The 57,671-nt window shown below is 69.2% G+C and carries 47 protein-coding genes; 11 read left to right on the forward strand and 36 right to left on the reverse strand.

Going from position 1 to position 57,671, the window contains the following annotated elements; genetic code table 11:
- Positions 1-34 precede the first annotated feature (34 nt).
- Positions 35-508 (forward strand): hypothetical protein, encoded by a 474-nt coding sequence (locus ACFY1J_RS05110; protein ID WP_390730635.1) that lies wholly within the window; start codon positions 35-37, stop codon positions 506-508.
- A 371-nt stretch (positions 509-879) separates the two neighbouring features.
- Here the strand turns inward: ACFY1J_RS05110 and ACFY1J_RS05115 are convergent, their stop codons facing one another.
- The 15 genes from ACFY1J_RS05115 to ACFY1J_RS05185 all read right to left on the reverse strand — a co-directional run bounded on the left by ACFY1J_RS05115 (position 880) and on the right by ACFY1J_RS05185 (position 29,012).
- Entirely contained in the window at positions 880-1,410 is a 531-nt protein-coding gene (locus tag ACFY1J_RS05115; protein ID WP_390730636.1) for a hypothetical protein, read from the reverse strand.
- Between the two features lies 1 nt (position 1,411).
- Positions 1,412-1,747 carry a hypothetical protein gene (locus tag ACFY1J_RS05120; protein ID WP_390730637.1) on the reverse strand — a complete coding sequence of 112 codons (336 nt, stop codon included), beginning with the start codon at positions 1,745-1,747 and terminating at the stop codon, positions 1,412-1,414.
- A 2-nt stretch (positions 1,748-1,749) separates the two neighbouring features.
- Complete coding sequence (locus tag ACFY1J_RS05125) at positions 1,750-2,385, reverse strand: poly-gamma-glutamate hydrolase family protein (protein WP_390730638.1); 636 nt, start codon at positions 2,383-2,385, stop codon at positions 1,750-1,752.
- Positions 2,386-2,406: 21 nt separating this feature from the next.
- Entirely contained in the window at positions 2,407-3,267 is an 861-nt protein-coding gene (locus ACFY1J_RS05130) for a hypothetical protein (protein ID WP_390730639.1), read from the reverse strand.
- 11 nt (positions 3,268-3,278) lie between these two features.
- Positions 3,279-3,806 (reverse strand): hypothetical protein, encoded by a 528-nt coding sequence (locus tag ACFY1J_RS05135; RefSeq protein ID WP_390730640.1) that lies wholly within the window; start codon positions 3,804-3,806, stop codon positions 3,279-3,281.
- A gap of 155 nt (positions 3,807-3,961) precedes the next feature.
- Positions 3,962-4,453 (reverse strand): IPT/TIG domain-containing protein, encoded by a 492-nt coding sequence (locus tag ACFY1J_RS05140; protein ID WP_390730641.1) that lies wholly within the window; start codon positions 4,451-4,453, stop codon positions 3,962-3,964.
- Between the two features lie 129 nt (positions 4,454-4,582).
- Positions 4,583-4,960, reverse strand: coding sequence for an endonuclease VII domain-containing protein (locus ACFY1J_RS05145; protein ID WP_390730642.1), 378 nt, complete (start codon positions 4,958-4,960; stop codon positions 4,583-4,585).
- 445 nt (positions 4,961-5,405) lie between these two features.
- Positions 5,406-6,653, reverse strand: a complete 1,248-nt coding sequence (locus ACFY1J_RS05150; protein ID WP_390730643.1) for a hypothetical protein — start codon at positions 6,651-6,653, stop codon at positions 5,406-5,408.
- Complete coding sequence (locus ACFY1J_RS05155; RefSeq protein ID WP_390730644.1) at positions 6,650-6,925, reverse strand: hypothetical protein; 276 nt, start codon at positions 6,923-6,925, stop codon at positions 6,650-6,652. The genes ACFY1J_RS05150 and ACFY1J_RS05155 overlap by 4 nt, the downstream gene beginning before the upstream one ends.
- A gap of 82 nt (positions 6,926-7,007) precedes the next feature.
- Positions 7,008-8,297 (reverse strand): phage major capsid protein, encoded by a 1,290-nt coding sequence (locus ACFY1J_RS05160; RefSeq protein WP_390730645.1) that lies wholly within the window; start codon positions 8,295-8,297, stop codon positions 7,008-7,010.
- A gap of 223 nt (positions 8,298-8,520) precedes the next feature.
- Positions 8,521-10,635 (reverse strand): NUDIX domain-containing protein, encoded by a 2,115-nt coding sequence (locus ACFY1J_RS05165; RefSeq protein ID WP_390730646.1) that lies wholly within the window; start codon positions 10,633-10,635, stop codon positions 8,521-8,523.
- Between the two features lie 140 nt (positions 10,636-10,775).
- A complete protein-coding gene (locus ACFY1J_RS05170) occupies positions 10,776-10,985 on the reverse strand; it encodes a hypothetical protein (RefSeq protein ID WP_390730647.1) in 210 nt (69 codons plus the stop codon).
- Positions 10,986-10,997: 12 nt separating this feature from the next.
- Complete coding sequence (locus ACFY1J_RS05175; RefSeq protein ID WP_390730648.1) at positions 10,998-11,612, reverse strand: hypothetical protein; 615 nt, start codon at positions 11,610-11,612, stop codon at positions 10,998-11,000.
- Positions 11,613-11,703: 91 nt separating this feature from the next.
- Positions 11,704-11,979 (reverse strand): hypothetical protein, encoded by a 276-nt coding sequence (locus ACFY1J_RS05180; protein ID WP_390730649.1) that lies wholly within the window; start codon positions 11,977-11,979, stop codon positions 11,704-11,706.
- 8 nt (positions 11,980-11,987) lie between these two features.
- Complete coding sequence (locus ACFY1J_RS05185) at positions 11,988-29,012, reverse strand: SNF2-related protein (protein WP_390730650.1); 17,025 nt, start codon at positions 29,010-29,012, stop codon at positions 11,988-11,990.
- Between the two features lie 130 nt (positions 29,013-29,142).
- On the opposite strand from ACFY1J_RS05185, the gene ACFY1J_RS05190 reads away from it, so the two are divergent.
- A complete protein-coding gene (locus ACFY1J_RS05190) occupies positions 29,143-29,640 on the forward strand; it encodes a hypothetical protein (protein ID WP_390730651.1) in 498 nt (165 codons plus the stop codon).
- A gap of 164 nt (positions 29,641-29,804) precedes the next feature.
- On the opposite strand, the gene ACFY1J_RS05195 is transcribed toward ACFY1J_RS05190, so the two are convergent.
- The 18 genes from ACFY1J_RS05195 to ACFY1J_RS05280 all read right to left on the reverse strand — a co-directional run bounded on the left by ACFY1J_RS05195 (position 29,805) and on the right by ACFY1J_RS05280 (position 47,019).
- Entirely contained in the window at positions 29,805-30,017 is a 213-nt protein-coding gene (locus ACFY1J_RS05195) for a hypothetical protein (protein ID WP_390730652.1), read from the reverse strand.
- A 5-nt stretch (positions 30,018-30,022) separates the two neighbouring features.
- A complete protein-coding gene (locus ACFY1J_RS05200; RefSeq protein WP_390730653.1) occupies positions 30,023-30,376 on the reverse strand; it encodes a thermonuclease family protein in 354 nt (117 codons plus the stop codon).
- Between the two features lies 1 nt (position 30,377).
- On the reverse strand, positions 30,378-32,840 hold the full coding sequence (locus ACFY1J_RS05205; protein ID WP_390730654.1) for a phage portal protein: 2,463 nt from the start codon (positions 32,838-32,840) through the stop codon (positions 30,378-30,380).
- A complete protein-coding gene (locus ACFY1J_RS05210) occupies positions 32,840-33,223 on the reverse strand; it encodes a hypothetical protein (protein ID WP_390730655.1) in 384 nt (127 codons plus the stop codon). The genes ACFY1J_RS05205 and ACFY1J_RS05210 overlap by 1 nt, the downstream gene beginning before the upstream one ends.
- 41 nt (positions 33,224-33,264) lie before the next feature.
- On the reverse strand, positions 33,265-33,786 hold the full coding sequence (locus ACFY1J_RS05215; protein WP_390730656.1) for a hypothetical protein: 522 nt from the start codon (positions 33,784-33,786) through the stop codon (positions 33,265-33,267).
- A 142-nt stretch (positions 33,787-33,928) separates the two neighbouring features.
- Positions 33,929-35,113: an NUDIX domain-containing protein gene (locus ACFY1J_RS05220; RefSeq protein WP_390730838.1), complete on the reverse strand. Its 1,185-nt coding sequence runs from the start codon at positions 35,111-35,113 to the stop codon at positions 33,929-33,931.
- 44 nt (positions 35,114-35,157) lie between these two features.
- Positions 35,158-35,538 (reverse strand): MazG-like family protein, encoded by a 381-nt coding sequence (locus ACFY1J_RS05225; RefSeq protein WP_390730657.1) that lies wholly within the window; start codon positions 35,536-35,538, stop codon positions 35,158-35,160.
- 56 nt (positions 35,539-35,594) lie between these two features.
- Positions 35,595-37,484, reverse strand: a complete 1,890-nt coding sequence (locus tag ACFY1J_RS05230) for an ATP-binding cassette domain-containing protein (RefSeq protein ID WP_390730658.1) — start codon at positions 37,482-37,484, stop codon at positions 35,595-35,597.
- Positions 37,485-37,818: 334 nt separating this feature from the next.
- A complete protein-coding gene (locus ACFY1J_RS05235) occupies positions 37,819-38,916 on the reverse strand; it encodes a hypothetical protein (protein ID WP_390730659.1) in 1,098 nt (365 codons plus the stop codon).
- Positions 38,917-38,920: 4 nt separating this feature from the next.
- Positions 38,921-40,972: a methyltransferase, FxLD system gene (gene fxlM / locus ACFY1J_RS05240; protein WP_390730660.1), complete on the reverse strand. Its 2,052-nt coding sequence runs from the start codon at positions 40,970-40,972 to the stop codon at positions 38,921-38,923.
- Between the two features lie 45 nt (positions 40,973-41,017).
- Entirely contained in the window at positions 41,018-42,091 is a 1,074-nt protein-coding gene (locus ACFY1J_RS05245; protein WP_390730661.1) for a lanthionine synthetase LanC family protein, read from the reverse strand.
- Positions 42,088-44,043: a lantibiotic dehydratase family protein gene (locus ACFY1J_RS05250; RefSeq protein ID WP_390730839.1), complete on the reverse strand. Its 1,956-nt coding sequence runs from the start codon at positions 44,041-44,043 to the stop codon at positions 42,088-42,090. The genes ACFY1J_RS05245 and ACFY1J_RS05250 overlap by 4 nt, the downstream gene beginning before the upstream one ends.
- A 162-nt stretch (positions 44,044-44,205) precedes the next feature.
- Positions 44,206-44,394, reverse strand: coding sequence for an FxLD family lanthipeptide (locus tag ACFY1J_RS05255; RefSeq protein ID WP_390730662.1), 189 nt, complete (start codon positions 44,392-44,394; stop codon positions 44,206-44,208).
- Positions 44,395-44,771: 377 nt separating this feature from the next.
- Positions 44,772-45,167, reverse strand: a complete 396-nt coding sequence (locus ACFY1J_RS05260; RefSeq protein WP_390730663.1) for a DUF6415 family natural product biosynthesis protein — start codon at positions 45,165-45,167, stop codon at positions 44,772-44,774.
- Positions 45,155-45,622: a hypothetical protein gene (locus tag ACFY1J_RS05265; RefSeq protein ID WP_390730664.1), complete on the reverse strand. Its 468-nt coding sequence runs from the start codon at positions 45,620-45,622 to the stop codon at positions 45,155-45,157. The genes ACFY1J_RS05260 and ACFY1J_RS05265 overlap by 13 nt, the downstream gene beginning before the upstream one ends.
- Positions 45,623-45,674: 52 nt before the next feature.
- The gene (locus ACFY1J_RS05270; protein WP_390730665.1) at positions 45,675-46,172 is read right to left on the reverse strand and encodes a DUF6302 family protein; all 498 of its coding nucleotides are present in this window, start codon (positions 46,170-46,172) and stop codon (positions 45,675-45,677) included.
- Positions 46,169-46,585 carry a DUF6415 family natural product biosynthesis protein gene (locus tag ACFY1J_RS05275; RefSeq protein ID WP_390730666.1) on the reverse strand — a complete coding sequence of 139 codons (417 nt, stop codon included), beginning with the start codon at positions 46,583-46,585 and terminating at the stop codon, positions 46,169-46,171. Before ACFY1J_RS05275 ends, ACFY1J_RS05270 begins: the two co-directional genes overlap by 4 nt.
- Positions 46,585-47,019, reverse strand: coding sequence for an ATP-binding protein (locus ACFY1J_RS05280; RefSeq protein ID WP_390730667.1), 435 nt, complete (start codon positions 47,017-47,019; stop codon positions 46,585-46,587). Before ACFY1J_RS05280 ends, ACFY1J_RS05275 begins: the two co-directional genes overlap by 1 nt.
- A 413-nt stretch (positions 47,020-47,432) precedes the next feature.
- Between ACFY1J_RS05280 and ACFY1J_RS05285 the strand changes: the two genes are divergently transcribed.
- The 8 genes from ACFY1J_RS05285 (at position 47,433) to ACFY1J_RS05320 (ending at position 54,506) form a co-directional block, all read left to right on the forward strand.
- Entirely contained in the window at positions 47,433-48,686 is a 1,254-nt protein-coding gene (locus ACFY1J_RS05285; protein WP_390730668.1) for an XRE family transcriptional regulator, read from the forward strand.
- Positions 48,683-49,210 (forward strand): GNAT family N-acetyltransferase, encoded by a 528-nt coding sequence (locus ACFY1J_RS05290; RefSeq protein WP_390730669.1) that lies wholly within the window; start codon positions 48,683-48,685, stop codon positions 49,208-49,210. The genes ACFY1J_RS05285 and ACFY1J_RS05290 overlap by 4 nt, the downstream gene beginning before the upstream one ends.
- 173 nt (positions 49,211-49,383) lie before the next feature.
- Positions 49,384-49,554 carry a hypothetical protein gene (locus ACFY1J_RS05295; RefSeq protein WP_390730670.1) on the forward strand — a complete coding sequence of 57 codons (171 nt, stop codon included), beginning with the start codon at positions 49,384-49,386 and terminating at the stop codon, positions 49,552-49,554.
- Positions 49,555-49,626: 72 nt separating this feature from the next.
- A complete protein-coding gene (locus ACFY1J_RS05300; RefSeq protein ID WP_390730671.1) occupies positions 49,627-50,850 on the forward strand; it encodes a JmjC domain-containing protein in 1,224 nt (407 codons plus the stop codon).
- The gene (locus ACFY1J_RS05305; protein WP_390730672.1) at positions 50,772-51,614 is read left to right on the forward strand and encodes an aldo/keto reductase; all 843 of its coding nucleotides are present in this window, start codon (positions 50,772-50,774) and stop codon (positions 51,612-51,614) included. The genes ACFY1J_RS05300 and ACFY1J_RS05305 overlap by 79 nt, the downstream gene beginning before the upstream one ends.
- Complete coding sequence (locus tag ACFY1J_RS05310; protein ID WP_390730673.1) at positions 51,595-52,428, forward strand: aminoglycoside phosphotransferase; 834 nt, start codon at positions 51,595-51,597, stop codon at positions 52,426-52,428. Before ACFY1J_RS05305 ends, ACFY1J_RS05310 begins: the two co-directional genes overlap by 20 nt.
- Before the next feature lie 175 nt (positions 52,429-52,603).
- Positions 52,604-53,995 (forward strand): Tat pathway signal protein, encoded by a 1,392-nt coding sequence (locus ACFY1J_RS05315; RefSeq protein WP_390730674.1) that lies wholly within the window; start codon positions 52,604-52,606, stop codon positions 53,993-53,995.
- 37 nt (positions 53,996-54,032) lie between these two features.
- Complete coding sequence (locus ACFY1J_RS05320) at positions 54,033-54,506, forward strand: TrmO family methyltransferase (protein ID WP_390730675.1); 474 nt, start codon at positions 54,033-54,035, stop codon at positions 54,504-54,506.
- Between the two features lie 26 nt (positions 54,507-54,532).
- On the opposite strand, the gene ACFY1J_RS05325 is transcribed toward ACFY1J_RS05320, so the two are convergent.
- A complete protein-coding gene (locus ACFY1J_RS05325; protein WP_390730676.1) occupies positions 54,533-54,874 on the reverse strand; it encodes a GNAT family N-acetyltransferase in 342 nt (113 codons plus the stop codon).
- Positions 54,875-55,512: 638 nt separating this feature from the next.
- Here ACFY1J_RS05325 and ACFY1J_RS05330 point away from each other — a divergent pair.
- Positions 55,513-56,094, forward strand: a complete 582-nt coding sequence (locus ACFY1J_RS05330; RefSeq protein ID WP_390730677.1) for a hypothetical protein — start codon at positions 55,513-55,515, stop codon at positions 56,092-56,094.
- Positions 56,095-56,320: 226 nt separating this feature from the next.
- Here the strand turns inward: ACFY1J_RS05330 and ACFY1J_RS05335 are convergent, their stop codons facing one another.
- Entirely contained in the window at positions 56,321-56,518 is a 198-nt protein-coding gene (locus ACFY1J_RS05335; RefSeq protein ID WP_390730678.1) for a hypothetical protein, read from the reverse strand.
- Positions 56,519-56,903: 385 nt separating this feature from the next.
- On the reverse strand, positions 56,904-57,413 hold the full coding sequence (locus tag ACFY1J_RS05340) for a hypothetical protein (protein ID WP_390730679.1): 510 nt from the start codon (positions 57,411-57,413) through the stop codon (positions 56,904-56,906).
- Positions 57,414-57,671 lie beyond the last annotated feature (258 nt).

A 57,671-nucleotide genomic window follows, 5' to 3' on the forward strand; every position in this document is an offset into this window, starting at 1 on the left:
AGGGTATCGAGTCCGAGGCCCTACCCTGCGGACGGTGACCTATGACATCACCTTCGCCCGCCGCCGCCCAGGCCGCACCCTCCTGGAGACATTGGAAGATCGCGCCGCGGAGTACGACCCGGACGCCGAACCGGTACCCATGCGCCTGACCACGGCCCAGCGAACTGCGTGGGAGCGGATCCTGCAGCGGGTCACCGCGGAAATCGGGCCCGTTACCTCGCAGGAGTACCTCTACAGCCTGACCTTGTGGCGAGACGGCCCCGCCGGCCACCTCCAGCTGGACTACGCCGGGGAATCGGCCGACATCGAGATCCCCTACCGCTACCCCGGAAAGGCGGCTTTGCCGATCGCCGCGGAGGCGTACCGCGTCGCACACATAGTCGAGGAAGCGACCGGACTCGAAGGCTTCGACGGCCAGACCGAACAGCCCACTGCCATCGGCGACATCAAAACGGCCGCTGCCAAGCTCGGCGGCATCTCCCGTTGGGCCCAGGACAACCTCACCTGACACGACCCTCGCCTACGGCCACCGAGGCAACTCCGCCGACCCCAAAGGGGCGAACGTTGCCTGATGCGGCACTAGACCGAGAGATCAGGCCGCTTGTGGCGGGCACGGGACTGGCATGGATGCCTCTTGAGCGGTATCGGGTAATTCGGAACGCGCATGAGCGGCTTGCAAGGATCAACCGGCAGGGTCTCATCTGGTACTTCGAGAATCTGGACCGCCAAGTGCGCGACCTCGAACGCGGTAGCCCTACCCAGCGTGTGGCAGCAAGAAAGGCGTTGCAGGAGGATGCGATGGCCTTCGCCGGCTGGGCACTCTTCATCGCTAACCTTGACTCGATCCTCCGTGACATCGACCGGGTAGCTCAGTAGGGGTCATCGGCGGGCGGCGACGATGGCGGCCGCGCGGGACATGAAATTTGCGCCGTCCGCGCGCAGGTTGCCCGGGTAGACGGTGCCCACCTCGGCCTCGACGACCTTCGGGGCCTGTACGGACACGGTGACGGTGACCTTCTTCCCGGCCACGACCGGCTGCCCCGTGTTGATGTGCCGGGCGATGCCCTCCGGGTCCTTGTGCGTCGTACAGCGGCAGTTCTTGAGGTTGGCCACGGCCCGGGAGCTCTCGTCGCGGGGCTCGAGCATGTAGGTATGCGCGCCCACGCCGCGGTGCTTGATGTCCCACTCCATGGAGTTGATCGAGAAGCGCAGGTTTCCGGGGACCTCCTGGCCCTGGGCCGCGACGTGGGTGGGGCGGACCCTGTCGTCGCCGACGGTTACCCATCGCTTGGTGGGCGGGGCCAGCCGCTTCGCCTCAATCTCGACCTGGTGCGCGACGCGCTGCACGGCCGGGGCGATCAGGCGGGCCAGTGCCTCCTCGAGACCCTGGTTCGGCGTGAACTTGGCCATCTCACAGCACCTCGGGAGGGTTGAGGGTCGCGGTGGCCTGGACGTAGTCGACATCCGGGCAACCGGGCACGGCGTGGTTGCGGGGGGTGCCCGTCAGCGTCCAGGACTGGCCGGTCTCGTCGCTGATGGTGTCGCCCTCCTTGACCGGCCAGGCCTGCGGGTCGAGCCGTACGGTCCATGAGCCGTCGTCCTGCCGGAGAACCGACCCGGGCCAGGTGCCGCGCGGGGCCGGCTTCTGGTTCGGGTTCGGGGGGACGGGCACACCGTTGGCGTCCCGGCCCCAGGGGTGGGCGAGAACGTACACGGTTAGCAGGACGTTCGGGAGGACGACGGCCATGGTCAGCCTGCCCCAGCGACTACGAGAGCCTTGGAGACGCCCAGCTTGACCGCGTTGACGTACGACGTGAACGCCGCGGTGGTGTTCTTCCGGTTGGCCCGGGTCATGTCGCCGTTGGCGAAGAACGCGGCGCGCTGAGTGGTGCTGATCTCGAGCTGGACGCCCATGCCGCGGCTACTCCGGTTGCAGATGTTCTTGGAGTCGTTGCCGTTCAGCTCCTCGGTGGCGAGCTGCACGGTGAACCCCGCGTCCCGCAGGCACTGGCCGATCTGGTCACGGAGGTTGAAGTCCAACCCACCCAAATACGTGAACGCCGTGGTGCCCGATGCGCCGTGCCACGACACGATGTGCGTGGCGGCCTGCGCCATGGCGAGGGCCTGCGGCTCGTCGTACCGGGTCGACGTGATGTGCAAGTCGCTGTTGGTGCCGGAGGGCTTGAAGGCGTCCAAGCTGTAGAAGTCGTGGACGTCGGCCGCGGCCGCGTCGGCGAGTTCGGTCGTGCCGGTCTCGATACCGCCCCCGTGGATGGCCAGGTGCAGCAGGGTGGAGACCTGGGAGACGCGCCAGATCCGTTGGTAGTCGATGCCCTCGATCTGGCCGCCGGCCATCTCGCCGTAGGACTGGTAGAGGTCGCCCATCGGGCTCGCTCCTTTCGTGGATCAGCGGTACCGGCCGCGGGAAGTGGAGTACGGCCAGGGCGGGCGCGGTGGGCGGTTGAGTGGCTGGTAGAGGCGGCGGCGTAGCCGGTTCAGGGAAGCGAGCATGGGCAGCGCCCCGGCTTGTCCCTCGGTGGGCGCGGCCTCGTAGGAGATGGACTGTCCCTCGGCGCTCACTGAGGTCACCCGGCGCCCCGTGCTGCCTACTCCGCCGGGCCGTTGCCGCTCGGACTCCGCGGCGTGCGCGGTGACGTAGCGGACGATGGTCTCCTCGGTGGCGCCGTTAAGGCCCACCAGGAAGTCGACGTCGTAGGTGCCATCCGGGTGCGGCCGGTAGGCGGTGACTCGGACGGTGTCGTCCTGGTCGGGCAGGGGCCAGGAGTCTGCGTCGTCGAGGCTGCCGGTGAAGAACGGCGTGACGGCGCGCAAGGTGATTGCCTTCGGCACGACTGGACGGTTGAGGTAGCCGACGACGTCGGCCTGCGCGTTGCGGATGGCTGTCTCCAGCGCGCTGCGCTGCTCGGCCGTGATCGGGAGTGGTACGCCAAGCGCGTCGGCGACGGCTTCCGGGGAGGCGACGAGGCCCATGCCCATGGGCAGGTCGAGGCGCACGCTTGTGTCCTTGACCGGCTGGGCCCCGTCGCTCGGGGTGAAGGTGACCATGCCCCAGTAGCGGCCGGGCGGTACCTCGGGCAGGTCGAACCGGTACACCCCGGGGCGTAGCCGGGTGACCGTGGTCGCCGCGGCGACTACCGGACCGCTGCGGTCGGCCGTGCCGTACAGGTCAAGGCGGCTGACTGCTCCGCCGGCCGGTTCGGGGTCGTAGTGCGCCCCGCCGTACATGGGTTCATAGTCGAAGACCACTCCGGGCCCCTTTACTTCTCGTCGCTGTCCGCGGCGGCCTGGGCGGCGAACCGCGCGGCCTGGGCGTCGAGGCGCTCCTGGATCCGCGCGGCGACACTCTCGGAGACGTGAGCGCCCGCGGGCTGCAGGAGACGCTCGACGGGGTTGGAGTGCGGTCCGATGAACGTCTTCTCGACCAGGCGCACGGTGCACACGAGGGCGGAACCGTACGGGGTGAGCGGCTGGAACACGGTGCTCGGGTCGGCCGGGGGCTGCTTGGTGGCGTCGTCGGTGATGACGTCGGCGAGGTTAGCGTCGTCGGGGATGACCTCGGTCGGGCTGGCATAGACGGGTGCCGCCGGCGCCTCCGGGGGCATCTCCACGGCGGGCGGCTCGAGCGGAGCGGCGTCGGGCGCCTTCGGGGTGCTGTCGGCGGCCGGGGTGTCCTCGGCCGCGAGGGCAGTCTCCTCGGGGGCCGCCGCGGTGGTTTCCTCGGTGGGGGTGTCCTCGGCGGTCTTGGGGGCCGCGGTCTTACGGGTACGGGCGGTGGTGCCTGCCATGGGTGGCTCCCTCTCGGGGGTGTTCGGTCCGGACGGCGCGCACCCTGCACTCCGGGCGGAGCTTGTGTCGCGCCCTGCCCCGAGCGGGGTGCGTGGCATGGGGTAATCGGGAGCGGCCCCTGCGCTCGTGCGGAGGGGCCGCCCTGTCGTGTGGATCAGGCGAAGGTGAAGCCGCCGGTCTTGGTGGTGTTGCCCGCGTCGTCGACCAGGACGACGTCCCTCGCGCCCGCCGTAACGGCAGGCGTAGTGACGGTCAGCTTCGTGGCGGAGATGACGTTCAGGGCGGTGCCTGCCACGCCGTTGAAAGTCACCGAGGTGACGCCATCCAGGTACTTGCCGGTGATGGTCACCACCGTGCCGCCCGCGACGCCGCCGGTGGCCGGGCTGATGCCGTCGATCACCGCCGCGGGATACAGGGCGTTGATCGCCGACTGCCGCACCACTTGCCCCGCCTTGAAGGCGAGGGTGCGGACGGACCCCTGGGGGACCGTGTCGTTGCTGGTGCCGGTGTAGTAGCTCCCCTCGTCGCTGTGACGCGTGGCGTATACGTCCTGCGTCACAACCACCTCGGGGTCGGTGATGCCTGCGGAGGAAGAAGGGAACGCCGCCTTGGTGATCCGGCTCCCATCCGCCTTGTAGAGCCCCATGCTCCACGCCTCTCTCTCGTATCGGTGTTGGGCGCGAGCACCGTGCCCCACCCAGGTGGCTACGGTCGCGCCCCGCCGAGAGGGGCACTTGCCCAATTGGGCAAGAACGATCTTGATGGGGTGCTCCAGCTACGCCTGACTCTTATGCGTCGCCAGGTACGCGACGGCAGCCATCAGGCGCTCGGGGTCATCGCGGAATGCACCGAGTCCCTTGTTGCAGTTGGCGCAGAGCAGGCCGCGCACGCACTTTCCGCACGAGCGCCCCTTATCAGGGCAGCAGGAGTGATCGTGATCGACGGAAAGGTCCATGACGAGATCCCCCCGTTTCGCGGTCTCAGGCTCTCCGCAGATCGCGCAGACGCCTGCCTGAGCGAGGTGCATCTCCTCGTACTGCTCCAACCCGATGTTGAAGAAGTTCCGCAGCATCCGACGCTTCCGGCCCTCGGGGTTCCGTGCGACGCTCGCCGCTTTGCGAGCCGCGAAGGCCTCCCGCTGCTCTGGCGTCATCGCTGCGCGTGCTTCACGCTGACGACGTGCCCCGCAGGAGCGGCACCATGGGCTGATACCGCTGGGGCGGGAAGCGTCACGGGTGAACTCGGCCTTGGCCTTGAACTCCTGGCACTGTGTGCAGTAGGCCTGACCATCCGGAGGCTGGCGCCGAGGTTCTGTCTTGCGAATCCAGGACCCATCCGAGCGACGGCGAGCGCTTCGGCATGCCCGGCACAGCGATTGCCCGTACCACTTGCCGCGCTCCTTGCGCCATCCGAAGTGCTCGTCTATGGACTTGGTCTCTTCGCACTCGGGGCACCTCTTCGTTGCCCCGATAGGTCTGTGGACGGGTGCTTCCGTAGACTCGCTCACGCGAGCCACCTCCCAACAGGTGATCGCCAAAAGCCCGGTGGGTGTTCCCGCACCTGCCGGGCCGTCTACTTCCATAACTCTATGGGCAGTTCTAGAGAATCCGCAGGTCATCCCACCCATCGGGCGTAACGCTGAAGACGAGTAGGCCTTGCTGGGAAACCTCTCCCGAGCGGACCGTGTACCAATCGGAACCGGAATCGAGCGTGGGAGCCTGAATGTGGAGGCGACCGTTGCCGAGCTGCTGCGCCCGGAAGTGATGGAAATGGCCCGTGATCAGGATCTGGGCGTCTGCCACTGGCTGGCGGCCGAAGGTCTGCGCCCGCCACCAGTCGCCGGCCTTGTCCGGACGCGGGTACTGGTGGCCGTGGGCCAGGCCGACGATGGTGCCAGCGACGTCGAGAGACACGGTGTCCCGCCACCGCTCCGGTATCACGAACGAGACGTGCCCGTACGCGTCGCTGTTGCGGGCGTAGGCGTCGGCAACCTGGGACATGACCTCGATGCCCCAGTCGTCGACGGGCGGGCCCACGGCGTTTTTCCCGCGGCGCACGCGGCCGTGGTTGCTGCCGCAGGTCGCGGCGACGACGCGGCCGAACTTCCCGGCGAGCCGGTCGAGGCCCTCGAAGGTGACGCGGCGGTGCACACGGATCATCTCGGTCAGGGTCAGGTCGTTGGTGAACGCCTGCTGCGTGGTGTTCTCGAAGCCTTCGACGCAGTCTCCGGCGTCGGCCCAGTAGGCGACGGACGGGGCGCGGCCCACGGCCTTGAGGTCCCGGATGTGGTCGTCGAGCCGGTCGAACCGGTCGGCGATCCGTGCGATGAGCTCCGGGGTGCCTCCGTCCCGGCCCACCTTCCCGGCCTGGGCGTCGGCGTACACCACCACCAGGGCGCGCTCCGCGGTGTCGATGGCCGGGCGTGCCTTCCGTCGGCGGCGCATCGCGTCCCGTACGAGGGCGTCGACGTCGCCGGCGGACTTCCATGCGGGTGCGGCCGGTTCGATGATGTACCGGCAGCGCCACACCGCGCGCGTGACCGCGTCCTCGCCCTGAGTGTCGCGGTGCCAGGCGGCCGGGTCGTGCTTGGCCTCGACCAGGCGGACGCGGAACCCTTCGGGGATGGCGAGGCCCATCTCCTCGACGCGTTCGCGCCAGTCGGCCTCTCCGGCGGGCGGCTTGTCGGCGGGCGGGGCCGTGACGACCATCGTGCCGCCCGGCTCGTAGCGCACGCCGGACTCCCAGCCGCGCGGCGCGGCGGGGTAGACGCGCTGCGCCTGGGTGGGGTGGCTCTGGTCGTGGGAGGCAGGCTCGAGGAGGGCCTGCAGGTCTTGGTTCAGGGTCATCGCTCGCACCGGCATCCGTTGGGCTTCCCGCGCCGCCGGTGTCGGTTGACGGTGTAGGCCGTCACGGCGTCGCTGTAGCGGCTGAGGGTCTCGGCGATGGCTGTGGCGGAGACACTGGTCGTGTCCAGCACCGTGCGGAGGGATGTGGCCACGTCGGGGTCTGCGGCTTCCAGGAGGGCACCGACGCTGCAGCGGGGGCCCCGGCGGACTGCGGGGGCGCCCGCGAGGGCGTCCAGCTCCTGGGCGAGGCCTGTGGGTTGTTTCTCGATCACCAGCGTCCTCCGTCGTCGTGATGGTGGTACGTGGGAGGGGGTGCACCCGTGGCTCGGGTGCACCCCCTCACTCCGGCGTGGGTCAGCCGGTCGGCGTGGTCCAGGTGCCGATGACGAAGGACTCCGGACGGGGGACCTCGAGCGCCAGGCGCTCGTCGGCGCGGAAGGTGATGAGGCCCTTCTCGTAGTTGTCCGCGTTCTCCGAGGAGACGGTCACGGAGACGTTCTCGCGGTCGTGGAGCTGCGCACCGAGACCGAAGGCGCCGATGAGGAAGTCGGTGTCGGCCATCGCGGTCGTTTCGACCACGTTCAGGCGCCACACCTTCTTCTCCGCGCCGATGGCGACGGCGATGGCGACGCGGAAGGCGCCGTTCTTGTCCTCTTCGACCTCGACGTGCTCCCACATCGTCGGGGACAGGACGATGCCGGTGGGGTCGTACTCGGCGAGCAACGCCTTGGTGATCGACCTGCGGATCTGGACGCTGTACTGGTCGGTCGCGAGACCGGTGTACTGCTGGACGCCCGGGGTGTTGTAGATGCCAGTGAGGGACTGGCCGTCGCCGACGGAGTGCAGCAGGTCCCAGTCCTCCGCGTACTTGACACCTTCGACCATGCGCGTGTTGATGAAGGTCTTCAGGCGCGGCTCGTCGGACAGGATGTTCTTGTGCGCGTCGAGCAGGTGCGCCACCTCGGCGACCGGGTACATCACCGGGGTCAGGCTCAGCTTCGACCGCGGGGCGCGGCCCCAGGTGTCGGTGTCCGCGCCGGTGGCCGGCGACGTGCCGTCCGCGGCGTACCGCTCCTTGACCTGGCGGGCGTTGTTCGTCCAGCCGGTCTCTCGCGCGCCGTACAGCACGGAGTTCTTGGTGGTCGACTTCGGGAACAGGTCCCGGATGTGGAACTTGCGGAACGGGCGCTCGGCGATCCCGAGGTTCTGAGCGGAGCCGAGGACCTGGTGGGTCACGGAGCCCGCGGACAGGGAGAAGATTGACTTCCCCTCGATGTCGGCGCGGATGTACGGCTTGTCGCGGAACTCGGCCTGCGTGGCGCGCTGGTAGGAGCCGGACTCGACGAACAGGTCGCCGAGGGACTTCTCCTCGACGCCGGAGCGCTGCCCGTAGTGGGTGGCCGCGGCTGGCGGCGCGACGGGGGCGTCGAGGTACTGCTTGATCTCGGTCAGGCCCTGCTCGGCGTCGATGAGGCTCTTGATCTCCGCGGCCTCCGAAGAGACCTTCTTGAAGGCCTTCGCCTGCTCGCTGGAGACGACGAACTGGCCGCCGTCCTCGACCTTGAAGGTCTGGCTGATGCGCTCGGCCTCGGCGGACTTGAGCTGGAGTGCCTTCTGTAGTTCCTCGATACGGCTGGTGGGCATTTGGGGTGCTCTCCCTGGTGCTGGGTGCGGTTGACGTGCGTCGCTCGCCCGGCCAGCACCGGGACGCCTCAACGCGAGGCGGAATGGAAAGGGGAGAGAGGGGTTAACGTCGCGTGCTGCCCGCTCAGTTCGTCAAGAGCGGGCAGCACATAGGGCGTGACCTGCGGTTTCGTAGGTGGCGGGCCGGTTGCCTGCATTCGCGGACGTGTGGCTGAGTCGCGACTCAGCCCTGCAGCAAGGCGAGTGCGGCCTTCACCTCGTCCGGGTCCAGCCGCACTGTGCCGGGGTCCTCCTTGTCCTGGTCGACGGCGTCCTCGGGGGGCGTGCCTTCGCTCGAGGTCCCGTCCTCGGTGGGCACTTCGTCGTCGCCTTCATCGTCGAAGGGGTACTCGTCCCACAGGTCCATGCCGGTCGGGCCGGCCGCGCGGTTGGGTGCCGGGGCGGGCTGCTTCGGCGGCTGGTCGACGTCGAGTCCCTTGGCAGACAGGGCCCTGATGAGAGCGCGCACCTTGTCGCGTACGCCTTCGAGTTGGCCGGGGTTCGCGTCCGAGGTGCTGATACGGGCGGCGGCGTCGCTGAGCGCGTCGACAGTGGGCTGTACGACGCGGGCGTCGATCTCCTCGTCCTCGTCTGCCTCGCGCGGGCCGTCGTCCTCATCGGGGACGACCACGGTTGCCAGCTCCACGCGCTGCGGCTGCCCCAGCGCCACGTCGTCCCCGTCGCCGTCTCCTCCGAGCGTGTACGGGACCAGGTAGTGCTGCTCGTCTTCGCCGTCGGCGTGGACGGAGGCGATGACGTGGTCCGGGTAGGTGCCCTGGATGCATGCCCACGTGCCTTCCTCCGCGGCGAGGAGGGTGCGGACGGCTTGGCCGAGTCGGTCGCGGATCTGCTCGAACGAGGCGGGAAGGGGTTGGATCGTGTTCACGGGCTCTCCAGGGGAAGCGAGGCGGGCTTTGGCTTCCAGGACGGCGCGGCGAGCGCTCTTGCTCTCGGCCGCGTGGGTGGCGGGGTAGATCCCCAAGGCGTCTTTGTGGCGCAGGTTGCAGTAGCCCTTGGCGTTGTCCGGGCTCATGTGGCGTCCGGCGATGCCCACGCAGCGGTCGAAGTCGCCGGGGGTGCCCCAGCCGATTTGGGCGCCGCCTTCGCCGTGGACGTACCAGTGCCGCAACTGCTCGGCGTCGCCGCGGTCCTGGTCCATGCCCCCGGCGGCCTTGGCCTCAGCGACCATGGCGCGGGCCGACTTGTGCTCGATCCGCGATCCGTGGATGCGGGCGGCCGCCACGGTGGCCCGCGCGGACTTCTTCTCTCCGCCGAGGGCGGCGAAGGTGTTCATCACACCAGCGGCGAACTGCTGGGCTTCGGGACTGGCCTGTGTGCTCGGCGGGCCCTGGGGCAGGGTGGCACCGGCCAGGAGCGACCAGGGGGTGTCTCGGCACTCCGGCCGGAGCAGCGACATGTCGGGGAGGGCGGTGATGGGCCACCAGGCGGTGACCTCTGTGGCCTCCCCGTCCGGGTCATCGGGGTTGGCCACGAGCCGCTCATCGTGGGGTCGGTTGAGCGAGACGGCCGACTCGCTGGGGATGACCGCGACATAGCCGCGATAGATGCCGTTCGGGGCGGTCCAGGAGCCGACGATGCTTGCCGTTCCCGGCAGGTCTGCGCCGGTCTCTTCCTGCCACTCACGCAGGGCCGCGGCGAGGGCGTCTTCGTCCTTCTCCCGGTGACCGCCGGGGAACTCCCAGGTGCCGGCCGCCGGATCGTCGTCTTCCAGGGCGCGCTGGATGAGCAATACGCGGCTGGTGTCGGCTGCCTTGAGGGCCAGGCCCGCGACCTTGATGCGGTCCTCGTCCTTCACGGCTTCGAGTTCGACGGGGCTCGGGGTGGCCTTGTACTCCATGCCGGGGTTGGCCGCGGCCTTCACCTCGAGCGCCCGGGTCATGGGGTGCGCGCCGTGCAGGACGGGGCTGACCTCGAACAGGTCGAGTCGGTGGATGACGCGGACGCCGTCAGCGCGGCGGGTGGCCCCGTCCGTGGGTACGCGGTAGCCGATGGAGAAGGCGGCTTCACCGTGCTCGTACCACTGCTTGACCTGCTCGTAGGTGTCGCGGCCCTTGCTGGTGCGTCGGTTGTACTCGACGGTTGCGACCAGGGCGCCGGCCTCGGCAGGCCAGTTGGGGATCTCGGCGAACCGGGGGTCGCCGGGCATCCACTCCTCGACGTCCAGGACGACGCCGACGGCATCCTTCCATTCGTGGTGCCAGACGGCTTTGACACGGCGGGTGGCGAGGGTGTGAGCGAAGGCACCGGGGACGATGAGGTCGTTGACCTCGTCGACCACACCAGTGACGGCGTAGATTGCCCGGCTGGTGCCTCGCAGGGTGCTTGGGTGTGACGATCTTGTGGGTGGAGCGCTCGGCACGGCGGGAAACCTCCGGCGGTGGACAGTGGGCCGCCGGGCACCGTGCCGTTCGCGTCTGTCTAGTGTCCTGTGCTGGCCGCAGGCTCCGCCTGGGCGTCCTCAGCCTCCGAGCGAGCCATGGACCAGCCGCGCATCCAGTAGCGATAGCCGAACTGCTGCTCCGCATTCCCGAGGCGGTCGTACGGGCTGGCGTTGCCCGGGTCGCCGGCCTGATAGGCGGTCTTGCCCTCCTGCTGCAACCGCAGGGCGGTCGCACGGTTCAACTGCACGTCGTCAGCTCCCTACTGGAACATCGAGTCCTGTACGCCGCGGTCGCTCGCAGGAGCGGCCTGGGGCGGGCTGGCGGCCTCGTCGGCTTTGCTGTGCGTTTGCGTCATGTGGGCGTCGTCGACGTCGATCGCCCACGCGTCCGGGTCTGTGTAACGCCACACCTGTCCCGTCCCATCCCGTACCCACCCGGTCAGTGTGCCGTCGGCGTCCTGATCCAGCCACGCCTGTTCGCCGTTGCTGCCGGTGTAGGAGGCGAAGGCGTTGGCCGGGTCCGTCTCGTCGCCCTCGTCGTAGGGATCACCCGCCCACTGGCGGGCGTCGTCGGACGGTGGTTCCGGGGCATCGGCCGGAGGCTCGTTGCCGGGCGGCTGCGTACCGTCGGCGGGCGCCTCGGTGGGCTGCTCCGGCGGTGCGGTCGGGTCCGGAGCAGCCGGGTCTGCTGGAGGTGCGCCCGGGGCGGTCGGATCGGCCGGATCGCTGGGCGTCTCCTCAGCGAGCGCCGCGGGGTCGAGGTCATCGTCGAGCGTCTCCTCGCCGGTGTCCGTGGTCTGTTCGTCGTCCTCTTCCCCGAACGGCTTGCCGCCCTTCTTGGGGAGAGCCTTGATGGCGTATCCGTATCTGGTCACGGGCGGAGGATGGAGGGGCGAAGCCGTTTGTGTCCCGGCCTCGCCCCGTCGCCTCACGGGCGTTCTTGCACAATTGTGCAAGCCCCTCGGATCAGCTCTCTGGCACGCGTGCCTGCCGGGGCGCGCCCTGCCCCTCGTCGATCAAGTGGGTGTGCTCGCGGAGTACGGCGAGCACGGTCGCCTCATCATCCCCGGCGACCGTCCGCACGGGGCCGGTTGGGGACAGGGTGATGGGCTCCCCCTGGTGGAGGTCCACCAGGGCCGCGGCGCGGTGCGACCCGATCGCCGGGCGGTCGGCCCGCCCGGTGACCTGGACGCTGTAGGTCGCTCCGTCATCGAATGCTCCGGTGACGGTGAACGGCATCATTGCTCTCCTCATCGTGTGGCGAGCAGGCCCAGGAGGAACGCCCGAAGGTCGTCGTCCAAGTACCAGTCGCCGTTGAACATCGACTGAACAGACCGGGCGAGGGTGTCACCAGTGTCCGGTTGCGTCTGCTGCCGCGACAGGAGACGGCTCAGGGCGCTGCGCCGCATACGGCGGGCGCCTGGCCGGCCGGTGTGGGTCTGGGTGAACCAGAAGATCCGCTGAGCGGCATCCAAGTCGCCCAGGTGCTGCGCGAGATGCTGCGCGAGCGCGTGCCCGGCGGTGCCGAGCCCCTCGTCGGCGAGGTCAGCGACTGTGATCCGCTGCCCGTCGGGCTCGTAGCGGCCCTCGTCGCCGTTCACAGCGGTCACGCGGCGCGCGGCCGGGGTGTTGAGCCACGAACGTGGCACGAGGCGCTGCACGCCCCGTACGGCCCGCTCGGCGTCCGGGGTGCTGTCCGGACCGAAGACGATGCTGGCGTTGCCCCCGGGGCCCATGTCGCGGATCTCGGCGAGCGCGGCCGCGACCGCATCGGGCACCGCCGCGGCGCACCGGGACCGCAGGTCCTCCCACTCCCGGCGCGCGGCCGCCGCTTCCATCCGCGCCGCGGCGATCTCCACCTCGAGGTCCGGGTCATCCGGGATGGTGGAGCCGCTGCGCGCGGCCTGCAGGTTGACCAGGCGCCGCTCGGTGGCGGCCACGTAGTCGTCCGCGTGCTGGAGCGTGCCGTGCGGGTCACCCCCGAAGTCGTCGCCGAGGGTGTCGGCGAGACGGCGAGTCACCGCCTCGTCGACGTCGCCGCCGGCCGCCCGCAGGGCCGCCATGTGGCGAAGCCCGGTCAGGCCGGGGCCACTGTCGGCGGCCTGGTCCGGGGCCCAGCGGACACGGTCGCTACGCCCGGGGAGCCGCCCGGCGGCGAGCTGCGCCCACGTCGTGGGCTGCCACCAGGTGACGCGCCGCTGCGCCTGTCCGAAGCGGCCGGGTTCCGGGAGCAGATCGGCCCAGTGGGAGACCCGGGCGACCAGGGACTCGCCGTCGGCCGCGGGCAGGTCGAGCGCGCGGTGCAGGCGCGCCAGGCGCCGGGACTCCGGCCATTCCCGGACTCGACGGGCGAGCCGACCGAGGAAGGCGCGGAGTCTCGCCGTGCGTTCCCGGGCGTCCCGCCACTTCTCGGCGATCTTCTCCGCTCCGGCCTTCACCAGGAGCGCGAGACGCTTGGCGAGGCGGACGAGGGCCGCGACGATCCGGGCGAGCAGGCCCGGCTGGCGGCCGGCCTGCGGCGACACCGCGGCGACGCGCCGCGCGATCTGGCGGGCCGTGGCCTGCCGGGAGCCGTCCATGTGCCCGGTGAGGGTCCGGGCGATCCTCTCGGCGTCACCCGGGTCCACGCCTGCCGCCTGGAGCTGCTGCAGCACGGTGTTTACCGCGTCGTCGACGTGCCCCGCGACGGTGCGGTTGACGTCCGTGTCGCCGTCGGTGTCCGGCCCGTTGGGGGCGCCTGCGATCTGGTCAGGGATGAGGCTGAGCAGATCCCGGGCACGGGCGGCGAGGTCCTCGTCGCTCTCGTCGGGCAGGGGCTCGAGGTCGTTGATCGTGCGCAGGGCGGCGCGCACCGTCGCGGCGTGGGCGTCCTGCCGGGCCCGCTTGAGTGCCTGCTGTGCTGCGGCCCGGTCCCGGCCGGTGATGCCCGCGGCGTCCAGGGCGGCGGAGGCGTCCTGTCGGGCTGCCTGCCGCGCATCGCGCAGGGCATCGGCGGTGAGGCGCTGGGCGATCTGCTCACGAAGGGCGTGGATGTCGCTGGGCGGCTCGGTACCGGCTATCGCCTCGTCGATGATGCGCGCGGCGACCGCCCGGGGGTGGTCGGCGACGATCCGGTCGACGTCGGCCTGCGGCGCCGGGTTCGGGTCGCGAGGCGCACCGGCCGGGGAGTCAGGGCCGGGGACGAGCGCAGTGTTGGCGCCGTCGGGCTGCGGCTCACCGAGCTGCCACAACGGCATTGCACTGTGGACCACACGCCGGCGCGTACGGCCGTCTTCCCCTTCCAGCAGAAGGGAACGGACTCCGCCGGGACCGTCCTGGACACCACGAACCCGGTAGACGGTCACGCCGTTGCCGCGGGTGTCCGGGAGGGCAATGGTGTCGTCTTCGGCGACCTGGGAAGCGTTGGACGGTCGCGGACGGCCGAGTTCTTCCGGAGGCGTGCGGCCAATGGCGCGGTCGAGGTGATCGGCGGCGCGCAGCGCGGCACGGCCCTCGGGCGTCGACTGGTCTGCCGAGTCGCGGAGCTGTGCGGCGAGCGCGGTCGCCTGCTCCGGGGTGACGGGCAGGTCCGCGGTGATACGCACGGCGCCCTGCTGTGCGTCCGGGTCATCGTCCGGGGCGTCGGCGAGATCACCGATGACGTCCCGGTCGGTCGTGGTCAGCTCCGGGTCGACGGTCGGGCCGGTGACCGGCTCGACGCGGTGCGGCGGCTCGTGCACCGTCAGGTCGTCCGGGGTGTCCGGGGCGTCCTCCGGGCCGAGGTCGGGGGCGTGGCCGTTGGCGCCCTGGGCCCGCGGGAGGACCGTGGTGGCGTCCACGTCGATCTGGCCCATCTCGCCTGTGGTGGTGTCGGCGTAGTCGATGGTGACCCGGTCGCCGTCCCGCTGGGTGCCGGTGACCGCCACGGTGGTGAGGGTGCCGTCGAGGTCCAGGACTACGACGTCGTCCTCCTTGAGGTCCGCGGCCGTCGGGTCGTCGATCCCGGTCACCGGGGCGGTGGCGGGGTTGGTGTCGTCACGGACTTCGCCGGCGACGCGGAGGTCTCCGGCGCTGCGGCTGATGGTGCCCCCAGCGGTAGTGATGGTGACGCGGTCGCCGTTGACCTCGTCGACGGGACCGAGGAGTGCACCGTCGGTATCGGTGACGATGTGCCCGGGAGTGACGCGCTGCCCGGATGCGGTCCAGCCGTCGGGGCGGTCGCCGCCGGTCACCGTGAGGGTGTTGGGCGACAGGCCGTCGGCAGTGTCGTTGTTGTCCCAGCGCACCGACACGGTGGTGCTGGTGGCGCCGGTGACGGTTCCTTCCCGGGTGCGTAGCCCGTCAACGCCGGTGACGGTGCTGCCCGGGAACAGGCCGCGGCCGTTGCGATCCATGGGCACCGTGTCGGGCAGGCTGCCGGTCTGGATGGCGGCCTGGGCACCGGTGGCCGGGGAGCCGGGCACGGTGTCGTCCGGGGCTTCGGCGCGGGCGGCGGTGGCGTTGAGCGGCGTGAAGACGTGGCCGCGCTTGCCGGTGCCGTCCGGGTTCTCCGTGACGTACGTCTGCCACATTTGCACGGTGCGGCCGTTGCGGGTGACCTCCACGCGCGTCGGGGCCGTGAAGACGTACCCGGCTCGCGTGACGGCGCGCCCGTTCCTCGTCCTGCCGTCCATGCGGACCATGTCGCCGGGCACGAGGTCCGAGACCCGGGCCCAGTTCGCGGGCTGGCCGCCCACGGGTTCGGGCTCGCCCTTCGGCTCGTCGGCCGGGGCGTCCGGTGTCGCAGGCTCTGGCTCCGCAGGGGCGCGGTCCGGGGTCGGCTCCGGCCGTGCGGCGGGCTCCGGGATGCTGGTGGGCTCGGCCTGCGGCGTCTCTGCCCGATTGTTCTGCTCTTCCTCGCCAGGGCGCGGCTGGCGGAAGGCCGTGGGCCGGTCCGGGGTGTTGCGGAAGTAGAACCAGTTGAACGGCGTCTCGCGTGTCTGGTTCTCCTCACGGGACGGGTCGATCTCCTGAGTCCTGCCTTCGATGCTCGCTCGGTAGTCCGTGCCGTTCGTAAACGGCCAGGTGCCTGTGCGGTTCATGTGCCTTGCCCGCAGCGGACCGGTGAGACGACCACGCTGGCTTACGGGGTGATCGGTGTCCTGATCCAGCGCAGAGATCTCGTCGCCGGCCTGAGCGTCGCGGACGTCGACGGGGATGGTGTACCCGTCGGCCTCCTGCTGGGCACGCCAAGCGTCGTAGTGCTCATCCAACTGCCGTTCGCGGTCGAGGTAGAGACGGGCGTCGTCCTGCCACGACTTGTGCAGGCCCTCGGCTTCGCCACGGTCGATGATCTGCTGGGCGACGGCTTCGCCAAGTGATTCCCCGTTGGGGCCGCGGAACGTACGAGCCCGCTCCGCCGCGTCCGGAGCATCCCATGGGAAGGGGTGCCCGTCCTCGTCACGAACTCCCTCGAGGATGCGGGCGTAGGCGCGAGCGTCGTCGCGGTTGAACGCGCGGGCGACAGGCTCCATCGACCCGGGCGCCATGACGTCCCAGCTTGCCCCTCGGTCGTCGTCACCGAGGATGGCCAGGTGACCGCCCTCGGACAGCTCGAGCGTGGGGTTGTCCGCGTAGCGGTCGCGGAACCGCTCCTCCGGGACCGCCGAGGGGTGGCTCGGCTCATCCAGTTCACCGCGCCGCCACCGGTCACGGACCTCATCGACGTTGGCGAACCGCGGAGCGTCCGAGCCCGTTGCCGCATCCACGTCCGGGACATCAGTACCTTCGGCCGTCGGCTCGGTGTCCCCGGTGGCGGGCTCCTCGGGGGACTGCCCGGCGTCCGCCTGCTGGCCCTGCTCCTCGGCCTGTCGGCGCTGCTCCTCCTCGAAGATTTCCCGGTCTCTGCGGTCGTTGTCGCGGTACTGCAGCTTGAACTGGTTGTAGGTGATCCGGCCGCCGTTGGCGTCGTACCAGTTGACCAGCTCCTCACTGGCGTACTGCCTCCAGCGCCCGAACTTGGCCAACTCGCCGCCAGAGAACAGCGAGCGCTCGTCCGGACGGTTGTCGCCGTACTTGTGCTTGCGGTTGAAGAAGTAGCCGTTCGTCTCCTCGATGGCTTGCTGGTAGCGGGCCTCGTCGAAGTCGGCGAACGCCGCGCGGATGATGTCCTCTTGGGTGCGGCGGGGTCGGGTGACGTCCGTACCCCCGAAGCCCAAGGCCTCGTCCATGGCCCTGCCACGCTTCTCCGCCTCTTCGGCGTCGGCCGGCGGCGTGTCCGGGACGGCGTCGCGAACACGCTGGTCGGTGTAGCCGTCGCGGCGGTCCATCTCCTGCATAAGGCGCATCTGGTCTTCGGGGGTGAGGTCGTCACCCCACGCCGCGACCAGCGCGTCGTCGTCCAGCTCCGTGAGGTCGTCCGGCAGGGCGCGCGTCGTCGGTTCGGTGTTGGCGGAGCGCTGCTGCTCGAAGTCGTCGAGGGCAGCGTGGAGGGCGAGCTGCAGGTTGCGGCCCTCGTTGTCGCGCCACTGGCGTACGGTGCTGGGTCCCCACGGGTGGTGCCAGTCGAAGGGCTGCCCGTCGCGGCCAGTGATCTCCTCGAAGCGCCCGGCAAGGGCGCGGGCCTCCTCGGGGTTGTCGGTGCGCAGGGTCAGGCCGGGCAGGTTGGTGCCGTTGCGGGCCTGAGCGAACCGCCACAGGGTGGTGCCGTCGTCCTGCGGCTCCGGCCATGTCACCAGCCCACCGCCCGGGGAGAGAACCATGCCTTCCCGCTCGGCGGCTTGAGCAAGGGCGGCGCGCCGCTCGGGGGTGTCCTCGGCCGCGGTGAGACCTTCGCCGTTCCTCCAGGCTCGGCGAACGGAGTCCACGTCACGGTGGCGGCCGCCGTCACGGTCACGGCCGTGCGGAGTGGGCCCGTTGCCGTGGCCACCGTCGGCGCCGGTGCCGGACGGCACGTTGAAGTCAGGCAGGTTCAGGTGCGGCAGGCCGGGCCCACCGAGGCCACCAGGACCGCCGGGGCCACCGTTGCCGCGGCGCCGGCGACGCCTGCGCCGGTTCCGTTCGTCTTCCTCGTCTTCGTTGTCCGGATCTTCGGCGTCCGGCTCGTCCTGCTGGTCGTCGGCGTTGTCCGGCTCATCGTCGGAGCTGTCGCTGTTCTCCTCGTCGTCGGACGGGGCGTCAGGAGTGTCGGCTCCGCCCCCGTCAGGGTCGGCGGCGCCACCCCCGAGGTCGCCGTCACGGCGCTGCCGGCGTCCCTCGTCGTCCTGCTCCTGGTCCTCCTCGCTGTCGCTGGTGTTGTCCGGGACGTTGGTCTCGTTCTCGTCGCGGTTGATCTCGTCGTCGCGGCGGTCGTTGCTGTCGTCGTCCTCGCCCCGCGCCATCCGGGCGGCGCGGCGGAACAGCTCGGCCGCGCGCTCCCCATCGGGGCCACCCAGTTCGTACATCTCGGCGAGGGAGTCGAGCCGGTCGGCGGCGTCGCGGAGCTCGGCGTGCGGGGCGTCGGAGTCCGCCGCGCGGTCCATGGCGTCGGTGACGTCGCGGATCTCCGGCAGATCGTCCCCGCCTGCCTCGTCGGTGGCCTGGCGCACCAGGTCGGACATGCGGTCGGTGCGGTCGTTGATGTCGCTGCGACCGCTGTCCGCGGTGGTCTCCGGCTCGTCGACCGGGGGCTCGTCCGGCTCGGAACGCAGCTCCGTGTCGTTCTCGGGGATCTCCTCGTCCGGGTAGCGCAGCCGTACTTGGGCGTCGGCGTTGTAGAAGCGCTCCTCACCGTCGTCGGTGACGATGCGGGTTTGGCCGCGGCCAGTACGCACCGGCGGCTCGGCCACGGTGCGCGTACGGCCGTCGGCGTCGGTGTACCGGTCGCCCGGCTCCAGGTCGGACGCGTTCCGCATGCGCGCCGGGCGCAGACCGCTGGTATCGCGGCCCTCGTGGTCGGCGATCATGTCCGGCGTGCCGAACAGGTCGTCAGGCTGGTCCTCGGGGTTGTCCGGGTCCGCGGTGCTGTCCGCCTGCCGGGTGGTCGGCTCGTCGACGTCGAAGAGGCCGCCAGGCTCCTCCGTGGGCTGCTTGGGCTTGGGCTCCGGCTTCGGCGCACGGCCGGCGCGGCGGGCCTCTTCCGCTTCGAGGACCTGCAGGCGGGTGCGGTCGACGCCGGACAGTTCCCCGCCGTTGGCCATCTCGCGTCCCATCAGGTCCACGATCTCGTCGCGTATCTCCCCGTCGTCCATCGACGAGGGAGCCTTCGACCCTTCGGGCCGTACGGCGTCGAGCTGGTCGCTGACCTCATCGGGGGTCAGGGTGACGGTGTCGGTGCTCTCCTGGTCGTCAGCTTCGCTCTGGTCGCCGCCCTGGTCGTCGTTGCTGTCGTCGCCGAGGTCGCCGGTGCTCGGGGTGTCGGCTGGCGGCTCGTCGTCGCCTCCGTCGCCCGCGCTGGCAGCGTCCGGGGTGTTCGTCTCCTCGATGTCCGGCACGTCGACGTCCGGGGTGGCGTCAGCGGAGTCGCCGTCGCTGCTCTCCCGCTCCGCGCGGCGGCGGCGCAGCTCGACCCCGGCCTCGTCGATGGCCTTGCGGTAGGCGCGGTAGGCGCGCACCTCGGACGGGTCCGACTCCAGGCCCTCGCCGCCTTCCAGCGCCCACGCCCACTCCAGGAGTGCGCGGTGCACCTCGATGGGGCCCGTCACCTTGAGCGTGCCCTTACGGCCCGGCTTGGCCTCCTTGAGCGCCTTCCGGGTGTCCGGGTCCTCCATGGCGGCGGTCTCTTCGACGTTGAGGAAGTCGACGAGTGCCGCCGGCAAGGTGAGCGTGACGAAGTCTTCGGGCTTGTCCCACGCGTACTTGAGCGGTTCGCCGGGCTCCTCCGCGTCCGCGGTGTCCTGGCTCTCCGTGTCGGCGTCAGGCTGGATGCTGGCGAGGGTGTCGGCCACCTCGTCCTGAGTGAGACGAACGGTGTCGTCCTGCTCCTGGTCGCCGTTCTCGTCGCGGAGGTCGCCCGTGCTCGGCGTATCGGCCGAATGCCCCTCGTCGCCTGTACCGCTGGCGTTGTCGGGCGCCGCGGTGTTTGTCTCCTCGACGTCCGGTGTGTCGGTGGAGTTGCCGTCACCGTCGTCGGCCTGAGAGGCGTCGTGCGCCGGTGGGTTGGGGGCCAGGCGCGCGAGGGTGTCGCGTACCTCGTCCTCGGAGAGGTGAACGGTGTCGTCCCTCTCCGGTTCCGGGTTCTGCTCGTCCCAGCGCTGGAGGTTCGCTACGGCCTCGTCGATCGCGGCCTGCAGCGGTGCCCGCTCCTCGCGCCGCTCCTTCGCGATCATCTCGCGGTCGTGCTTCTTGTACCGCTTCTTGTCGAGTTCGTTGGGGTCGATCTCGGGCTTGGCGTCGAGGTCGGTGATGCGGGCGACGATCTCCTCGAGCAGGTTGGCCCGTGCGCGCGCGTGGTCGATCTGCGGGGTGAGGTCTGCGGCGGCGTGCGCGGACTGGAGCAGGGCGATTTGCTCGTCCAGCTCGGGGACCTTGGCCCGGTCGGACTCCTGCAGGGCGGGTGCCTTGTCGAGGGCGTTGCCGAGGCGGGTGATCATGCCCGACCCGGCGCCCTTCTTGGACAGGTCGTCGACCGTGCGCTCGAAGTCGGAGTTCCGGAGGTCCGGGAAGCCGACGTGTGCGACGAGCTTGCCGTCCTCCCGCTTCTCCGTACGCACGCCGAAGTCAAGGCCGCGGAACTGGCCGATGATGTGCCAGGGACTCATGCCCTCGCGGTTGTGGTCGAGGAGCCGGGCGGTCACCTCGCGGTGCAGGGCCTTGCCAGCGTCGGAGCGCTCGCCGTACGAGGAGCCGCCGATGGTCATGGTGAAGCGGTCGCCGGCCTCTTGGATGCGGGGCAGGGCCCGCTCGCGGCGTTCGAGGCCGTCGCGGGTGGCCTGGGCCTCCTGGCGCAGCTCATCGAGGGCTTCGGCGCGGCGGATACGCTCGGCGGCCTCGTTGTGCTGGTCGATCTCGAGGTCCTTGAGCCGACGGCGGGCCTTCATGAGCTGGCTCATGTAGGGGTTGCCGCCGATCTCGGCTTCCATGGTCTCGTAGTCGAACTCGCCGCCGCTGATCTCCTGAACGACGTCGCTGGTGTCGCCGTCTTCCGGCTCGGGCCGCTGGATGTCGACCAGGCCCTCGGCCTTCGCGGCGACGAATCCGGCCTTCCAGCCGTCCATGGAGCCCTTGGTCGCGAAGATGTCGATCTCGACCTCGGGGTTCATGTTGCCGTAGCGCAGGATGCGGCCGTTGCGCTGCTCCATCTGCGCGGCGCCCCAGTCGAGGTCGACGTGCGTGAGGGAGATCATGCGGTCCTGGGCGTTCATGCCCGTGCCTGCGACGGCGCTGGAGCCGATGAGGACCGCGATTTCACCTTCGCGGGCCTTCCGGAAGAGCTCTGTCATGTCCTCGGGCTTGCCGGACTTCTTGGCATCCTGGACAAAGGCGATCTTGTCCTCGGGGACGCCCCCAGCAACCATGAGTTGCTTGAGGTGGGCGTAGGCGTCGAAGCCGCCCTTGTTGTCGCTGTCCGGGACGCCTTCGTTCAGGAAGACCATCTGGAGGGCGCCGCGGACGGGGTGGTCCTCGTCGCTGCCGTACGCGACCTTGTAGACCCGGTCCTTGTTGGCGTGGTAGCGCTCGATGTGCCGGTCAGCGACGGCCTTGAGCTTGTTACCCGCAGGAGCGTTGGCGTCGACGAGCCGCGGGTCGAGGGCGACGCTGGTGCCCTCGTTGGACACCGCGAGCATGTTGTCGTCGACCAGGGAGCCCTGGCGGTTACGGATCTGCTGAGGCTCGCCGTTGTGGATGGCGCGGCCGCGGGCCACAAGCCCCTTGAGACGCTGCTTCTGGTCGGGCGTGGCCTCGACCATGATCAGGTTGGGGGCGTTGCCCTTGAGCTTCGGCCGGGGAATGCCGACGTCGTCGGCGCGCTTGGTGTCCGCGACCAGGCCCCACATGGTCTTCATGGCGCGCTTGTTGTGGAACTCGGAGAACCGCTCCACGACGCGGAGGCCGGAGCCGTCGGGGGCGTTCTCGATGCGCAGGGTCTTGCGGCCGAAGGTGTTCGCCCACAGGTCCGGGGCGCCCGCCTTGTACGCGTCGAGCACCCACGGCGCCGCGAACTGCAGCATGGTGAACTGCTCGCTGATGCTGTTGGACAGCGGCGTGCCGGTGGCGAGCGTGATGGTGGCGCGGCCCTGGCGGCGGCGGTGCAGGTCGGTGGTCTTCTGGTGCAGGTCGACGCCGCGGATGGACGCGGGGTCGCCGCCGGCCTCCTTAGAGCGGAAGCCCACGCCCTTGTAGCGGTGCGCCTCGTCGACGACGAAGTAGTCGAAGCCGAGGTCATCCCAGTACGTCTCGCCCGGCTTCCGCATGGGCGCGGCGTTCTTGTTGATGTTCCGCTGGACCGTCGCGATGCGCTGCTCGATCTTCGCGACGATGAACGGGTGGTTGGGGTTGTCGGCGTCCTCGTACTGGCGGTCAAGCTGCTCGCGCAGCGCCTCCAGCTCCCGGAACTCGTACTCCTCCTGAGCCTCCGGACTCATCTTGATGGAGCCGAACGCCTCTTCGGTGAAGATGACCAGGTCCGGCTTGTTCGCGCGCAGCCACTCCAGCGTGCTGGAGCGCCGGTCACCGGCCAGGTCCGCCGAGGTGATCAGGTGGATATCGGCGTTCGGGTACAGGTACCGCGCTTCGTCCGCCCACTGCTTCGCCAGGTGATTGGGCACCACGGCCATGGGCTTTTCGATCTGCCCGGACGCCTTGAGCGCCTGGGTGCCCATGACGAGCGTCGAGGTCTTGCCGAGGCCCACCTCGTGGGCGAGGATCACGCCCCGCTCGAACTGCATCCGCGCGGCGCCGGCGAGCTGCCAGCCGTGCGGGGTCCTGTCGGGCGTGAAGCCCTCCAGGGTGGGCGACATGCCCTCGTACGAACGGACGACGTGCCCGTTCATGATGCGGTTGTAGGACTCGGTGAGGACCGTCAGCCGCTCGGCGTTCGCCGTGGCGTACTTGGCGAACTCGGCCCGCATCTGGTCGGCCTTCTGCCGGATCAGACGTGAGGTCGCCTCGTCGACGTCCTTGCGCTTGTCGTCGTGGTAGACGGTCAGCGATCCGAAGCCGAGGACCGCGCGGGCGATCTCTACGGCGGACTTGCCCTTGGTGCCCTTCTCCGGGTTGGCCGGGACGCCGTACATGACGTTGTTGGCCTCGGGCACGCGGCCGGTGTTGAGAACCCAGCCGTACCGGTCATCGTGCGCAACGCGCAGGGTCCGGTCACCCAGGTACTCCCGCAGGAAGCCCTGCAGCAGCTCCGGAGGCGTCCAGTGCGCGCCCATCTCGGGCGTGAACTGGCCGATGGTCCGCTCCGGCGGCTGTACCGCCTCCAGCGCAGCCACGTTGACCGCGTACGCCGGGTCCTTCTCAGCAGCCTTGCGGGCGGTGGCGAGCTTGTCGCGGACGGCACCGGACAGGTAGCCGCTGGCCAGTTCCAGGCGGCCTGTGTCCGGGTTGGTGAAGACCTCATTGCCGAGGCGCTTCAACGCCTCCTGCGGGTCGACGTCGAGGAGGCGCGCGACTTCCCCGAGGTCCACTTCGCCGTGCGCGGCGACGACCGCGGCCAGAGCCGCCTTCGGGTCGTCGGTCGACGTCAGTTGACGCCGGCGGGCGGCCGCGCGCTCGGTGAAGATGCGGGAGAGGACCGGCTGGCCGTTCTTGGCGTCCCACCGTTCTAGGGCGAGGACGGCCGCGGCGTCCGGGTCGGCGCGGAAGTAGCCCCACGCTGTCGGGCGGCCGCTCTTCGTGCGGTGCTGGCCGGGCTTGGACAGCGGCCCGTACTTCTCGACGTAGGCGGCGTGCAGGTCGCGGAGCTGGGCGCGGAGGGCTTCGGCGCGCTCCTCCTCGTCGTTCTTGCGGTCCAGCTCGCGCAGCTCAGCGGCGACGTCGCGAAGCCGCATGAGGTCGCGGAGCTGGGCGGTGTTGCCGTCGGCCGGGTCGATGAGGACCGGCTCAGCGCCGTTGACGTGCTGGTAGAACTGGCCGTCGTCGCCCTCGTAGAGGCGCCCGGTCCAGTCGTTGGCGTGCTTCTCCCGCGCAGTCTGCAGGTGCACCGGGGGCCGGTTGTCGCCGTCGGGGTGCGGCTCGTAGCCGCGGCCGTCGGCCTTCGCCTTCTCAGCGATCTCCTCGAGCGCGTGGCGGAGCTGTTCGGCTGCCTTGGCCGGGTCGCCCTTGACGGTGACCTCCGGTCCGTACGGGCCGGACTGGGTGGTCAGCGTGCCGAGGATGTGCTCGGGGTGCTCGTCGAAGTAGGCGTTGATGTGGTGCGGGGTGCCGTTGATGTCCCGCTCGGGGGCGTCCAGCCATGAGGTGTCGGCCGGCTCGGTGCCGTCCTCACGGCGCCGGAACACGAGCACGTCGGTGGTGACGCCGGTGCCGGCGTCGTTGAAGACGCCGGAGGGCAGACGGACGGCGCCCACCAGGTCGCCGTACTTGGCCATCTGGCGGCGGGCCTTGTCTCCCTTGGAGTCGAGCGTCTGGCGGGAGGTGATGACGGCGGTGATGCCGCCGGGCCGGACGAGGGCGATCTCCTTGGTGACGAACCCGTTGTGCAGGCTCTCGGCCGGGTAGCGCTTGTCATCGAAGGGGACGCGGGCGAAGGGGACGTTGCCGATCGCGGCGTCGAAGGTGCCCGGCCGGGCGTCGGTCTCGGCGAAGGACTCGTTCAGGACGTTGGCGTGCGGGTAGATCGCCTGAGCGATCCGGGCCGTTGTGGGGTCCAGCTCGACACCGGTCAGGCGCGCCCCGTCGGGTGCGACACCGAAGAACGTGCCCGCGCCGGAACCGGCTTCGAGGACGTCGCCGCGGTCGAACCCGAACGCGCGCAGGCCATCCCACATCGCCTCGGCGATGGGCTGCGGCGTGTAGTGCATGGACAGCACGCCGCGGGACGCCTGCCGGAACTCGACCGGCGTCAGAACGCGCTGCAGCTCGCTGCGGATGTCGCTGTACTCGGACCACCGCTCGTGGTCCTTCGCGAACTTGCCGTACCGGGTGCCGCCCTGCTGGTACCGCGGTTCCTTCTCGTTCGGCTCGCTCGCGAAGATGATCGGCACCGAGCCCCACCCGGACCAACGGGCGAGGATGCGCTTCTCATCGTCGGTGGCCGGCCGGTTCTCGGCCTCCAGCTTCTTGAGGACCTTGATGGCCTCGACGTTGGCGGCCGCACGCGCGCGTGCGCCCTTGGGCGCGTCGGCCGGGTCCGGCCTAAACCGCGCTACGCGTCGTACATCGCGTCCCTGATCTCCTGCAGGTGCTGCTCCATCGGCGTCTGCTCGGGCGCCTTCTCCGCCTCCGGCTCCGGCTCGGGCAGAAGCTCCGCCAGAACCATCGCCGTCGCGTCCGCCCTGATCTGCTTGAGCCGGCCGACCGCCGCGTCGTAGCCCTCCGGCTCCGGCACCGTCTCCTCCAGCGCCTGCTCCGCGACCAGAATCCGGCTCTCGATCTCCCTGGCCTTCGTCTCCACGAACGCCTCCGGATCGTCCATCGCCGCCCACTCCTGCGGCCGGTACATCCGCCAGTGATCCCGGACCATCGGGCTGAACATGTTCATCGTCGTCGCCTCCCAGCGCTGCACGGAGCGCGGCCTGCTGTGCCTCGATCTCCTCGCGGGAGATGACCTTCTGGTCGTCGTTCCCGCCATTCTTGCGGACTGCCTCACGGGCTGACTCAATCGCGTGCAGAGCCACGTTGATGGACGCCAGCCGCGTCTTGGCCTTCGCCCGGTCCGACTTGTCCGCGTCGCGGTCCGCGGCCTGCACGGACATGTCCCGCGACAGTTCTTCCGTCACCCGGTGCAGCTCCGCGAGGAGACCCTCGGGAATGACCAGGTTCCGGCCCTTGATGTGGTGGCCCTTCTTGTTGCTGGGCACCAGCGGGTTCACGCCGTCGTCCCAGCCGTACCGGTCCCGGAACAGGTGGAAGAGGTACTGGCGTTCCTCGGATGCGTTGGAGAGCCGGTCGCCGAGGCGAGCCGTCTGGTACAGCTCGACGAACATCTTCGGGACGAACACGCGACGCTCACGGCCCCAGGTGCGCTCACCGCGGGTGTCCGGGTCCTGGTCGTACGCGCGGACCATCGCGGCCAGAGCGGCAGCCCGCGACGGGTAGACCGCGCTGCCGTGGCCCCAGGAGTTCTTGCCCCAGGTCCAGCCGTACGCTCGACGGTCGCGGCCGAGGGTCTGGTTGTAGTCGATGTAGCCGTACCCGCTGCCGCCGTCGATGCTGATTTGCCCGTTGGAGTCGGGGTTGTCAACGCGGGCGAGGAGCTGCTCGACCTCCGGGGTGGTGTCCCGGCGGTTCAGCTCGGCCTCGATCGCGGCCATGCGCGCCTCGCGGGCGGCCTTGACGTCGTCCGCCTCGTAGGACGAGCGGCCGCGGCGCAGCTCGGTGTATTCGTCGAGCAGCTTCTTGGAGTCGACGGCGTCGGGGGTGTCCCGGTCCGTGATGGCCCGCTTCTCCCGCTCGCGCCGCTCCTGCTTGATGTCCTCCAGGCGGCCTTCGAGGACTCGCTGAGCCTCCGGGGATGCCTTGCGGAAGTCCCGCCGAATGAGTTCGTTGTACTCCTCGGACAGTTCGTCGTCGGTGAGGTCAGCGACCGGCGGCCGGTCGGCGATCTGCTCGGCGCGGCGCCGCTGCTGCTCGCCGACGATCGCGTCGTGCCGCTTCTGCAGGGCGGCGCGTACGGTCTGCTCGGCCTCGTGGTCGTCGCCGGCGGCCTGGTGCAGGGTGACCCGGTGGGCGACGTCGTCGCGGGCCTTGGCGAGGTCCTCCTCGGCCATCGTGGTCAGGTCGGTGTTGTCGTCGGCCAGTGCCTGCGAGCGGCGGCGCCGCTCGTGGTAGATGGCGCGCTCGACGTCGTTCGCAGGCTCGCCCCGGCGGGAGCCGTACATGCCGCGCTCCTGCTGCGACTCCTTGACCCGGGCCTCAATGTCGGCGTCACTGAGCTGCGAGGCGTCACGGATGGCGGCCTCGTCCCGCTCCTGCCGGCGGCGCTTCTGCTCCTCCGTGATCAGGTCGATCTCTTGGTTGATGCGCCGACGGTTGGCTTCCGAACGGGAGGTGCGGTACTTCGCGTACCGCTCGTTCTTCATGCGGTCGAGCTGGGGGTCGGTGGCGTCGCTGATCTCGCGGCGCAGCGCGGCGGTCTCGTCGCCTCCGTCCCCGGGGGCGTCGGGGGTGCCCTGGGTGGTCTCGTCGGTGACGTGGACGTTGCGGCCCTGGCGGGCGAGCTTGGCCAGAACCTCCGAGATGCGTTCGTCCCGGGTGGCGTCCGTCATGTTCGCCTGGGTCTGCCAGGAGCCGACCGGGCCCATCGTGGGTGCCCACTTGATGGCTTTGGTGGAGCCGATCGCGTCGTAGTCCCGCTGGTCGCCCTTGATGGTGCCGCGGAACACCATGACGCGCTTGGCGGGCTGGCCGTTCTTGCCCGGCTTCATCACCCACGCCGCGGTGACGCGGTCCCGCTTCTGCGGGTTCTGCGCGGCGAGGTGGAGGCGGGCCATGACCTGGGCGCCCTGCGGGGGGTACTGCGGGACGGGGACAACGACGCCGTCGATGGTGACCTTCGGCGGGTAGCCGCGCTCGCTGGTGGCGGCGACCTGCCCGTCGGGGCCGTACAGGGTGATCGCGCCGCCGTGGTTGACGTAGTGGTAGCCGTCGACACCGTCGACGGGCTCGGCGTTGCCCGGCAGCGCGGGCGCCTGCGGCACCTCCGGGGTCTCCGGTGCCTGTGGAGCGGCGGGTGTTTCCGGGGCGGCGGTCGGCGCCGGGTTGGCGGCCGGTGCTCCCTCCGCGGCGTTGCCGCGCTGGAACTTTTCGGCGGCTGCGTCGATGACTTCGCTGATCGAACGGTTGTCGTTGGACCGCCACGTCGCGATGCGGGTGTTGGGGTCCGACAGGTCCAGCGGCTTACCGTCGTCTCCCATGGGGGCGTTCTCGGTGAAGGACTGGGCGAACGCCTGCGCGTCCCGCTGGGAAGTCCACCGACGGCGGAGCGGCAGGCCGCTGCCGGTAGCGACCAGGTACCACTCCCCGTTCTGGTCCTGGCCGACGACGAACTGGCCATGGCCGACGAGCTTGATCCGGTCGTTGCTGATCAGTCCTTCGAGGTGCCGCGCGGCGCGCTGCTCTCGGAGGCTGTCCGGGCCCATGTCGTTGATCTGGTCGAGGCGCTGCTGCCAGTGGGCGCGAACGGCCTGGAGCGTGCTGAAGCGCTGTCCGTTGCCGTCGGCCGGGCTGTCCGCGGGGGCCCTCGGCGCGGCCGCGGGCGCCGGGGTGGCGTCGAACTCCTTGCGGGCGCGGATGATGGCGCCCTGGATGTTCTCGCCCTTGGTGGAGCGCCAGTCGCGGGCGGCGCGGTCCAGTTGCGGGTCGGAGAAGTCGAACGGCTGGTTGAACTGGGTGAGTCGGCCGTTGACGGCGGTCTTGTCGAGGTGTTTGGCGAACCGGGCGGCGTCCTGCGGGGTGTCGAAGTCGCCGGCGCCGTCCATGCGCTGTCCGGTGCCGGTGGCCGTGAGGTACCAGCGGCCGTTGTCGTCGCGGAGGATCGCGAAGCGGCCGTTCGGGGTCACCCGCAGGTCGTCGTCGTGGGCGACCGAGCGCAGGAAGGTGCCCATCTCCGGCTTGGTGCCGGGCTGTTCGGCAAGCTTCGTGAAGTGCCGCCGGACGGCCGCGGTGTCGGCGTACCGGGCTCCGGCGGCGTTCTGCTGGTTGGGAAGCGCGTCGAGGTTGACGGGGTGGGCGCCGTCTTCCGGCTCGTCCTGGTCGTCCTCGTCGTGCGGGCCGTCGCCCTCGTCGTCCCCGATCGGGCGGCCCTGGTCGTCGACGTCGTGGGGGTCGTTGGGGGTGTCAGGGTCGCCATCGTCGTCCCGGGCGACGCCGTTGCCGCGGCGCGGGTCCTTGTGTCGACGCTCGTCCTCGGCGACGACCTTGTTCTCGTCCTCGGTGGGCGCGGTGCCGTCGGGACGGGCGACCATCGTCACCCACTTGGCACTCGTGGTGTGCCGGCGTCCCCGGAACTCGTTGGGGCCGCTCTGGTCCTGGACGAGGACGCGGTCGTGCGGAAGGGCGCGCACGACGCGCGCGAGCTTGCCGCCCCAGAGCCTGACCGTTCCACCCGTCTCGATGAAGCGGCCCTTGCTGTCGCGGGGGTGCAGGGCAGGGTTCCACGGCCGACGCGTGACCTTGACCTCGAGGTCGCGATTCAGGTCCTGCGACTCAGCCTGTGCAGTGGGGCGATTCAGCATGCCGCGGACCATGCAGAGCGCGGGTGCGTAGCGTCGCGCGCTGGTTTTCCCGGGGTCCGTAAACCCGCATTGTCCGGTGGGGCCTTGGGTAGACTCCCCGGCATTCGTTCCGGTCAAGGGGAGGCTGGACATGGCCATCCGTGCGTTCGGAGAGACAAAGACCGCCGCAGAGTGGGCGCGCGACGACCGCTGTGTGGTGCAGCGGGAAGTCCTCCGCCGTCGCATGTACGACGGATGGGATGCGGAAGAGGCGATTACTACGCCCTCGCAGAGGCGGGCGGTGCGGTATTCCTCGAAGCGTGATTCGCCCGCTGCCGACCGGGCTAAGCCAGCACAGTGGGTCTTCGTTCCGGAGCCTCCGAAGCCCAGGAAGGGGCGGCAGGAAATCGCGGCATCAGGAGGCGAGGCGGCAGAGGCCGCAGCGCTCGAGGAAGAGCGACGTCTCGCCGCCCGCACCATCGCTGAGGCGATATCGCCCGCCCTGCGCCGTCGTTATCGGCCCAACGTTGAGGAGCAACCCCTGCGACGCCGCCGCAACATGGAGCAACTTGCCGCTGTCTACACCTACGTGGGCCCAACCGGCGAGCGCCGCTATGTCCGCCTGCGCACAGGAAGGGGCCACTCGTAACTCTTGGGTGATGATCCGGTGTAAGTGGTCCCAAGGGCATGAGCGAGGAGGCTTGCGGTCGAAACCGCTGAGCCGCATGGCCCTCCCTGCAGCATGAGTATTCGCACTACTGCGGCAGGTGGCTTCCCGCGCTGCGCAAGCGGTGTCGGTAACCCAGCTACATCTCACATGGTCTCGGTGAGGATGTGCAGGGCGAACCAGCCGCTGAATCCGAACCATGTGGCGGCGAATATGGCTCGGCCGACTCTGCTGGTGCGGGTGCGGAACAGGCGGCGGACGTTCTCCGACAGGGTGTCCTCATCGCGCTTGTTGGCCAGGGCGATGCCCTCGGCCAGGGCAAAGGCGGCGGTCCAGGCGATCCAAATGGCGGCCCACATGGCGGCTACTCCTTCGGTTCTGGGAGGGGGCGGGGGCCGTGGCCGTCGTACGGGGCGGCGTGGCCGGTGTCGATCAGGTCGGTGTTCAGGCATGCGCCGTCGGGGGACGTGATGGTGGCGAGCCATCGGCCGTACTTTTCGCGGCGGTGTGTCTCAACGACGAGGCCGGGGCCATGTTGAGCGAGCCAGTCGGTGACCCAGGCTTTCGCTGCTTTGCCCTCGTCGGTGTTCTTCTCGGGGGTGTTCAAGCCCACCAGGCGGACGCGTTGGCGTGTGCGGATGGTGAAGCCGAGGTCTATGTCGAGGTCGAGGGTGTCGCCGTCGACTACGTGCACGAGCGTGGCGGGGTAGGTGTTCACGTCAGTTCGCCTCCTCGGCGGTTGCGTAGTGGAGGCGGCATCGGCAGTTGATCGTCAGGGCGATCGGCGCGAATGGGTCGCCGGGGTAGCGGAGGCTGGAGCCGTCGACGGTGTACGGGGTGCCGACGGGGAGTGTCTTGCCGTTCAGCGCCTTGTGTGCGGGTCGTACGCGGTCGTCTCCGCGGGTGATCCAGGTTCGGACGACGCCGGGACCGGCCTGTTCGGCGGCGGCGTCTGCTGCGCCGTTGATGGTCGAGACGGCGCACATCTCGGCAATCCGGGCGACGGTGGCGGGCGCCTCTGACTGGTAGAACCACGTGATCTTGTTCTCGAGGTCGCTGAGTTCGACAGCTCCGTGCTGCGCGTCGAACAGGAGGGTGGCGAGGTCGCGGAGCATCGCGGTGATTGCCTCACCGGCGTACGCCGCGGAGACCAGTGCGGCCGCGGCCGCGGCAGGGGGAACGGCGTCAGTGCCGGTCAGGCTCTGTCCCACCTTGCGGGCGGTCGTGGCCGCGGCTTGCTGCAGGATCGAGGCGAGTGTGTTGGTGGTTTCCTCGGCCCAGCGGGCGGCGCTGACGACGCGGTCTTGGTCGAGGTTCGCGTCGACGTGCCGGGCGTCGTTGGCGTCCTGTGGCTCCCAGTAGCGCGTGTACTTACGGATCTTCGGCGCACGGAGCCGGGCGAGTATGACGCCTTCCTGGCGTGCCAGTAGCGCGGTGAGGGCCGCGCTCACGGCAGAGGAGAGGGCGTCGAAGTCGTCGTCTGTGACTTCGTATCCGTCGTCCTGGGGGAGGGCCTTGCTCTCGACCTTGGCGCGGACGGCGTCGACGTCCTCGGCGGCATCGCCGGGCTGGGTCTGCTCTTGTGCGCTCCGGGCGCGGTCGACGTCGGCGGCTGCATCGCCCGGGGTGGTGGCGGTGTTGGTGGCGCGGGCTGAGGCGACGGCGTCGGCGGCGGTGCCCGTGGTGCCGGCGGGCAGTGCGAGGGGGGCCTGCGCTCGTGCCGCGGCGACGGCGGCCGCCGCGTCCTGACCGGGCTCGATGGCGCGCGCGGCTGCCACGTCCGCGGCCGCGGAGTCTTCCGGAGCCGCGCCCTGGGGGAGCGGGACGCCGGTGGGCGCCGCGCCGGGAGTTCCGCCGGCGGCCGGGTCGGGGCCGAGGCCGAGGGCCGCAGCGTCCTGCGGGTTGGCGGGTATGGGCGCCTTCTGCGGGCTGATCCACAGGGCACGGGACTGCGGGACGTTGAAGGCTTCCCGGCCCGCGATCTCCCGGTACTCGTCGATGGTGATGAGGCCCTTGTCGAACTCCTCGCGGGCTTCCTGCCGGGCCTGGCGCCGGGGGAACTCGAGGGCCTGGACGCGGGAGGTGTCGTACCGGACGGTCCAGCCGTCATCCAGCTCAGGGTCGAAGCCGGAGGTCACCAGGTTGAGGTGGGGCAGTTCGGTGTGGTCCCAGAAGTTCCAGTCTTCCCGGTCAGCGTTGGCGTACGTCCGCTCGGATGCGTTACCGACGATGCTCTCGGGCACGCCGAACGCGGCCAGGATCTCGCCCTTGGAGATGCCGGCCAGCGTCTCGTACGCCATCTCGCGCGGCCGTGCGGAGGTGTCCACGTATGTGACGCCGCCGGGGCCGGTACCGACGAGGGTGAGCTGCCCGGCGTGGTGCGCGCCGGGGGCCAGGCGCTTCTGGATGCGGTCGACTTCGCGCGGGTCGACGCCGTCCAGATCGATACCGACGATGCCGCCCGGTCTGCCGTCATTGTCAATAAATGAGATGTTGTACGTGCGGGCCTTGACGTCCAGGTCGATGGACAGGCCCGCGGCCTCGAGCGGAGTGACGCCGCAGAAGGGGTCGGTGGGGTGGGGGTCCCTGATCCAGATGACGTGCTTGGGCAGCAGTTCCCGGACACGGCCGCTGTAGTCCGTGAACTCGAAGTGCTTGATGTAGTCGGCGTTCTCGTCGTCCGGGATGATCTGGACGCGGTCCGGTGGCAGAAGATCGAGCCGGGTGAGGGTGCCGCCGCGGCTGTAGGTCTTCTCGATGAACACGCCCTTTTTCGACAGAAGAAGCTGCGCGCTCAGCCGCTTCTTGAAGACATCGGCGGTCTCTAGCGGGTTGGCCTTCTTGTTCAGCAGGCGAAGGAGCGGGTGGTCATCGAGGGTCTCCTCGAAGCGCCGTTCGTCGCCTCCCCGGCCTATCTGGATCGGCAGGGTACTGGCGTGCTTGCTGATCGCCTCGATGGACTTGAAGGTCCAGATGCTGCGTTCGTAGCCCTCGATGATGACGCGCTCGAGGTCCCAGCCGTCCGCGCGGCCAGGGGTGCCCCACACGTTCGTGACGCCGGCGTACGTCATCGACACGTACGCGTTGCCCGCCAGGAGATCCTTCGTCTCCGTGGGCGGAGGAGGCGCAGCGGTCCGCGGGACGAGGAGGCCGCGGAGGCCGGGGAAGAGTTGGCGGGGCATCAGGCCCCCTCATCGCTGGACAGCCGCAGACCAGCGGCGACGGCGAGGAGGCTGGCTGCCAGCCATCCCAGCGGCGCCAGCAGATAGAACAGGAGGGCGGTCTGCCCCGCGTAGGCCGTGAATGCGGCCATGGCGCCGACGTCTTGCTGCCATCGCTGCTTGGAGTTGCGGCGGACGGCGACACCACTGGCGCACAGTCCGACGAGGGCGGCGGACAGGCCCGCGGCCCAATGCAGGGCGCCCAGCGCACCGAGGCCGCCGAGCACACCGAACGAGAGCAGGAGAAGCCCGAAGGCCTCCCGGCCGATCTTCGCGTCGGGAAGCACCGACCCAGTGATGCCGGTCGGGTCGTCGTTCGACGGCTGAGGTTGCTGAGTAGTCACGCCGCGCACCATGAACAGCGGGCGGCGTTAGTGTCGCGCGGTCAGCGAGCGGGCCGCGACACCCCGGACATGTAGGCGCCGATGCCGCGGCGCTGGATGGTGCCGCCAGGGACGACGCGGGCGTTCTTCGGCGGTACCGGGATCTTCCGCTTCGCGCGGGTGCTCTGGTCACCGCCGATCAGATGCCGGTTGTCGATCTTCGCTGCGCAGTCCTGGCCGGTGACTTCGTCGTAGGGGCGTCGGCAGCCCTTGCAGTAGACCTCGAGCGCATCGATGCGCTGCCCTTCAGTGGCCTTGAAGCTGCCGCGGCAGTCGGCCGTCTTGGCGATCTTCGGGGTGACCTCGACTTCCGCGGCGACTACCCAGACGTGGGAGAGGTCGGGTGCCTCTCCCTTGGCGGCCGGTGGCTCTGGACGGGGAGCGGCCTTCTGCTCGGGTTCTGGCGTCGAGCTTGGGGCCGGGGTCGGCACGGGGGGCCCCTCGGGCACGAGCCAGGAGAACAGGCTCTCCTGCAGGTGAGAGCGGCCAGTCTCGAGCGAATGGGGGGCTGTCGCGATCGTCACCGTTCCTCCGGATCACTGCCGGGTTGACTTAAGCGGTCAACCCGTTCACAGCGCGGAACGTCGGCGGGCGGTGATCTGTTACACCGACCGCTCATCAGCGGCGGTCGATTGGCGCCCTACAACGCCCTCAGCTCGGCTTGGATCAAGGCGCCTTCTCTCGCGTTCGGGCGTTTCTGTCTCCCGGTTCCGACGCCGTTTCCGGTTCACGGGCGTAGGGGGTGAAGTGGGCGGGGGTATCGTCGATGGGTAGGCCGGGGCGCCAGGCGGCGAGGATCTGGGCACTGCACTCGAACAGATCTTGCTGAGGCAGTTGGTCGAGGGGCCACCAGTCCCAGTTGCCCACGCTCTCGTCTGGTTGTGTGGAGGGCTGCCCCTGCCAGGCTGTGACGACGGCACCGACGGTGACGCGCACCACGTCGCCAACGTGGTCGACGAGCGTGCCCAGAAGGACAACGTCCTCAGAGCGGGCCACCAGGCCAGTCTCTTCCTTGAGTTCGCGTACCACCGCATCCTGTAGAGAGCCGTCGCGCGTCTCCACGGTCCCGCCGGGCAACTCGATCGTTCCGCGGCGGTGACGGCCCAGCAGCAGGCCCTGTTCACCGAGCACGATGGCGCCTACGCCGACCGCTGCATGAGGGATCGGAGGGCGCTTGGTGCGCGGCCGACTCGTAATACGTCTGGGGCGGTCCGGCAGGCGGCGGGCGCGAATGAGCTGCACAACCACGGGGTTGTCGGCCTCGGGAGCGCGGAGCAGCTCGTTATCCTCCACGCGGAACCCGTAGTCGACCAGCAGGTCCTCCCACAGCTGCGGCGTCAGCACCCACATCTGCACCGGGATCGGCTCCTGACCGATGATGCGGATCGTCTCCTCGCGGGGCGCTACCCCGGAGGAAGGTCCGTGCCCATGGAGGTTGGTGTGTAGGGCCGAGAAGACCAGTCGAGCGCCGTCTCCGAGCCCGTCCCTGAGCGCCGGCAGGAGGTAGTGCGGGTCGTTGCACGCGAGAGTCCCAATCGCGTACGCCGCGTCGTACGCCTCGGCGGTGCGGAGATGTTCAACGACGTCGGCGTTGAAGAACCGCACGCCGGGCACTTGGCTGAAGTGCTGGACCGCTCGTCGATGCTGGGTCGGCGACAGCTCAACTGCATCGACGAGGGCGCCGTGATCACGTGCCACGTGCACGGCCTGGTGTCCGGGGCCTGATCCGAAGGCCAGCACTCGTTTTCCGCGAAGCGGCCCGAGCACGTCAGCACCTGGTCCTACACCGTCCCAGAACCCCCACTTCAGTCGGTCGGGAACTGGTGGCATGTATCCGCGATCGAGCTGCATCTGGCCGTAGCGGACCCAGGTTTGCCTGTTCACTGTGTGCGCGTTCAACTCTGCCGTCCCGTCGTCGCGTCGGGGTGGCTGCTCACGGTCCGAGCGTCGCTGGCCTCGCCCTGCGCCATCAGGTCCCGAGAGGCGATGCGGTCCATGTGCCGCGCGAACACGGCCTCGGCATCGAGGTTCATGCGGGCCAGGGCGACCATGCCGGTGACGATGACGTCGCAGACCTCGGCTTCGACGTCATCCCACGTGTGCGAGTGCCCCTTGCGGGGGTTCTGCCCCATGGCTCCGATCACCGCTTCGGCGACCTCGCCTGCCTCCTCCTGAATCTTGAGGAGCTGGAGCAAGATGCGTTGCTCGCGGGGAAGGACCGAGTGGTCTTCCAACCGGCCAGCAAGGCGGGCGATCGTCTGCCAGGTATCAGCCATGCGTGTCTCGCTTCTGTGCGTGGGGGCGGCGGGGAACGACTCTGCGCCGGTACGGGTCATCGGTCTTGGGTCAGGGCCACGAGCTCGGCGAACAGTCCGTCGGAGTTGACCAGTTCCTCGTACTGGCCGTGCTCAATGACTCGGCCTTTGTCCATGACGAGGATGCGGTCGGCGAGGCGGGTGTTTTCCAACTGGTGAGTGACCACGATTGTGATGCGGCCAGCAGCGCCGCGTTTGATCTTCTCGAAGATCTGATGCTCACCGCGGGCGTCCATCTGGGAGGTGGGTTCGTCCAGGATGAGTACTTCAGGGCGCCTGTAGATCGCGCGAGAACAGGCCAAGCGCTGCCACTGCCCGCCGGAGAGTTCGGCGCCCCCGAAGACTTCCCGGGCAAGCAGCGTCTCGATACCGTCCGGCAGCGCCTCGACCGCCTCTCGCATGCCTACGGCGTCGATCGCTTCCCAGACAGGCAGGTCATCGCGGGTCCGCGGCTGCCCGAGCGTGACATTCTCGCGCACGCGCAGCGGCCACTGGGCAAAGAGCTGCGGCACGAGTCCTGTACGGGCCCAGACGCTGTCCTGGGAAAGGGTGGAGAGGTCTGCGCCGTTCCACAGAACGCGCCCCTTGTCTGCCAGGTAGATGCCGGTGATCAAGCGCAGGAGGGTGGACTTGCCGCTGCCGTTCTCGCCGACGATGGCCAGGATCTCGCCACGGCGCAGCGTGAGGGATACGCCGTCGACGGCCGGGCTGTCCTTGCCAGGGTATTGGTAGACCACGTCGTCGATCCGGATTTCCTCCACGGTCGCGGGAGCCTCCAACTCACCACGCTGTGGGGCCCGTTGTGCGGCGTCGTCGAGAAACGTCTGCATGTCGGTCAGGTAGAGGCTGGTATGGAACAGGGCCGCCCCGTTGATGACCACTTGGGAAAGCGCTACGAGCGTGGTCTGAACGGCGACGACCGCGGTCGCGGCAACGGCGAGTTCGATGCGCCCGGTGGTGGCCAGCCAGGCGAGGGCGGCCCAGGCCAGGAGCAGGAAGAAGCCGCCAGCCGTCGCGGACAGCAGGGTGATGCGCAAGGTGCGTGGAGCGGAGTCCAGCAGACGGCGGTCGATGCGCTCGGACAGTGACCGATACCAGAACAGCAGATAGCCGGTCATGCCGTTGGCGCGGACTTCGTCCCCGTGTTTCGGCGTGGTGGCCCACCAGCGCATCATGTGGCGCACATTGCGGTCCGACACGTTCGCGTAGTGCATTTCGTAGTCGACGCGCGCGGTGAGAACCGCGCCGACTCCGGCCGGCAGGACGGCGAGGAGGAGCAGCGGCAGCATCGCCCAGTGCAGCACGGACAACACTCCGCTCGCGGCCACCATCCTGATGAGAGCGGCCATGAATCGCTGTGCGTCGTTCACCATCACGGTCGTGCGCACCACGCCCATCTCGGCGGCTTCTTGCCGGTCGGCGAAGCCGTCCTGGGCGTAGGCAGCGACTTCGACTCGGCACACCGCCTCGACCAGCGAGGTGTCCGCATAGGTCGTCAGGTGCGGGGTGAGCCTGCGACCCGCGTACGAGGCGAGCGCGCTGGACAGCCGTCCGAGTGCCGCCGCGCCGGCCACGACGAGCAGCGCGGGTAGTGCCTGATGAAGACGGTCGGTCACAGCTCCGGGGCCAAGAACGGGTCGCATGGCGCGAGCGGTCGCGGTCAGACCGACTGCGGCGGCGGCGCCTGTGACCAGTTGGCAGGCGGCGAGGAGGAGAACGGCCGTGCGGTCGAGGTGCCAGGCCATTCGAGAGATGCGGCGCAGCACGGACGGCAGGCGAGCGCACATGTGGGCGAACGACACATCGCCGAGCGGGTTGATGGAGTACTCGCCGCTGTAGCGGATCTCCGCAGGTGGCGGAGGGGGTGGCGTCTCAGCGTTTGCAGTAGAGGCGTCAGTCACAGTCACCTGTGTCCCTCCTGGGGGGGTCGGGGGTCGCACCTGGATGGCTCGGCGATGCACGGCATAACGACGCAACAGCGGAATCGAACGCGCTCGATTTCGGACGCACTGGGGGCCTTGAGGCGCAAGGGAACGAACGTGTGGACGCGGTGATAGGGCCGTTCTTGAGTGGCGCGACTTGGCCGAATCGCCGACACCTGATGCGCCTGTGATGGATGAGGTTTCCAGCGAGTGTCTGCCTCCCAAGAGGCGACGGGCTGTCGCCACTGAGTCCGACAACGTCAAGTCGCCCAACTAGCAGGCATCTCCTGCTATTTGGGCGTTCGGTGTACGTGTGGAGTCACAGGAGGCTGCGAAGCGCGACTTCGCCCTTGTCGACAGCTTCCGTGAGTGCGTGCATGTGGTGCTCGGGCAGGCGCCCCGCCCCCAGCCCCGACGAGGCGATCGCGGTGTCCAGCTTCCGACTCTGCTCGCCGGTCAGGGACGAGCACGCGGCAGCGTGGGTCAGGACGTCCCGGGCGGCGCATGCATCCAGAGCAGCCGCGTTGGCGACTGCGTCGTTCAACGGGCCCACGTTGGGGCTCGTCCGGTTGTGGACCAGATCGAGCGCGGCGAGACCAGCTCGGGTCTGGAAGACGGCGGTTGAGGGGTCAGGTTCGGCGATCAGCGTGGCCACTTTGCTCAGCACGAGTTCCAGGTCTGATTGCGGCACGACTGCCGACGGGGGCCGACAGTAGACACGCAGGAGAGCCGCGATGGTGTTCTCCCACGGCTCAGTCGGGGCGGTGGCGTCGATCGTGTCGCGGGCCTGCTGATCGAGGCCGCGTTCCATCAGGGCCATGATCTCGATTTGGCGGCCGTCGAGGAGGCGGTTGCCGATGCCGCGGTACGAGGTCATGGCTTTGGCGGCCTCGGTCCATCGGCCGATCCGTGCCAGGGCTCTGGCACCGTCGACGAGCACGGTGATCCACAGCTCCTCGCAGACCTTGCGGTGGTCGGCGTCTGTGTCGATCAAGGCTGCGAGGTCGACGGTGTGGCCGTGGATCTCGGCGGTATCGCGTTTCTGGGCGGCGCGGTACAGCCGAGTGAGGACGTCGTAGGCGGCCTTGCCGTCGCCCTCGCGGGTCAGTAGCCGGGAGATGTTGATGAGGGGCATCAGCGACATCACGGCGATGCCGCCAGTGAGGCGCCCGGCGTCGGCGAAGACCCGGTGCTGCCTCCAGCACAGGTCAGCCGCCAGGTCGGGTAATCCGACGTCGGAGGCGATCAGAGCGGCGTAGTTGAGGACGCCACTGGCGCGGGCCACCAGGTCATGGTGACCCGCGTCAGCGGGCGCGATAGTCAGCCCGGTGAGGTGGGTGATTCGCTCGTCCAGCGGGAGCGCCGGCGCCTTGGGACGACGGACTAGCGGGATGCGGCTGGCTATCGCGGGGATCACGGGCTCAGCCCTTGCGCGGCCAGTCGACGACAAGGCGGCTGTACGCCTTGTCGATGATGAAGCGCGGGTCGGCGGCCGTGATCTTGTCGCGGGCGTCGCCGACGGCCATGCGGAAGGTGGGCTCCGGCGCGGTGTTGCCCCAGCCCTCATCCCAGTCGCGGATCTCGCCCGCGACCTGGTCGGCGAGTTCGGTGGCACGGGAGCCGTGGCCGATGACGCCGATCTCCCAGAAGCGGCCCTTGTCGTCCTCGCCCTCGCGGATGGCCAGGTAGGCCAGGCTGTCGCCGTCGAGCGCGGCCATGGAGCCCCAGCCGAAGTGTGGGGTGAAACCGGGGCGCTGGCCGGGCAGGCGGGACAGACCGTTGGGCAGCACGGAGGCCAGGTACAGGTACAGCCACTCCCAGGGGTCGCCCTGCCGGAACTTCACGCCGGTGTAGACCTTGGCCTGCTTCTGGTCGAGGACGGTGCGGATCGCGTCGCGGTCGACGGTCTGCTCGCTGAAGGTTTCCAGGCGGACGTTGCCCTCACCTTCCATGGGCACCAAGGTGTAGATGTCGTCGCAGACGCCCTTGCGCAGGGGCACGAAGGTCGACATTTCGCATGAGACGGTCTTCCAGGCGTCGCCGTCCCGCTCGAAGGCGAAGCTGCGGGAGATGCTGCCGCGAATCCGCATCGGCAGGACCAGGCGTCCGCCGGGGGCGAGCTGATCGAGGATCTTCACCGGCACGTCGCCTGCGCCAACCGTGAACTGGATGCGGTGGTACGGGGCATGCTCCGGGAGGCCGGCAGCACCGTCGGCCAGCACCGCCGTCACGTTCGTAGCCCCGGCCTCGGCGAGGTTCTTGCTCGCGCCGTCGACGAGGTCCTGGTCGACGTCCACGGTCCACACGTGACCGCCGGGAGCCACGAGCTTGCCCAGCAGGCGGGCGTTGTAGCCGGTGGCGGCCCCGGCTTCCAGGACCTTGTCTCCTGGCTGCGCACCGAGCTGTTCGAGCTGGGTGGCGACGATCGAGGGTGCGGAGATGCAGGAGATCATCTCGCCGTGCTCGTCCTCCTTGATGGACACCGCGTCCTCCTTGTACGCCGATTCGAGGTCGACGCCGGGAAGAAACTGGTGGCGCTCGGTGGTGCGGAAGGCATCGATGACGGCGGGGGTGCGCAGATGGCCGCTGCCGACAAGGCGGTTCACCAGGGCTTCACGCATGTCGGCGGCGTCAGTAACGGGTGTCACGGTGGTCTCCATTCGAGCGACATTAGGGTCCGGGGAAGTGAACCGGCGAGTAGACACGTCGGCCCCTTCGCCTGCGGCAAAGGCGACCTCGCGGCCTAGCCATGCGGTAGCGGCCTGCTCGGCGGCAGGTACTCCCGCACGGTTGAACGCGAAGATCGCGTGATGGGCGAGAACGGCGCGCAGGCCGCGTATCAGGCGCCCATCAGTGGCGAGCTTGCGCAGGCGAAGGCCAGCGTTCTCGAAGGCGGCGAGACGTTCGGCCCATCCGGGTTCAGCGTCCGGCCGCTGCGCCGAGTCGGCGTTCATCAGCCGCCGCATGGCGCTCACCGCCTGGTCGCGCGCGGGGCCGGTGGGCGGGATGACGGGCGGCCGCAGGGCGCCGAGTTTCGCCCAGACGTCCCCGGCCTCGAACGGGTCCAGTCCCGCCGAGCGGATCATGGCGGAGAGCAGCAGTACAGCGCACTCTCGGCCACCGGGCAGGCCGGTCTCGAACAGGGCGCTGGGGCTGTCGGCGCAGAACACGTCGTGCGCCACGTCCATACCCTCCGGGCCACCGAACGCCTCGGTCTCCGGCTCGTAGATGCCGCCGACCCATCCCGTGGCCAGATGGTCGGCGACGAGGCGGTCCAGCAGAGTGCCGACGGGACGCTCGGTGCGCAGCCGAAGACCTGTGTCCTTACGGAGGAAGTGGAAGCGCTGGTTATCCAGCGCGGCCGCCAGTGCCTGAGCGGCCTCACTACTCACCGCCCGCCCAGGAAACGCCACGCTGGCATGCCACCAGGTTGTATCGGCCGTGATCGGAAGGTTCTCGTCGTCGAAGTCCATCGGCTGGGGCTCCTTGTCGGGGGCGTCAGTTCGGTTGAGGGCGGGTCAGGTGATCAGCAGGACGCTGGTCCAGTCCGTGGTGTTCGTGCCGTCAACGGCCAGGTGCGCTCCGCTGCGGCCCTCCATGAAGCCGGGCTTGGGCAGTCGGTCTAGGTCCGCGGCCAGACGCCTGCTCAGGTCGTCAATCACTGGGGAGAAGCGCTCTGGCGTGGGGCTGTCAGCAGCGACGGCGCGAGCGATCGTCACGAGTCCGGCCCATCCGTGGCACAGCGTTGCGTCGACGATCCGGCCGAGGTGGGACGGGTCGGTCAGGGTCCTCAGGACGGTGGCCTCTGCCGCCTGCCGACGGATCGAATCGCCGAGCGCGAGTGCGGCAAGCTGCTGGGCGCGGGCGATGCCGGGTTGGCCGTAGCACCAGGACTGGCGCGCGAGCTGAGGTTCGGGCGGCGCGTTGACCAGCAGTTCGTCGTACGTGGTCCAATAACGGGTGCCGTACGTGTCGAGCCAGCGCGCGAATACCTCGATGGCGTCGAGTTGTCCCGGCACATGGACGTCGTGCCGCACGGCGAGAGAGAGCACCGCCAAGGGACCGGCGACGCCGTGAGCAACACCGTTGTTGCTGTGCCCGCCGGGCATCTCCTCCCCGCCAGGCCCAGCCGCGGACCACCAGCCCGGCAGCTCCCGGTCCTCGATGCGGACCGGCTGCGCCAGGGACACGAGGTAGGCCAGCACTTTCCGGAGCCGGGGCGAGTCCGCGCCTCGGGTCAGCAGCAGTGCGCCCAGCCCGGTCAGCCCGCGGATGAGGTCGAACTCTGCCAGATGAGGCAGCGTGCCCGCAGCCTTCCGCCGATGGGCGGCGGCCAGCCGGGAGTCCACGACGCGGTCGACGGCGTCACGGACTACACGGCCGGCATGTCCGGCGCGAGAGAGCACGAACTCCAATGCGGGGGCACCGTGGAACAGCGAGGCGTTGCCTCCGGCGCTGACGCCGCCCGCCACGGCCTGGGCGAGGTAGCGCCGCGCGGCCAAGTGATCACCGCGCTCGATGTGGAGCAGCGCCATCCCGAGGGTGCCCTCGGAGAGATCCTGCGTGCGGGTTGGAATCGCTGTTGCCGTCATGAGCGGGCCTTCAGGGGGACGACGAGGTTGTGGGCCCTGCCACCGATCCAGCCGTCCGCGTCTTGCGGCGGCGCATCGTGCAGGGTCGCGACGCCGATCGGGCTGGCAGCCAGGTGGGCGCGCAACAGGTCCAAGTGCATGTCGTGTCGCAGGTCGAGCGGGAGCTGTTGGTCGTCTTCGGCCAAGAGCACGCGGTCCGGCACGCGGAATCGGCTCATCCAGGCGTGCAGTTGCTCGGCCCACTCATCCAGCGACGCGGTGCGATCGGGCAGATCCCGGGCCCGCACCTTCCATCGCGCCGTCACCAGGATCGAACGGCGGTAGTGCACCGCCGGGGTGAACGGCAGAGTCCATGCCGAGCCCCAGTCGAACCAGGTCACCTGTGGCGTGGCGGCCCGGCTGATCTCGACCAGGAACCGGGCCAGTGGCGGAGTGTAGTTGTTCCACAGGAAGTTCAGCGCGGTTGGCGCGAGCAGTTCCAGGTGCGTGCCGGTGGCAGCCTCGGCGAGGTAGGGGCGGCCGTCGCGGAGGCCGACGGCCAGGTCGGAGGGGAACAGCACGCCTTCCTCGGGGTGCCGGAACTCGCCGACGCTGACCACCCTGGGCAGCACGCGCGGGGCGCGGGTGAGTAGGTCGGCCGGCACGCGTCCGGCGTGGAAGGAAAGCTGGGCCAGCTCCGCGCCGGGCTCGACGGTGGGCAGGTCGGTGTACGTCCCTCCGGTGTGCGGGAACAGGTGCCAGAACCGGCCCGTCATCGAGCCGGCCGAACGGGAGACGGTGGATACGTGGAGCCGGAAGTTCCCCCGTTCCAGGGCGCGGGTCGAGCGGGCGTTGAGGCGCATGCCGAGTTCGAGGTGGGGCGCGGTGGCGGTGGGCTTGCCCGCGGCGGCCTCCAGTTCTTCGATCATCGCGCCGGACAGGGGAACGGAGCGGGCGCCTTCGACGGCTGCGGTTCCGGCCAGTTCCAGCAGCAGCCGGTCGCGCCGAGCCATGGGGCGGGGAGGCTCGGACACCTGGCCGAACCCGTCGGGAAAGCCCAAGCCCTTTTCGGGGTCCAGGACCAGGTTCAGCGGAATCTCGGCGCTCTCGCCGTAGCGCTCGGTGAACTGCTCGATCCATCGGCGCCAAGCCGGGATGCCGTTGGGGTGCGCGGCGATCCGGGCGAGGACGGTCGCGGCTGTCTCCGCTTCCGTGAGGACCGTGCTCGGGAGCCGCACCGTGGCGTCCAGCCGCAAATCGGGGGCCGCCGTCCTTTCGCGGACCTCGTCACGCAGCGCGGGCGGCAACGTGTCGGTGGGGTCGATGACCGTAGCGGGTGCGCGTAGCGACGACCGGAGCAGTCGTACGTGCAGAAGCTCCCCGAGCAATCCGGTTCGTTGCTGTGCGGTCGTGGTGGGGAAGTCGGCGGCGAGCTTGTCGCCGAGGACCGAGTACCGGACCGGGGAGCGGGCGGCGTCGAGAATCAACTTGAGCGCGGGGCTCAGCGCGAGGGAGAACTCCGAGGCGCCCTCGGACGGGACGTAGACGCGCTCGCCGCGCTTCTGAACGAGGTTGTTGACGCACACGTCGACGTCAGCCATCCGCTTGCCGTCCGCCTCCCAGCCGCTGATTGCCACATCGAGCGCCACCGGGTCATGCCGGGCGACAGCCAGGTGCTCGTCGCCGACGCGGACCTCCGCCGTGTCGGCGAACTCGACGCGCGCGACGCCCGCGAAGAGACCGTACGGAGTGGGGCGGCGCGCGTATCGGATCGCGTACCGGGCGGTGGACAGTGCCGCCCGCCGCACCCGGCGCACTCCCGGAGACCGCCCGGCGAGCACTGCTTGAACCTGGCGTGCCAGATCTGGGCTGGCGCTGGTTACGGCTTGCTGGAAGGTGTCGTCGGCCCACACCGCACGCAGCCACGCACGCCACTGTTCAAGCGAGGCCGTGGGACCTGGCCAGGGAGGCATGCTCGGCTCGGTGAGGTTCACTGCGGCACGCAGCATTGGTTCTCCGGCGGCTCGGTACAGGCTGTGCCGTACGCGCGTCATCCCCTCACTCCGTTCTTGGTAGGCGGGGCGCGGGCCGGACGGAACAGCTCCGTCCGACCCACGCCATCGGGCTGACCTGTCTTACGAGGTGGTGCAGGCGCTCGGGCAGGAGCTGCCGCAGTTGTCGCCGGTGCTGCACATCAGCACCGTCTCGGTCGCAGGCGTCCCCTCGATGAAGGTGATGTCGAGCTGGAACGGGTCGTCGGTGACAGCGGCGCCGTCGACGGGCAGCTGCTCAATGGTGACCGGGTGCTCCAGTTGAACGGTCATTACGTGCCTCCTTGGGGCAGTGGGCTGATGGTGCAAGGGCTCCGGAGTCATCGGTTCACGCGGTGAACCGCGTGGACCCCGGCATCTGGGGTTGAGCAATTTCGTGTGGGGAGGAACCCGGTGGGAGGAGATGGGCTCCTCCCCACACGTGACGTCCGGCACCGAGCCGTCTTCGCAGGACCGGTTACCGGGTGGTGCACCCGCCCGTCGCCGACGACGGGCGGCGGTTGAGCGGGCCGGCTGCTTGCTCCCCCCCCACAGAGCGCGGCCGGGGCGCGATGTCTTGGCGCCACCTCCTCCTCGGGGGACGGCCTTGGATCCTCCGCGCACGGGCGCGGTGGTCCACATGGCCAGGGAGGAGGTCCCAGTCCTGGGGGTTATCTCCGTAGTGGTCTCGGTGCAGCGCGGGCCTGTTCTTCGCTGACCTGCCCGGCAGCGCGGAGCAGGCCCTTCACGAGCCGGGCGAGGTTCTGCGCGCGGTGCGTGGCCGCTTGTTGGCTGAGGGGGTTCGGGGGTGAGGCATAAAGCCGACGGTCGGCTTCGCCGAGGATGGTCTGTGCACTTCGCCCGGCCTCCGAGTCCGCGGGAATGCCGAGGCACTGGGTCCGCAAGTCCTCCGCGACGGTCCGGCCGAACTCGGTGAACTGCTCGACCATGCCCGTCGCGTCCTGGAGGGACGGGCGTTCAAGGCCCTTCACGTCCCAGGCGAGCACCGTCTCGACGTTCGCCAGGACCTCAACCTTGTCCGGGACGGAAGGGGTTAGCGCAGCCATGCAACCACCTGCTCCGCAGTCAGGACCTGAAGCTCCCAGGACCTCTTGATGGCGTGGGCGCGGTTCCTGGCCCGAAGATTGGTCAGGAGGTCACGGCCGTCCCTGCGGATGATGTCGACCGGTCGTTTCAGCTCGGTGGCCATCTGCGCGGCCGCCATGCCACGGGCGAGGAGCGGCACGAGGTCACGCTGGTCATCGGGCAGGAACAGCGCTTCGGGGTCTAGGAGCTGCGGGCGGGTGATGGCTTCGGTGGTGTAGGCGACGGCGAGCGCGGCAGCGTTCTCGCTCATGCCGTACAGCTTGCGCTTGGCGAGCTTGAGGTAGCCCGCAGCCGTGCCCTCGCGGATCTTGAGGTCCAGCGCGACCACGGCCAGCGTGCTCCCGTCGGCCAGGCCCTCGAGGACCTGCTGCTCCCTCGGGGCGAGGGTGATCCTGGCGACAGTCGTCGTGGTCACTGTTCTCCTCCTTGTTGGGCATGAGCGATCTGCCAGCACGACGCGTCGAATCTCACTTCCGCGGTGAGAAGTTGGGCCCCCTCCAGGTGACTCTGGGCCGTGGGGGAACACGTTCGGAGAACTCTGGAGAGGGAGTCTGTGAGCGATGCCGTACGAAGACAGCGATGGCGTTGGCGCTGTAGCCGTAGAAGCGGCCGAAGACCTCGTCGCTCGCCCACCAAGAGGGGCTGGGTTCTCCCCACTCGACGGTGTGGCAGGTGTCGCGATACGGCGACCAGCGGATACGCAGGTCCGGGAAGCCGGGAACGGTGCTGAGAAGCGCGCGGGCCTGAACGGCGTCCACGAGTTGCTCGAAGCTCGTGTATCCGCCGTGTCGTTCGCCGCCCACTGGGACGGCCAGCAGTGGGATGCGGAAGAGTGCGACCGCGACGCCAGCGTCGGCGAGACCGGGGTCCGCCAGCCGCTCGCGAAAGTAGTCGTAGTCGAACGCGTCCCGTGCGGCCAGGAGCCGCGTATGGGGCCTGGGGCGGGACGCCGTAGCCGTACTCATTCCGTTCCCTTCATGTACTGGGCCTCGACGAGCCGTTCAACGAGTTCGTTGACGACCCAACCGACCTGGCGCAGGTGCCCCTGGGCCTTGGCGGGCTCGGATGGAAGGGGAGAGGCCCGCAGGGTCTCGCCGCGGACGAGCAGGCGGGCAACGTCGTCTTCCTTCTCGCTGGCCTCGTTGGCGATTGAGATGGTCGCGAGCTGGCCGAGATGGGCCTGGAGGCGCTGAAGTAGATCCGGCACGTCCATCGCGGTGGGCGGTAAGTCGTCCAAGGCATCTGCGACGTCGTCCAGAAGCGCTTCCACATCGAGTGGCTTCCAGACCTTCAGCCGGCCAGCGAAAGCCGCCAGTACGTCGGCGTCGTGAGGAGGAGTCCATGGCTCGGGGGCGGGGCGCGGGCGCGTGGTCATCATCACGGCCTCCCCGCGGGGACGCGGAACCGGGCCCAGGTCTTACGGCCGTCGTCACTCACACCCCATTCCAGGGAGAGGACGGCGACGATGAAAAGGCCCCGGCCGGAGACGTCGCCGGGCTGAGCACTGCTGAGCTGAGCGGGCTCCGGGCTACCGTCCGTGACTTCGACCCGCACCTCATCGTCGGTGTAGAGGACCTCCAAGGCGACGTCGCCATCGCCGTGCTGGACGGCGTTGGTCACGAGCTCGGAGACAGCGAGCACGATGTCGTCCGCGATCGGCCCAGCCACCCGCCACAGCCGCAGGTGCGCGACCGTGATCCGGCGCATGCGCCCGACACGGTCTTCCTTCGGCGTGAAAGCCACCGCGAAGCCGCGGGCGGTCCGTTGCAGCAGTTCTGCAGCGAGCGTGGCGACGGCTGTGGCGGGGCTCATCGGGAGCCAGTCCCACTGCGCAACTGCGGGCCGATGCCGCCCAGTCGTAAGGCAATCACGGGGGTGGACCTGCCAGTAGAGGAGTTCATGTGGGGTGCTCCCGCTCGTCGAGTAGCTGGCCTACAAGAGCGAACCGCTTAACCGGTGCGATTGGCATGGGGTCAAGGGGCTGGAGGTGGTCAAGGTGATCAAAGATCATCTGAGGGCGCCCAGTTCGACGCGAGACGCAGAGCGGAGCTGCCCTCCATGTCGTCATGCCGAGCCGGCGTGACGGCTGATGTTCAGTCAACGACGCTCGGTGATGGGGGAACAGGAAGGGTTCCGGGTCCGTGCATCACCGCAGACCGGAAGACTTTGCGTTCCCGTTACCTTGGTTCTGGGCAGTACAAGGGTGGCGGTACTACTTTCAGTGCATGGGAGCGAACGTCATCCTTCAGAAGCGGATGGATGAACTCGGCTTAACTCAGGATGAGTTGGCGGATCGCTGTAACCAGGCGCTGTCGGAGGTCACCGGCAGAACGGGAGACATGTCGTCACGCACAATCCGGAACCTGCTCAACGGGACGACCCGGCGCCCAATCGGCCGCACTTGCGTAGCACTTGAGCGTGTGTTCGGCTGCCCGGTGGCGGACTTAGGGTTCAGCGCTCCCAGCTCCATGCACCATCCTCCGGAGGACCCCGTGCGGCGTCGCGACTTCATCGTTGCCACCACAGGAACGGCGACCGCCGCTTTGTCCGTTGGGAGACAGCGGCGCTCGGTCGGCATGACGGACGTGGCCCGAGCGTCCGCCGGCATGAACAAACTCGTAGAAGCCGACGACCGCCAGGGCGGACACCGATCCCTCGCCGCCGCAGCCCTCGCAGGCCGAGCCAAAATCCTGGAACTCCAGCAGCAGAACGCCAGCGAGACCGTGCGCCGCGCCCTGTACGCGCTCGCCGCCGAGTACACGACCATCGCGGCCTGGGCATGCATCGACCTGCGCGATTTGGACACGGCTCAGGCACACCTCCACGAGGCCACCACCTTCGCGGGCCTGTCCCAAGACGCCCCGACGGGGATGCGGGTATGGATCAACGTCGCGATGCTCGCCTACCAGCGGAAGAACTGGCCGGAACAGCTTGCAGCCGCCCAGGCGGCCAATGCGTCAAAGGCGGCACGCAGCGATCCCTTCTTCAGCTCCATGGGCCGCGTGCGCCTCGCTCTCGCCCATTCGTCGATGGGTGACCCCCAGGCCGCCAAGAGGGCCCTCGGTTCGGCGCAAGAGACCCTTCGGAAGGCCGTCGAGGACGACCGCCCGCGCTGGACCGCGTTCTACGGCCCGGCCGAGCTCAACCACCTCGCGGCCATCATCCTCAACCACAACGGGGAGTCCGCCGACGCCGAGGCGATGGCCCACCGCGCGCTCGCCAAGATCCCGGCAGAGTTCCAACGCAACCGCGCCTTGGCAACGTGTCAGCTCGCGCTCGCCCAGCTACGGCAAGGCGAGCCCGAGCAGGCCACAGCGACCGCGGCCACCGTCTTCCAGATCATGGACGGCGCTCCGCTCCCTGGACGCATGCGCACCCTGATCGGAGACTTCCACCGAGACCTGTTCCGGATGGCGCCGTCCACGGCGTACGCCCGCGACTGGGCAGACCGTATGCGAGAAGAATGGAGTCGAGCGTGACCAGGCTGATCGACCTGCGCCACTACAACCACGGAAGCCTCCCCGAAGGCTTCAGGCAAATGCTGATCGACGTGCACGCCGACTCTTACGCCGACGCCATGGATAACGAGTTCAACCAGCGGTTCCCCTGGTTCGTCGACCACTGGTCTGCGATGAATGGCTTCACCTGCGTCGTCGCGTTCGAGGGCGAGGAGCCGACCGGGTTCGCGTACGGCGCCCCGCTGCAGCCCGGCCGCGAGTGGTGGCGCTCCACCTCCTTCAAGCCGAACAACGGCTACACCGCGACGTACGCGGTCTCCGAGGTCATGGTGCGCCCGAAGTGGCGCAAGCAGGGTATCTCCGAGCGGCTACACGAAGCGCTGCTGAGCCGGCGCGGCGAGGACTTGGCCGTGCTCCTGGTCGACGTGACCCACCCGAAGGTGCAGGACATGTACGAGACATGGGGCTACCACAAGGCCGGCGAGCAGCAGCCCTTCGCCGACTCTCCGGTGTACGCGGTCATGGTCAAGAATCTGCGCGGCTGAGGGCGTACCTGTAGGAGCGCCCATGCGTGTGGGTATCACGGGGCACCTCGGCTCGCCTAGACCGCCCGGCGCGGGCTCATTCACACCTTGCGTACATACGTTCGAGAAGGCAGGGTTCCAGGGCACCACAGCACGTCATTAGCCCCCTTCACCGGAAGTGAGCGAGGACGACCATGGCCAACCGAGAACCGTCCAGCAGCGTCGGCGAGTCCGGGCTCCTGATCGCCGTCGAGCAACTGGCCCGTGTGCAGGACCGCTTCGACACTCAGGAGTCCGACCCCACCGGAACCTCCGCCGGGGACGACGGAGAGAACCGCGACGGCCTGAACCACCCCGAGGCGTAGGCGCCGCTTCTCCGCACCTGGGCCCGCCGTGGTCTGCGGCGGGCCCACCCCCTCACGCTTCCCGGAGGACATGTGCAGCACCAGCTTGTTCACGCCATCGAATCCGCGCTCGGTTGGGACGGCCCGACCCCCATGGGCTCCGCGTTCACCAGGGGCAGCATCCCCACCCCAGCCCTTCTCCCGAGGCTGATGACCCCGGTCCGGCTTCTCGACACCGTGATGCGGCGCGGCCTATCCCACCCCCAGTTCCGGGCGTTCCAGGACGGGCGTGAGCTTCACCCCGGCGAATACTTCACCGACACCGTCACCCGCCGCGGGCAGGGCATCCGCTTCGCGAACATGACGCGCCTTGGGGCGCTGATGCGCGAGGGCTGCACTCTGGTCCTCGACGAACTCGACTTCTTTGACCCCACCCTTGAGGTCGCCTGCCGGGCATTGCAGTGGTGGTCCCGCGAGCTCGTCCAGGTGAACGCCTACCTCACGACCCAGGACGCGGCTGGGTTCGCGTTGCACTGGGACGACCATGACGTAGTGATCATGCAGGTGGCCGGTGAGAAGTCGTGGGACGTGCGTGGTGTGTCCCGACCGGTGCCGATGTACCGGGACGCCGAGCCAAACAACACCCCGCCGGAGCAGTCCATATGGCGGGGGACGCTCAAGGCCGGGGACGTCATGCACATACCCCGAGGCCACTGGCACCAGGCCACCCGTACCGACAGCGGCGACGGGTACAGCCTGCACTTGACGTTCGGGTTCGTGAAGCGCACGGGAGTGAACTGGCTGACGTGGCTGGTCGACCAGTGCCGGCGCGAGGAGACGTTCCGTACGGACCTGGACCGGTGGGGCACGGCGGAAGGCAAGTCTGAGCAGACCGCCGCGCTCGCGGCCGCGACCGCCCGACTGGTCGAGGAGTTCCCTCCGGCTGCCTTCCTTGCCACCCGCGAGCAAGAGCGCACGGCGGCCCGGCACGTGCAGACCTCCGGCCTGTTCGGGCCGCCGACCGCCGTGGTGTGCGTGACCGAGTTCCCGCCGCTCGTTGAGCCGGACGGCGAACACGTCACCGTCACCGCCACGGGCAAGCGCCTCACCTTCCATGGCAAGGCCCTGCCCGCACTGCGCTTATTCCTGTCCGGCGCGCCGGTGGAGATCGAGCAAGCAGGCATTGAGACAGGCGTCAACGCTGGGGAACTCGCCGACATCCTGATCCGGGAGGGGCTGTGCGCGGAGCTGACCGACGAATTGTCCTCGGGCTATACCGGTCTGGTCCCTCCCGTGCTGTCCTCGAACGGGCTCTAGAGGCCGGTATCACCGCAGTCGATACGGCCTACAACTACAGCGGGTACGACGGACACCGGGCGCTTGCGAGTGAGGCGGGCGAACTCCTTGAGCGGTTCGAGGTGTCGACCAAAGTGGGGTACTTCCCCGACGGCCACGACCTCGACCCGGACCGGCTGAGGGCCGCCGTAGCCGAGGCAGGGGAAGCCCTCGGCCGGGTGCCCGACACGGTGCTTCTGCACAACCCCGAGCACGATCCAGAACGGTTCGCAGTCGCGTGCGAGACGCTCGCCGCCTGCCAGGCAGCGGGCCTTTGCCGGGCCTGGGGTGTCGCCACGTGGAACCCGCTGCCCCTGGCCCCCGTCGCGGCCGGGGTACCCGTACGGCCAGATGTGGTGATGGTGCGGGCTGGGCTGGCCGTGCCCGGCCCGGTCCTCGACGCCGCCGAGAACCTTGCCCACGAGCTAAGTGGCAGGGCGGTGTGGGGTATGGCACCCTTTGCGGGCGACCCATCAGATCCGGTCTGGTCCGGCGTCGACACCGGCTTGTTCCTCGAACCAGGGCAGCCAGCCGTATCGAGCGTCCAGGCCAGGCTGGCAGCAGCGTTCGCCGTCCCCTCCGTCAGCAGGATCGCCGTGGGAACTTCCCAGCCGGACCACCTCGCCGAGCTCGCCGCCGCTACCCGCATCGCGGCCAGCATGCAGACGGTTCACGCCTACCGCACACTGCTACGGGAACGGGCCGGACGCAGAGAGGAGGCCGCCCGTGCAGCCCACCATGGATGACCTGTCGACCATCAGCCACGAGGACGTCCTTGCCGAAGCGGAGAAGCGTACCGGCCGCGTCCTCGACCGCGACCGTGCCCACTACTCCAAGTACAACGGGACGGCCGGGTTCCGGACGTCGGCGGGCACGTGGGTGCGGCTGGCGTGGGTGCGGCCCGGCGCGTTCAGCGCGCAGTCGTGGACCGGACTGGAGGCATCCGTCGCGATCGAAGGCGTGCCGCGACCGAACTGGTTCGCGGGCTCAATGTGGCACGACGAGGGCCGGGGGGTGGTGTGGCGGGTCGATGAGATGAGCCTCGCCGCCGCCCCGGCGCTCTCGCCGGCCGGCACCGTCGACCGCGACCCGGGCCTGACAGACGCCTGGTGGGCCGACCTGCGTACGGCGCTCGAGAACCTGGCCCTGCACGAAACGAGCCGGGTATGCGTCCAGCAGGGCCACCTCTCCAGGCGGATTGGGGAGGTGTACGGCGACCAGGTCGACACGACAGTGGCGGAGTGGACGTGCGCACACGGCGACGTCGGATACGCCAACCTGACCGCCGCCCCGCTCACGCTGCTCGATTGGGAGGACTGGGGGCTGGCGCCCGCCGGCTGGGACGCGGCCTGTCTGTGGTCAGCCTCGCTGTCGGTCCCCGCCCTGGCCGCGCGTGTCCTCAACGAGTTCGCCGACGTCCTCAACACTCGGACCGGTCAGCTGTCACGGCTGATGCTGTGCGCGAACGTGGCGCGGGCGTACCGACGGACGGGGAAGGCGGGGCCGCTGACCGGGGCCATGGAGGCTGCGGCCTCCGATCTGCTGGCCTCCCTGAGCTGAACGTCAGCGAGCGGATGAACTCCTCACCGTGAGGCGGCCAGGGTGGCTTTCCGCCACCTCGGCTGCGCCAAGAGGCAGTTGAGCACTACGTTGGATCTGCACCCGTCCCCGAGCTGCTGCCGGGGCGGGTCCGGTCAACGTGGTCAAAGATCGTTTTCAGCGGCGGGGGCGCAGGATGGCGCGCGAGAGAAACGAGCGGCTGGCCGCACTCCTCCTGGATGCGGGCTGGTCACGAGCGCAAGCCGCCGCTGCGTACAACCGGGTCGCCGTCGAGACACTGAACGGTGACGTGCGGGAGAACTCCAAGATCGGACGCTCCCACGTCAGCATGTGGGTGGGAGGCACCGAGCCGTCGGGAATCGCGCCCGCTATCTTGTGCCAGGCGCTGTCCCGTCGTTTGAAGCGTGAGATCACGCCACAAGAGATCGGGTTCGCAGCTTCCACCTCACCAGCGCAGGGGGCGCTGGACTGGCGCGTTGATCCGTTGATCGCGCTGAACGACTTGGGGAGTGGCGTGGACACGGACCGGCGTCGACTGCTGACGGGTGGGGTCTACTCCGCGGCGGCCCTGATCCTTCCCGAGGAGACGTGGTGGGACGCGATGTCGAGGCCGCTGGCCGAGGAGCCCTCGGTGGGCAAACGGGTCGGTCGCGGCGACGTCGAGACCGTGCGCGAGCTGACCCTGGCCTTCTCGCGCATGGACCAGCGGCGTGGTGGCGGCCACGGCCGCTGGGCGGTCGACGAGTACCTGAAGCATGAGGCCCACGACTTTCTTCGGGGCCGGTTCGCCGACGACGCGACCCGACGTGCCATGTTCTCCGCCTCCGCCGAGCTTGCGTACGTGTCGGGCTGGATGGCCTTCGATAACGGCGAGCATGCGGTTGCGCTCCAGCGCTTCAACACCGCGGTGAAGCTCGCTGCCCGGTCAGGCGACGCACCCCTGAGCGGACACATCTTGCGTGCCATGGCGCACCAGGCGCTCGACCTGGGCTTTCGCAGCGAAGCCCTCCAGATCGCGCAGGCTTCGGTACACGGCGAGCGGTACGCAGCCGCCACACCCCGCGAGCGAGCGCTCCTCGGCGTCGTGCACGCGCGGACCCTCGCCGCGAGCGGCCACAAGGAGGAGGCAGCGCGGGCGCTGCTTCGGGCCGAGGACGACCTGTCGAACGCCCACGACGGGATCAGGGAGCCGGATCGGACCTTCTTCTTCGGGGAGGCTTCCTTGGCGCACGAAACCGCATGCACTCTGCGGGACCTCGGTGACCACCGACGGGCGGTCAAGCAGTTCCGTCGCTCCGTGCGAACTCGCGGCGCAGCGTTCAGGCGCACACACGCGGTCACCCTCGGGTACATGGGCGCAACGCAAATCGCCCAAGGCGGCGTCGAAGAAGCCTGCGCGACATGGATCAACGTCCTCGACGCGATGGAGGACGGCATCTACTCCGGCCGGGCCCGGCAGACAGTCGTCGACATGCGCCACCTGTTGTCGCCCTACCGCAAGCGCGGCATCCCAGCGGTAGGCGTGCTCGACGCCCGTGCAGCCTCGTACCTCGCCCAAGTAGATTGATCGCAACGTCATTGAGGCAAAGACGAAGGGCTGGGGCATGACCTTGGAGATCAAGCCGATCGGGGAAGTCGTCGAAGGTCGCACCGAGGTCGCTGACGATTACTGGGGCGGCATCGAGTCAGTGATCCAGCTCGACGAGGCCGAGTTTCCGCTCGACTCCGTGCAGGGCCTCGGGGAGTTCTCCCACCTGGTAGTGGTGTGGCACTTCAACCTGGCCTCGCCCGACGACGTCGAATACCACGCCCGGAGCCCACGCGGGAACACAGAGTGGCCGGCAACCGGGACGTTCGCGCACCGCAATCACCGGCGCCCCAACCAACTAGCGCAGAGCTTCCCCCGACTGCTCAAGGTCGACGGACTCACACTGCGCGTGACCGATCTGGACGCAGTCGTCGGCACGAAGATCTATGACCTGTCGCCGTACTTCGCCGAGATGGGTCCGCGAGGCACTGTCCATGAGCCCGCCTGGCCGGGCGAGATGCTGGCTGACTACTGGGCACGCAAGGCATGACCCCTGCGTAGCGGGGACCGATGTCGCTATCGCGATCCGGAGTGACCGTGCTCTGCGCCGTCTAGATCCTCTTGGTAGACGATGGCGACGGCACGCATGCCAAGGGCTTCGTAGAAGGCCCGGCCGCCTTGGTTGCGAGGCGAGCAGTGGACAACGAGTGGCCCGAGTTTCCGTTCGCGTGCCCACGCGCGAACGAAGTTGACCAGGGCGCGTCCTTCGCCGCTGCCGCGGTGCTCGGGATCAACCCACATCTCGTGAATCACGCAGCATCCGCGGTCGTCAGGTCCGGCGATGACGTAGCCGCGAGCGGTGCGGTGCTTCATTCCCTTGGGCGGGGCCGGGCGGTCGGGATCGAACGGCACGGTCATGCCTCCAGCTGATCGGCCATGGATGAGGCTGCGTCATACGCAGGACTTCCTTCGAGTTCCTTCGTTCGGGCTGTCCGGCGGTGCTCTCCGCCGGGGTGGTCTGGCCATGACGCCAGGTGTTCAGTTGTGGGTCTGTCGCGCGGGGCTCAGCCCGCGGCTACGTCTTCGGCGTGTTCTTGTCTGTGGCCGGCAAGCTGATGGGCTCCGGCCTGTGGTCGTGCCAGGCGTACGACCATTCGTGACGGACCCGCATTTCCGAGGCCCACGGGAAGACTTGACCGGCCAGGGCCTGCACGGCGCTGGTGATCGCCTCAGCGGCCTTCCTCACGCGTGAGCCATGGATGTTGACGCGCAGCCCGACGGGCACGTGGAACTCGAATGTGAGCCGTAGGACTCGGGGCGACTCTTGATCAGCCACCGGTACCCCCCTCTAGATCAGCAACAGCCCCATTGTGCCGATCTATCACGGAGATTGGAAGATCTCACCGAAATTCGTCAATCTCGGCGAGATGAGCGGCCGAGCGACAGGGGGAACCGGGATGATTCGGCCAGCGTGGTAGAAGCTGATCCCCCGCCACCTTCCCGCAAGCGGGGGCCAGTTGCGGGCTACGTACGGAGTGCCAGTGCTCGACCCTTGGATGAAGACGGTGATCATCGCCGTGGTCACCACGTTGGCGACCACCTTCGCGGTGTCGCGCTTTGCGCCGCGGCTAGAAGCGCGGTCGGTGCGGATCAAAGCGGCTTGGGCAGCGAGGGACACCTTCTCGGGGCACGTTCTGACGATTCTCTCCGCGACGGCCAGACTTCAGTACATGGAGCCGGCCGAGGCGCCGGAACCCGTGCGCAGCCGACTGCAGGGGGAGCTGGACCGGTGGGGGGAACAGGTGGAGGAGTCCACCCGCTACCTGATCGACCACGTCGAGCAGTACGTCTTGACCTACCCGTCGGGTCCGTTGGACCTGCAGCAGTTGCTGACGGGGGCGGTAGTGGCAGCGCGGGGGGCGTGGTTGACCGAACTGCAGGTGGTGGAACGGGCTCGCCGTGTGCAGGCCCTCTTTGAGCCGGTGCAAGGCATCTTCTTCGCGAAGAACTCCTACCGGGTGCGGCATCTGGCCGACGACCGCCGGCGCCTGCAGGAGTTGCTCCGAAGCATCAACGACGCGGGCCAGGACCCGGCGGGGCAGACGCCGACCCCGGAGGGAACGACACCTCCAGCCTGACCAAGTCCGGGTGCCGGTCGGACGGGCCGATCGCGTCGACCTGGCAGTGCAGCGTCACCGTGCGCCAGCCCTCGAGCGGCATCGTGGGATGCAGCTCGCCCCCGATGAGCTCGGTCAGCTCGTCGGGGGCGAACTCCCTCTTCCTGGGGCGCGTCACGACGGCCCCGTGTTCCGCAGCGGTCCGTATTTACGCGTCAGGGAGAGCGACGAAGACCCCACGACGGGCCTAAGCGGCAGCGGGCGGCTCCTCGTCGTCTACCCGGGGCCGCTCCTCGGGCTTCTTGAAGCGGTGCCACGCGTCGCGTGCTTTCCCGGCGGAGTCGATCACATCCGGGACCTGGTCGAGTAGCCCCTTCAGAGCGAAGAGGCAGATCGAAGCCACGCCAGCGACGGCGAGAATGAAGAGGATGGCTGCGCCGTCCACCGATCCCTACCTTCCCTGTCATGGGTCGGATCGGGTGCGCAGGCAGCCTCGATCCGAACCCTTACGGTTCGGACCGAGACACCCGCGCCGACGTGTGCGCAAATGTTCTCGGCTCTCGGCAGTCGCCAACAGTCCAAGCAAGCAAGCTAGCTCGGAGTCTGGAGGGTCCGCCTCATTGATTCCAGCTCACGCCGTGCGGGTGTGCATTGCGATTGCCGCAGTGCACCCAGCCGGAATGCTCGGGAAGCAGACCGCGAGGCCTCAAGTAGAGAGCCTGACGACTTACCGGTTCGAATGTAGCACGGCTCAAGGTATGTGCGGTCGAACGTAACTACACCGCAGCCTGGTCGAGTTGGGGTGGATTTGGGGAGTGTCAGGTCAGCAACTAAGGCCGGCTTCGCCGCCCGGCGTGGGGCGGGTAAATGGGCACGGCGAAGGCCGCCGGTAGCCCCTGATCACCGTCGATGTACGCCTTCGCTGTCGACGCCCAGTTCCCGGGGTCCCGCTTCTGGTTGATGGGGCGTGAGTGCAGCACATAGAAGATCGCCGCGCGTTGGAGACGGGGCAAACGCTGAAGGGTGATCATCTGTGCAGCGTCGGCGCGAAGCTGCTTCTTGATCTTGTGTTCGGTCATCCGGTGAAGGCACTGATTGCTTGTCAGCATCTCCTCCACGTACGGCATGAGGGTCGTTCGGACGTGCCCCACGCCGGACAGGTCGGAGAGCAGCGGCGGGATCTCGGGCCCCGCCGGGATGGACGGCGGGCCCGGGTGCGCGGCAGGCCTCTTACTGGCCTTCTTCCGTGATGCGGCGGCGGCCACGGGTGGTTGGGCGGCGCGTCGTCGCGCCAGGATCTCCTGGTATTGCAGGGCAGTGACGACGATGCGACGGGACATACGGTGTTCCTTCCTTCGGGATTCCAGCGGTGCTCTCCGCCGAGTTGGCGCGGCAGCAGGCCCGTGGCCACAGACAGGGGTGAGCAGAGAATCGTTCTGAGCGAAGAATCGAACGGCTCGAACGGCGGTCGTGTTACGCCTTGACGGGGGCTGTTGCAGCGACTGAAGCGACTAGTGCACGGCTCAACCACCGTGGAACGCTGGGGAAGGCGCGGATCAGTAGCCGGCGGGCCGTGATCGTGAGGGTGAGCGACGGGT

Origin of the sequence: Streptomyces sp. NPDC001406, from assembly GCF_042895285.1 — a bacterium.
GTDB lineage: Bacteria > Actinomycetota > Actinomycetes > Streptomycetales > Streptomycetaceae > Streptomyces.

Bases quoted from the DNA above. Each gene is read 5' to 3' on its own strand.
- ACFY1J_RS05285 (WP_390730668.1), top strand. From the start codon at position 47,433: ATGGGAGCGAACGTCATCCTTCAGAAGCGGATGGATGAACTCGGCTTA.
- ACFY1J_RS05330 (WP_390730677.1), top strand. From the start codon at position 55,513: ATGAAGACGGTGATCATCGCCGTGGTCACCACGTTGGCGACCACCTTC.
- ACFY1J_RS05125 (WP_390730638.1), bottom strand. From the start codon at position 2,385: ATGGGCGACCTCTACCAGTCCTACGGCGAGATGGCCGGCGGCCAGATC.
- ACFY1J_RS05325 (WP_390730676.1), bottom strand. From the start codon at position 54,874: ATGACCGTGCCGTTCGATCCCGACCGCCCGGCCCCGCCCAAGGGAATG.
- ACFY1J_RS05280 (WP_390730667.1), bottom strand. From the start codon at position 47,019: ATGAGCCCCGCCACAGCCGTCGCCACGCTCGCTGCAGAACTGCTGCAA.
- ACFY1J_RS05135 (WP_390730640.1), bottom strand. From the start codon at position 3,806: ATGGCAGGCACCACCGCCCGTACCCGTAAGACCGCGGCCCCCAAGACC.
- ACFY1J_RS05255 (WP_390730662.1), bottom strand. From the start codon at position 44,394: ATGACCGTTCAACTGGAGCACCCGGTCACCATTGAGCAGCTGCCCGTC.
- fxlM (WP_390730660.1), bottom strand. From the start codon at position 40,972: ATGGACTTCGACGACGAGAACCTTCCGATCACGGCCGATACAACCTGG.
- ACFY1J_RS05190 (WP_390730651.1), top strand. From the start codon at position 29,143: ATGGCCATCCGTGCGTTCGGAGAGACAAAGACCGCCGCAGAGTGGGCG.
- ACFY1J_RS05295 (WP_390730670.1), top strand. From the start codon at position 49,384: ATGGCCAACCGAGAACCGTCCAGCAGCGTCGGCGAGTCCGGGCTCCTG.
- ACFY1J_RS05180 (WP_390730649.1), bottom strand. From the start codon at position 11,979: ATGATGCCGTTCACCGTCACCGGAGCATTCGATGACGGAGCGACCTAC.
- ACFY1J_RS05140 (WP_390730641.1), bottom strand. From the start codon at position 4,453: ATGGGGCTCTACAAGGCGGATGGGAGCCGGATCACCAAGGCGGCGTTC.
- ACFY1J_RS05160 (WP_390730645.1), bottom strand. From the start codon at position 8,297: ATGCCCACCAGCCGTATCGAGGAACTACAGAAGGCACTCCAGCTCAAG.
- ACFY1J_RS05340 (WP_390730679.1), bottom strand. From the start codon at position 57,413: ATGTCCCGTCGCATCGTCGTCACTGCCCTGCAATACCAGGAGATCCTG.
- ACFY1J_RS05270 (WP_390730665.1), bottom strand. From the start codon at position 46,172: ATGAGTACGGCTACGGCGTCCCGCCCCAGGCCCCATACGCGGCTCCTG.
- ACFY1J_RS05205 (WP_390730654.1), bottom strand. From the start codon at position 32,840: ATGCCCCGCCAACTCTTCCCCGGCCTCCGCGGCCTCCTCGTCCCGCGG.
- ACFY1J_RS05115 (WP_390730636.1), bottom strand. From the start codon at position 1,410: ATGGCCAAGTTCACGCCGAACCAGGGTCTCGAGGAGGCACTGGCCCGC.
- ACFY1J_RS05195 (WP_390730652.1), bottom strand. From the start codon at position 30,017: ATGTGGGCCGCCATTTGGATCGCCTGGACCGCCGCCTTTGCCCTGGCC.
- ACFY1J_RS05120 (WP_390730637.1), bottom strand. From the start codon at position 1,747: ATGGCCGTCGTCCTCCCGAACGTCCTGCTAACCGTGTACGTTCTCGCC.
- ACFY1J_RS05185 (WP_390730650.1), bottom strand. From the start codon at position 29,012: ATGCTGAATCGCCCCACTGCACAGGCTGAGTCGCAGGACCTGAATCGC.
- ACFY1J_RS05250 (WP_390730839.1), bottom strand. From the start codon at position 44,043: ATGCCTCCCTGGCCAGGTCCCACGGCCTCGCTTGAACAGTGGCGTGCG.
- ACFY1J_RS05220 (WP_390730838.1), bottom strand. From the start codon at position 35,113: ATGCAGCTCGATCGCGGATACATGCCACCAGTTCCCGACCGACTGAAG.
- ACFY1J_RS05260 (WP_390730663.1), bottom strand. From the start codon at position 45,167: ATGGCTGCGCTAACCCCTTCCGTCCCGGACAAGGTTGAGGTCCTGGCG.
- ACFY1J_RS05150 (WP_390730643.1), bottom strand. From the start codon at position 6,653: ATGACCCTGAACCAAGACCTGCAGGCCCTCCTCGAGCCTGCCTCCCAC.
- ACFY1J_RS05275 (WP_390730666.1), bottom strand. From the start codon at position 46,585: ATGATGACCACGCGCCCGCGCCCCGCCCCCGAGCCATGGACTCCTCCT.
- ACFY1J_RS05245 (WP_390730661.1), bottom strand. From the start codon at position 42,091: ATGACGGCAACAGCGATTCCAACCCGCACGCAGGATCTCTCCGAGGGC.
- ACFY1J_RS05320 (WP_390730675.1), top strand. From the start codon at position 54,033: ATGACCTTGGAGATCAAGCCGATCGGGGAAGTCGTCGAAGGTCGCACC.
- ACFY1J_RS05145 (WP_390730642.1), bottom strand. From the start codon at position 4,960: ATGACGCCAGAGCAGCGGGAGGCCTTCGCGGCTCGCAAAGCGGCGAGC.
- ACFY1J_RS05315 (WP_390730674.1), top strand. From the start codon at position 52,604: ATGGCGCGCGAGAGAAACGAGCGGCTGGCCGCACTCCTCCTGGATGCG.
- ACFY1J_RS05225 (WP_390730657.1), bottom strand. From the start codon at position 35,538: ATGGCTGATACCTGGCAGACGATCGCCCGCCTTGCTGGCCGGTTGGAA.